This window comes from Aeromonas sp. R2-1 (genome assembly GCF_040908425.1).
Classification (GTDB): Bacteria; Pseudomonadota; Gammaproteobacteria; order Enterobacterales; family Aeromonadaceae; genus Aeromonas; species Aeromonas caviae.
Window position 1 is genome coordinate 55861 of sequence record NZ_JBFODR010000018.1, and the last position, 57671, is coordinate 113531.

Genomic DNA, 57671 nt, shown 5'->3' on the forward strand with positions numbered 1-57671 from the left:
GCCGGGGCGTCGTTGGCGCCGTCCCCGCACATGGCGACCAGCCGGCCGTCGGCCTGCTCCTGACGGATGTAGGCCAGCTTCTTCTCCGGCGTCGCCTCGGCGATGAAGTCATCTACCCCGGCTTCGGCGGCGATGGCGGCGGCGGTCAGCGGATTGTCACCGGTGATCATCACGGTGCGGATCCCCATGTGGCGCAGGGTCTGGAAGCGTGCCTTGATGCCCGGCTTGATGATGTCCTTGAGGAACACTACCCCCAGCAGCTTCTCGTGGGTGCAGACCAGCAGCGGGGTACCGCCCTGGCGGGCAATGTTGTCCACCGATTTGAGGATGAGCTCCGGCACCGCCTTGCGATCGAGGGAGAGGTAGCGCAGCACAGCGTCCACCGCCCCCTTGCGATAGTGATGGCCGTTGCGATCCAGCCCGCTCAGCCGGGTCTCGGCGCTGAAGGGGATGAGGATGTCGCTCTCCAGCTGGCTCGGTCTGGTGTGGCTCTTGCCCGCCAGGGTCAGGATGGATTTGCCCTCCGGCGTGTTGTCACCGAGCGAGGCCAGCATGGCGGCCTGGGCCAGCAGGGAGGGGTCCACGCCGGGGGCCGGGATCAGCTCGTCCGCCATCCGGTTGCCGAAGGTGATGGTGCCGGTCTTGTCCAGCAGCAGGGTGCGCACGTCGCCGGCGGCTTCCACCGCCCGGCCCGACTTGGCGATCACGTTGAGCTTCACCAGCCGGTCCATGCCGGCGATGCCGATGGCGGAGAGCAGGCCGCCGATGGTGGTCGGGATCAGGGTGATGAACAGCGCCAGCAGATAGAGCCGGGGCACCTGGGTGCCGTTGTAGTCGAGGAACCAGGGCAGGGTGGCCACCACCAGCAGGAAGATCAGGGTCAGCCCCACCAGCAGGGCGTCCAGCGCCATCTCGTTGGGGGTCTTCTGCCGCTTGGCCCCTTCCACCAGGGCAATCATGCGATCCAGCGTACTTTCGCCCGGGTTGTTGCTGATGTGCACCCAGATCTGGTCGGAAACGACGGTGGTGTTGCCGGTCACGCCGCTGCGATCGGTGCCCGACTCGCGGATGACGGGGGCGGATTCGCCGGTGATGGCCGCCTCGTTGACCGAGGCGATGCCGGCGACCACTTCGCCGTCGGCCGGGATCATCTCGCCGCTGCGCACCAGCACCAGATCGCCCTTGAGCAGGCTGGTGGCCGGTACCCACTCGCCCTTGTCATCCTGCGGGCTGGTGACTCGACGTGCCTTGAGCTGGCTCATGCCGGCCTTCAGGCTGTCGGCCCGCGCCTTGCCGCGCCCCTCGGCCAGGGTTTCGGCGAAGTTGGCAAACCAGAGGGTGAGCCAGAGCCAGGCGGTCAGCTGCCAGGCCAGCGAAGGGGCGACGCCGGAGAGCGGTTGCCCCAGCAGCGACTCCAGGGTCGCCATCACGGCCGCCAGCCAGAGGGTGAACAGGATGGGGCTGCCAAACAGCGCCCTCGGGTTGAAGCGATAGAGGGCTTCCACCATGGCCTGCAGGATCTGTGATTTCTGTTTCTTGCCCTTCACCTTAATGGTGTCGGTGCTCATTGAAGCGGACTTGCTCATTGGAAAGCTCCCTGCATCGAATAGTTGGTCACGCAGATCAATCGGGTGTGCAGCATCAGAAAGCACCTCCCAGCAGGCTCAGGTGTTCCGCCACCGGGCCCAACGCCAGCACCGGCAGGAAGGAGAGACCCCCCATCAGCAGCACGGTGACGATCAGCAGGGTGATGAAGAGCGGGCCGCTGACGGGGAAGTCCCCCTCGCTTCGCTCCTGACGCGGGGCGCGGGCCAGCTGGCCGGCGATGGCCAGCACGGGGATGATGTAGCCGAAGCGGCCGAGCAGCATGGCCAGCCCGATGGCGATGCACTGCCAGCTGTCGGCGGCGGCAAAGCCGGCGAAGGCGGAGCCGTTGTTGCCGGCGGCCGAGGCGTAGGCATAGATGAGGCGTGACAGGCCGTGGGGGCCATCGTGACCGATGACGGTGGCGGAGTTCGGCATCAGCAGGGTAATGCCGCCGATCACCAATACCCCGACCGGCATCACCAGCATGCTGGCGACCACCCACTTCATCTCGGTGATGCCGAGCCGTTTGCCCAGATAGGTGGGGGTGCGCCCCACCATCAGGCCGCACAGGAACACGGTCAGCAGCACGAACAGCATCATGCCGTAGATGCCGGCACCGACGCCGCCGAACACCACTTCACCCAGCAGCATGTTGATCATGCCGACCATGCCGGCGAGGGGGGTGAAGCTGTCGTGCATGGCGTTGACCGAGCCGTTGGAGGCGGCGGTGGTGGCCACTTCCCAGATGCTGGACAGTACGGGGCCGAAGCGACTCTCCTTGCCTTCCCAGTTGCCGGCTTCGCTGGTGAGGTGGGCGAGGGCGGGATCCGGTTTCAGCTCCTGGCCGATGGCGAGGCAGAGCCCCAGCACCAGCATGATGGTCATGGCGATGAGGATGGCGCGGCTGTGGGCCAGATCCTTCACGTAACGGCCCAGGGTGCAGACCATGGCGGCGGCCAGGGTCAGCAGGGCGACCATTTCCAGCCAGTTGGAGAGGGCGGTCGGGTTCTCGAACGGATGGGCCGAGTTGATGCCGAAGAAGCCGCCGCCGTTGGAGCCGAGCTGCTTGATGGCGATCTGGGAGGCGGCCGGGCCGAGCGGCAGCAGCTGCTCCTGACCTTCCAGGGCGTGGAACGGCAGGTAGGCCGACAGGCTCTGGGGCACCCCCTGCCATACCAGCAGCAGCGCCAGGATCAGCGCCATCGGCAGCAGCACGTAGAGGCAGAAGCGCACCAGATCCTGCCAGAAGTTGCCAAGGTGGGTGGTCTGCTGGCGGGCGATGCCGCGAAACAGGGCGATGGCGACGGCGGCGCCGGTGGCGGCGGAGACGAAGTTCTGGGTGGTGAGCCCCACCATCTGGCTGAAGTAGGAGAGGCTGGCTTCGCCGGAGTAGGCCTGCCAGTTGGTGTTGGTCATGAAGCTGACCGCGGTGTTGAAGGCGAGTTGCCAGTTCAGCCCTGGCAGCTGCTGCGGGTTGAGGGGCAGCAGACCCTGCGCCAGCAGGATCAGGAACAGCAGGCCGAAGCCGGCGCCGTTGAAGGCCAGCAGGCTGAGGGCGTAGGACTTCCAGTCCTGCTCGCGCCCGTCCGTGCCGCAGCAGGCCAGGGTGGCGCGCTCAAGCGGGGCCAGCCAGCGACTCTTGCCTTCAAACACCCGATACAGGTAGTTGCCAAGCAGAGGCGCCGGCAGCAGCACCAGCAGCACGAACGCGACGGGATAGATGATCTCTTGCCACATATCCGGTTCCTCACTCATGAGTGCGCGCGAGGGCGCGCAGCAGATAGCCCGCGAGGGCGAGGACCAGCAGCAGATATAGCCAATTCATAACGACTCCGTTGAGGTAATTAGCGTCAGGGATCGATGTATATCCGTGTCGATCCCATAGGTCTCATTGACGCTGAAAGGGTATGTAGAACGGGCGTAAAGGCGCCATAAAGCCCGATTTGGCTGGCGTAAAATCGGCGTAAAGAAGGCAGGTTTTGTTGGCTGGTGGACGGGCAAGGCACAAAAAACCCGGCCTGGGCCGGGTTTGGTAGCAAGTGGTGGAAGCTGACCCGATGGTGATGAGGTCAGCTTCAACCCCGCTTATCGCATGGTCACAAACTCTTCCGCGCTGGTCGGATGGTGAGTGGAAACACAGTTGTAGAAGCTGGTCTGATAATGACAGGCCAGCTTCAACCCCGCTTATCGCATGGTCACAAACTCTTCCGCACTGGTTGGATGAATGGCAACGCAGTTGTCGAAGTCCGCCTTGGTGGCACCCATCTTCATGGCGACGCCGAAGCCTTGCAGGATCTCGTCCATGGCGAAGCCGATGCCGTGCAGGCCGACCACCTTCTCTTGCGGCCCGACGCAGACCAGTTTCATCCGGGTAGGCTGGCGATGCTGGGTCAGCGCTGAGTACATGGCGGTGAACTGGCTGCGGTAGACCTTGACCTGATCTTCACCGTATTCGGCAACGGCTTCCGGCTCGGTCAGTCCTATGGTGCCGATGGGCGGGTGGCTGAACACCACGGTCGGCACCAGATCGTAATTGAGGTGCTCGTTCGGCTTGTTGTTGAACAGCCGCTCGGAGAGGCGGCGGCCCGCCGCGACGGCCACCGGGGTGAGCTGGATGCGGCCGGTGTTGTCACCGACGGCATAGACGTTGGCGACGGCGGTGTTCTGGAACTTGTCGGTCGGGATAAAGCCCTGCTCGTCCAACTCGATGCCGGCGGCAGCCAGATTGAGGTTGTCGGTGGCCGGGACGCGGCCGATGGCCCAGATCAGGCAGTCGACGGTGAGGTGGCGGCCATCTTCCAGCTGCAGGGTCAGGCTCTCATCGGCGTTCTTGACCACCGCTTTCGGAATGGCGTGGGTGTGCAGCTTGGGCCCTTCCTGCGCCATGATCTCCACCAGGGTCTCGTGGATCATGGGGTCGAAGTTGCGCAGCGGCGCATGCTTGCGCACCACCAAGTGGGTCTCGGAGCCAAGTGCCTGCATCACGCCAGCGATCTCCACGGCGATATAGCCGGCACCCACCACGGCAACCCGCTTGGGCTGGCTCTGCAGGTCGAAGAAACCGTCGGAGTCGATACCCAGTTCGGCGCCCGGAATGGTCGGGACCTCGGGGCGGCCGCCGGTGGCAATCAGGATGTGATCGGCGCTGTAGTGCTCGCCGTTCACCTCGACGGTATGGCTGTCGACGAAGCGGGCGAAGCCCTTGATGACGGTGATCTGGTTCTTGCCCAGCACGTTCTGGTAGGACTGGTGAATACGCCCGATATAGGCCTGACGGGATTCGACCAGCTTGGCCCAGCTGAAGTGGTTGAGCGTGGTGTCGAAGCCGTAGTCGGCGCCATATTTCAGGGCATCGGCGATCTGGCCTGCATACCACATGGCCTTCTTCGGTACGCAGCCGACGTTGACGCAGGTGCCACCCAGCTCTTTGGCTTCGATCAGGGCGACTTTCTTGCCGTACATGGCTGCCCGGTTGGCCGAGGCGATGCCGCCGCTGCCGCCACCGATGGCGATGTAGTCAAAATGCTGTGCCATTGCGAGGTTCTCCGCTCGTTAAGAATGCAGTCACAGCATGATGGGGACAAAGCGGCCGGCCCACAAGAGCCGGTGCTCAGTTCTGCTGGATGGGCAGGCGAATGTGGAACTGGGCGCCCTGGCCCGGTTCGCTGGCGCAGTGGATGCGGCCGCGCAGCAGCTGGACCACCAGGTTGTAGATGATGTGAGTGCCGAGCCCGCTGCCACCCTGGCCCCGCTTGGAGGTGACGAAGGGATCGAAGATGCGCGGCAATATCTCCGGGGGGATGCCGCGACCGTTGTCACTGTAGTCGATGACCAGCTCGTCTCCCTGCTGCGCCACCTGAATGGTGATCTTTCTGGGCCTGTCCCAGCCATCGAAACCGTGATGGATGGAGTTGAGGATCAGGTTGGAATAGATCTGGGTGAAGCTGCCCGGGAAGGAGTAGATGCTCAGCTTGGGATCGCACTGGATGTCCACCTCGCACTGGGCCTTCTTGAGCTTGTAGCCGAGGGAGACCACCACCTGATGCAGGTTGTCGGCGAGGCTGAAGTTGTAGCGGGCCTCGGAGGACTGATCGACCGCTACCTGCTTGAAGCTGGCGATGAGTTCGGAGGCGCGTCTCAGGTTACCTTGCAGCAGTTGCATCGACTCGTCGAGATTCTGGGTGAATTCGTTGAGGTAGGTGCGGGAGAGCTGCTTGGCCTCGATATGCTGCTTGAAGTCGGCCACCCGCTCCTGCAGGTAGGAGGAGGCGGTGACGCTGATGCCGATGGGGGTGTTGATCTCGTGGGCCACGCCGGCAACAAGGGAACCGAGGGAGGCCATTTTCTCCGACTCCACCAGGGTCTGCTGGGCCTGCTTGAGATCGTCATAGGCCTTGCCCAGCTGGTCGTTGGCATCGCTCAGGCTGCGGGTGCGTTCCGCCACCTTGCCTTCCAGCTGCTCGTTGAACAGGGTGATCTCCCGCTCGACCTTTTTGAGGGGGGTGATGTCATAGCCAAAGCCGATCAGGTACTTGAGGTTGGGCCCCTCGTAGAAGGGAGCGAAGGTCCACTGCAGTACCAGCTCGTTGCCCTGCTGGTCGTGCATGGTGATCTCCCTGTCCTCCAGAGCGCCCTGATCGGCCAGGGTGGCGGCCAGCTCGTCACGCTGCTCCTTGCTGACGAAGAGATCCAGCCAGTTGTGCTGCAACAGCTCCTGGTGGTGATAGCCGGTGAGCAGGATGGCCGCCGGGTTGATGCTGGCGATGTTGAGATCCGGCTCCATGCAGCAGATGACCATGTTGGCGGAGTTGATCAGGGTGGCGGAGAAGTCCCGCTCCTGCTGGAGCTGATCGGCGGCCTGATGGCGGGCCGTGAACTCGTCGTTCAGCCGGGTGCGCATCTGGTTGAGGGTGGCGGCCAGGGTATCGAATTCGTCAGGGGACTTGCGGGGCAGGGGCCGACCTTCCAGGGTCAGCTCCACCGCGAGGCGATCCAGGCTCAGTTTCTGGGCATAGCTGACGATGCGGTTGATGTGACGGATCACCAGATAGTAAATGATGACCAGGATGCAGAACGAGACGACCAGGGTCTTGATGGTCTGGCTGACCAGGATCAGCACGGATTTCTCGATGAGGCGCTGGTAGACCTGCTCCAGGGAGGCGGCGACGAAAAGCTTGCCGACCACTTCCCCCTGATAGCTCAGGGTGAACTCGCGGGAGATGTCGTATTGGGGCTGCTCCACCCCCTGGGTGAGCAGGGGCACTTCCGAATTGCCCAGCATCTCCTTGACCATGACGAACTGCATGTTGGGCAGGTTCATGATGCCCTCGATCTGCACCTTCACCTGCTCTTCATCCAGATTCCAGAGACTGGCCGAGATGGGTTGCAGGAAGGAGGCCTCGATCTGGCCGATGCTGGCCTCGATGACGGTCACATCCTTGTTGTAGTCCCAGGCGAGCTGAAGCACGGTGATGAGCAGTGCCAGCACCGTACTGCAGATCAGAATGTAGGAAAGCAGACGATAAGAGAGTCCGTTAAGGCCGACGGCCTTGGAGAAGATTCCTGACATGGCGTCCTTGCGGTCTGGATTGAGTGCGGTTTAGTTTAACTGCTTCATGGACTTATGTCGTGTGTCATCCAATGGATAAAAATAAGGCCCCTTTCGGGGCCTTTTTTGTGTGGGCTGGGATCAGTGACCGCCCTTGGCTTTTGCCGGGATGGATTCGTCGAATTCCGGCAGTGGCTTGTGTTCGGATGCCAGGAAGGTGTAGATGACTGGCAGCACGAACAGGGTGAACAGGGTGCCGATGGCCAGACCCGCCACGATGACGATGCCGATGCTGAAGCGCTGTGCCGCCCCCGCACCCGAGGCATAGAGCAGCGGGATAAGGCCTGCGATCATCGCCGCGGTGGTCATCAGGATGGGGCGCAGACGGACCTTGGCAGCCTGCATCACGGCTTGCATCCGGTTCAGACCATGGAGCAGCTGCTCCTCCTTCGCCACCTCGCAGATCAGAATACCGTGCTTGGTAATCAGACCGACGAGGGTGATGAGACCGACCTGGGAGTAGATGTTCATGGTGGCCATGCCCCACGCCAGGGCGATCAGCGCGCCACTGATGGCCAGCGGCACCGACACCATGATGACCAGCGGGTCACGCACGGATTCGAACTGGATCGCCAGCACCAGGAAGATGATGGCCAGGGCCAGGGCGAAGGTGGCGTAGAGCGCATTCCCTTCGGTCACGAACTGGCGGGCTTCACCCATGAAGTCGTAACGATAGCCTTGGGGCAGCTTCTCTTCCGCGGTCGCCTTGAACCAGTTGATCGCATCCCCCATGGCCACGCCCGGTGCCGGTACGGCGCCGATGGTGGCGGAGTTCAGCTGGTTGAAGTGGGGCAGGGCACGGGGCTCTCCCTTCACTTCAATCTTGATCAGGCTGCCCAGCGGGATCGACTTGCCGTCGGCGGCACGCACGTAGTAGCCCTTGATGGACTCGGGGTTGAGACGGAACTTGCGCTCCACCTGCGGGATCACCTCGTAGGAGCGGCCATCCAGGTCGATACGGTTGACGTAACCGTCCGCCATCATGGTGCCCATGGTGATGCCGATGTCCTGCATGGTGATGCCGTAGGCACCCGCCTTGTCCTTGTCGATGCTGATCTTCATGGTGGCCGAGTCGTAGTTCAGATCGAGATCCGAATAGACGAACTGGCCGTTGGCCTGGGTTGCCGCCAGCATCTCACCCGCGATCAGGAACAGGCTCTCGAAGCTGTTCGGGGTGGTGATGACGAACTGGATGGGCAGACCGCTCGACGCCCCCGGCAGTTCCGGGAACTGGAAGGTGGTGATGGCCATCCCGGGGATGTCCTTCACCAGACCGGCAACCCGATCCAGCACCTCTTTCTGGCTCGCTTCACGCTGGCTCCATGGCACCATGGAGGCGATACCGAACGCCTGATTGGAGTTGAACACCCCTGAGAAGACCTGGGAGTAAGCGATCTCCGGCTGGTCGTCCAGGACTTTGTTCACGTCCGCCATGGTGTTTTCGATGTAGTCCAGGTTGGCGTTGGAAGGTGCCGTCCCCAGCACCGCCATGACGCCTTTGTCCTCGGACGGGGCCAGCTCGCTCGGAATGAACTTGAACAGCAGCGGCAGGCTGGCGAACACGATGACGGCAAACAGGATGACCACGATGCGCTTTTGCATCACGGCATGGAGCATGGCGTCGTAGCGGGCCGTCATCCGGTCCAGCAGATCGTGCACGGTACGCTCGAACTTGCCGGGCTCCTCGTTGGCCCTGAGCATCTTGGCGCACATCATGGGCGACAGGGTCAGGGCGATGATGCCCGAGACGAACACGGCGCCCGCCAGGGTCAGCGCGAACTCCTTGAACAGGGAGCCGGTGATGCCCCCCATCAGGGCGATGGGCGCATACACCGCCGCCAGGGTGACCGTCATGGCGATGACGGGCACGGCGATCTCCCGGGTACCTATGATGGCGGCCCGGAACGGCTCTTCCCCTTCCTTGATGTGACGATCGACGTTCTCCAGCACCACGATGGCGTCATCCACCACCAGACCGATGGCCAGCACCATCGCCAGCAGGGTCATGAGGTTTATGGAGAAGCCGAACATGTCCATCATCATCACCACGCCGATGAGGCTCAGGGGAATGGTGATGATGGGGATGATGACCGCCCGGAACGAACCGAGGAACAGGGTGATCACCACCAGTACGATGGCGGCCGCCTCCAGTATGGTCTTGATGACCTCGTGGATGGATTCGTTGATGGCGATGGTGGAGTCATACAGGACGTTCACCTGCATGGTGCTCGGCATGTTGCGCTTCAGGCTCGGCAGCAGCTCCAGCACATCGTGGGCGATGTTGATGGGGTTGGCTGTCGGGGCTGCGTTGATGGCCAGAACCACGGCCTCGCGGCCGTTGGCGCTGGCGCGATAGATGTCGTGGCTCTTCTCCAGGGAGACCTTGGCGATGTCGGAGAGACGGATCACCTTGCTGTCGCGGGTGGCGACCACCAGACGCTTGAGCTCTTCGATGTTGCCGACCTGGGTCTCGGCGTTGCCGTTGAACAGGGTGAAATAGCCGGTGGCCTGGCCGGTCGCGGACTGATAGTTGTTGCTGTTGAGCACCGTCATCACGTCGCTTGAGGTCAGGTCAAAGGCGGCCATCTTGGCCGGATCCAGCCACACCCGCAGGGCGAATTCGACCCCGCCATACAGATCCACCTTGGAGACCCCGCCCACGGTAAACAGCTGGGGCTTGATGACCCGCTCCAGGTAGTCGGTGATCTGGCTGGAATTGAGCTCCGGGCTGGTGAAGCCCATGTAGAGCACCGCCGTGGTGGAGCCGGTGGAGGAGGTGACCGAAGGGTCTTCCGCCTCTTTGGGCAACTGGGAACGCACCGAGTTGACCTTGGCCAGGATGTCGGACAGTGCGGCGTTCGGATCGGTGTTGAGCTTCATGTACGCCGTCACCGTGGAACTGCCCAGCTGGCTCGAGGAGGTCATGAAGTCGATGTTGTCGGCCTGGGCGACCGCCTGCTCCAGGGGCTGGGTGATGAAACCCTGGATCAGATCCGCACTGGCGCCATAGTAGCTGGTGTTGACCGTGATGACGGTATTGATCACCTCGGGGTATTCACGCACCTGCATCTTGAAGATGGCCTGGAAGCCCAGCAGGGCTATCAGGAAGCTGAGCGAGATCGCCAGCACAGGCCGTTTTATGAATATGTCAGTAAATCGCATCGCAGCTCTCCGCGCTTACAGCATCGGGGTTTGTGCCGGAACGGCAAGGGCATCGTTCTCGACCACGTGCACCTTGGTATCGTTGCTCAGGCGAACCTGACCCGACAGCACGATTTGATCGCCAGCCTTGATGCCGGACAGCACATGGACATCGTTGCCGCGACGCTCACCTGCCTTGACCACCACCTGCTTGGCGCGTTTCACGCCGTCAGCCTCGTGAATGACGTAGACGTTCTCGCCATAGAGGGTGAAGGAGATGGCGGACTGCGGGATCACGATCTGGTCTTTCACCGTGGGCAGTATGATGCTGGCGCGGGCGAACATGCCGGAACGGAGCTGGCCGTCGTTGTTCGGAATGTCTGCCTGCACCTGGATCAGGCCGCTCTGATAGTTGACCGCGGGCTCGATGGCTGTGATCTGGCCGTCAAACTGGGTCTGGGGATAGGCATCCACGTTGATCTTGATGGTCTGTCCCAGGGTGATTTTGGAGATGTCGGTCTGGGGCACGGTGAAGCGCAGGCGCATCACGCTGGTGTCTTCGAGGCGCACAATCTGGGTACCCGGTTCCAGATACTGGCCGAGGAAGACGTTGCGCAGGCCCACGGCGCCGCTGAAGGGGGCTCGCACCTCACGACGGGCGATGGTGGCCTTCAGACTGTCGATGTCCGCCTCCAGGGAGCGGTAGCTTGCCTCGGCATCATCCAGCTGATCCCGGGAGATGGAGTTCTTCTGATAGAGGTTCTTGTAGCGCTCGAACTTGGCCCTGGCTGCCGGCAGCCTGGCCTGGGAAGAATTCAGATTGGCTTTTTCCACACTGGAGTCCAGGCTCAGCAGCAGTTGATCCGCTTTGACATGTGCCCCCGATTCGAACCGGATGCTGTCGATGGTGCCTGATAGCTCGCTGGAGAGGGTGACCCCCTGGTTCGGCTCGATGAAGCCGATGGCTTCAATGGTGGGGACCCAGTCCTGCGCCTTGGTGACCATGGCGGTGACCGGGAACTCGGGCTCGGGCCGATTGGCCATGAACTCTGCAATCTTCTTCTGCTTGAACATATTGAAGCCGATGACACTGCCAAACAGGGCGAGTGCTATCAGCAACATGATGGCCATCCACTTTTTCATGAACAGGCTCCTGTGATGGAAACATTAGGGTTTAAAATGGCATTCCAGCTGGCCCGGATGACCGTCTCCAGCTGTTCCTGCGTCAATTCGAAATCGTGAACCCGGCGCTGCTGTGCCAGGTTGGCCACGCAATCCAGACTCAATGCTTGCAACACCAGAATGGGGAGATCGATGAAGAGTCCCTGTTGGCGTCCTTGCTCAAAGAAGCGCTCAAGTGGCGCCCACGTCGCCATTATGACCGGATCCCGCTCCAATTCAGCCCCCAATGGAGAACTTTCGTACTGCAATTTGCACTTGAGTGCATTGGGGTAGCTGGTGAAGATGGCATCGATGTTGAGCCAGAGGCGTCGATACTGCTCATAGGACACCTCTTCTATCTGCACACCTTCCATGACCAGGGGATGAAACTTGAGGATAGTGTGCTGATAGAGCTGGCGGATCAGGTCATCCTTGTCGCTGAAATAGCGATAGATGGTACCTGCCGCCACCTTGGCTTTCTTGGCGACCACGGCAATGGAAAGGCCGTAGAAGCCCTGCTCGCCGAGGATCTCGTGAGCTGCTTCGAAAATGCGTTCTTTCTTATCCATGGTTATCAGAGGTCAACGACTGAATGAACGTTCATTCATTCTAGGTGGGCGCAAAGGCAAGTCAAGCATTGCCCATCATCTTTGACCCTATGGGGTGAGGGATTCAAAAAGTAGTGGGGAATTGCTGGATCCAGCCTGAACAAAACAAAAATAGTTGAAAAGGGTCGGAAGTGATTGAAAAACAGGCACTTGATTCTTTGTGTCAAAAAAAGAGTAGACAAGGTCGGCATCATCATCAATAATGCGCCCCGTTCGACAGCGTAGCGCCCGTAGCTCAGCTGGATAGAGCGCTGCCCTCCGGAGGCAGAGGTCACAGGTTCGAATCCTGTCGGGCGCACCATCAAAAGTGCGCCGGTTAAACGGGCGTGTTGAAGAACGAAAACAGCTGTGGTGGCTGTAGCTCAGTTGGTAGAGTCCCGGATTGTGATTCCGGTTGTCGTGGGTTCGAGCCCCATCAGCCACCCCATTTTACAGCTTGTCAGGTACGCGAAGGTGGCGGAATTGGTAGACGCGCTAGCTTCAGGTGTTAGTGCCCCCCGGGTGTGAGGGTTCGAGTCCCTCTCTTCGCACCATACTTGCTGTATGACGAGGATGACCAGATGGTCATCTTTGTGTTTTTGAAATACCCCCTCGGTGATTAGCGCAGCCCGGTAGCGCATCTGGTTTGGGACCAGAGGGTCAAAGGTTCGAATCCTTTATCACCGACCACATTTGAAAACCCCGCTCAGGCGGGGTTTTTGCTTTTTGGCATTTCTCTTCCGCTTTTTCCTGTCACGTCTTTTTACACTTCTTCAGGCGCCTGTTCGCCACGAGTTCGGTATGCTGGGCCCGGAGCCGCGAGACAGGGGACGCTCGGGCACGGACCAGATACAAGGCCTATGCATCACCATATCACTTCTCTTCAACTCTCCGTGCTGGCCATGGCCGCACTGCTGCTGGGTGGCTGCGCCCTGCAGCCAAAACCGGAAGATCTTCTGATGGGCGCCGCCCCCAAGCCAAAGGCCGAACTCGAGGCCACCTTGGTGACCAGTGGTGGCTTCTGCGTGACCCTGAGCGAGCAGGGCCGTCTGCTGACTCAGCCCTGCGATCAGCAATCGAACCAGTCATTCAGCTGGGATGTCGGTGCCCTGCAACTGGCCGGGGATTGCCTGGTCGCCAAAGGGGAGGATGGTCTGGGGATGGAGGCGTGCCGGGAGGAGAGCCATCAATGGCTGTGGCAGGGGGATCGTCTGTTCAATCGGCAGGTGTCACTGTGCCTGGATGTGGCGGGTCGCCGTCACAAGCCGGCCGTCCCCCTGCGCCTCGCCGAATGCTATGGCGGCGCCAACCAGAGCTTTGAGTAGACGCCATCCGGCACGCTGTTGAACCGTCTGGTGCGCCCAGCTCTGGCGTGGTGACAAGAGAGCGAGAAACAAAAAGGGTGGCCACATGGGCCACCCTTTTTCGATCCGCGATGGGGATGCCTTATCTGCGGGTCTGGGGGGCGAACAGTTTCTCCAGATAGACAGCAACGCCATCTTCATCGGAAGTGAGGGTCTGTTCGTGCTCTGGCAGGGCCTGTTTGAGGCGATCGTGGGCGTTGCCCATGACCACGCCACGGCCCACCATGCTCAGCATCTCGAAGTCGTTCATGCCATCGCCAAAGGCCACGGCCTGGGACATCTCCAGCCCGTGCTGCTCCAGCACGGCGCGCACGGCATTGCCCTTGTGCACGCCGGCGTGCATCACCTCGAGGCAGTCAGGCAGGGAGAAGGTGACGTTGATCCGATCACCATATTTCTGGTTGAGGTGCGCCTCTATCTTCAGCAGCTTGTCGTGGTCGCCGATGTAGAACACTTTGTTGACCCTGTCCTTCGGGTGGTTGGCCAGATCCGCCAGGCGGTAGCTGAAGCCGGAGTCGTGATGGAACTGCAGCAACCAGGGCAGCTCTTCTTCCACCAGCCACTCGTCGCCGTAGTAGACGTTGATGTGGATGGACGGGTCGCGTTCCATGGCGATCAGCTCGGCCGCCACCGTGCTCGGCAGCGCCTGGTTGTAGACCAGCTGATCCTGCTTGTCGTGTACCACGGCGCCGTTGGAGGTAATGAGGTAGATATCCAGCCCCAGTGCATCGCGGATGCTGCGCACATCCACATGGTGACGGCCGGTGGCGACCACGAATTTGACGCCCTGATCGACCAGACGGTGCAGGGTATCCCGGGTGCGGGAGGAGATCTGGTGCTGCCCGTTGAGCAGGGTACCATCGAGATCGGACACAACTACCTTGAACATCATTACCTCGACTTCAATTGAACGCCGGGGGAGTGTACCCCAGCGTCTGCCGTCACCCCATTTATTTAGGGATCCAAAAAATAACCAGCCCCTTCTGGTCGCGTCAGTAGCGCGCAAAGAAGGCCAGGGTTGCATTGAGCGCGACCTGACGCTGGGGATCCGCCTCGATGAAGAGCTCGTGCCAGGCCCCGTCGATGCGCAGCGGCTTGCCCCCTTCACATTGGGCCTTGGCGCAGAAGGCCTCCTGGGCGGCGTTGTCCACCACGCTGTCCTCGCCGGCCTGCAGCAGCAGCAGCGGCGTCTTGATGGCGCCGGCGTCGGCTACGGCCGCGTCCGATCCTGTGATGGCCTGATGGATCCAGTGGGCGGTGGCGCCCCCCAGCCTGACCTGGGGATGCTGCTCGTAGATCTGGCGGAAGGCCTGATAACGCGCCGTGCTGTGGGTCAGCTCGTTGTCGGCAAAGCCGTGATCCTCATAGGGTCCCTGACCCGGGCCGTAGGGGGGCTCGCCCACCCAGCCACCGACCGTGCCGATGGTGGCCGCCAACCCCTTGGCCAGCCACTTGGGCAGGCCGCCGAGGTTGATGCCCATCATGGGGGAGGAGAGCACCGCCGCCTGGATGTCGTTCGGCCAGCGTTCCAGATAGCGGGCCGAGATGGCCCCCCCCATGGAGTGGGCCAGCAGGAACAGCTTGGCGGGTTGGTCCTGGGCGATCACTTCGTCATGAAACTGTTTGAGATCGGCGACATAGTCGTCGAACTGGTCGACATACCCCTTCTCTTTGTCGGCCAGCATGCGGTCTGACATTCCCTGGCCGCGATGATCGATGAGGTAGAGGCTGTAACCCTGGCGCCAGAGATCCCAGGCCAGCTCCTGATACTTGAGGTAGCTCTCGACCCGGCCGTTGACGATGAGGATGGCGCGATCGATCTTGGGCTGGCGCAGGGCGGCATAGCGGAGGGTGACCCCGTCCTTGCCCTTGAACTCCCCCTCGACGGCATGCTGGCGCCAGAAGTCGGGCAGGGCCTGCTGATAGAGGGCGGGGACGTCGGCTTCAGTGGTCAGCTGGTAAGGATTGCTCACGGCAAGGGCTCCGGCAGAAAACAGGGTCAGGGCCAGCAGGGAAAGGGAGGCAGGTTTCATCGGGCAAGCTCCTCGCGCCAGTGGTGGTAGAGCGCAGTGATATCGTTCGAGCAGAGCAGGGGCATGGCGGCTTGCAGGCGGGGCAGCGGCCAGTCCCACCACTGCATGGCTTGCAGCATGGCGACCTGCTCCTCGTCAAAGCGGGGGCGGATCGGCCTGACCGGGTTGCCGCCCACTATGGTGTAGGGGGCCACATCCCGGGTGACCACGGCCCGGGTGGCAATGACGGCGCCATCGCCGATGGTGATGCCGGGCATGATCATGGCTTCCGAGCCGATCCAGACATCGTTGCCGATCCGGGTGTCTCCCTTGCGCAGAAAACCGTCCTGCACGCCGTCACCGAAGCGGGCAGCATCGAAGGGGAATGTGGAAACCCAGTCCATCCGGTGACCCTGGTTGCCCGCCAGCATGAAGGTGGCGCCGGAGGCGATGGAGCAGAACTTGCCGATGATCAGACGGTCAACTTCCTTACCCCACTGGCCACTGTCCCAGGACTCCCGCGTCGAGCCATCGCCGAGCAGGTAGCGCACGCAATGATCCTCGAACGGCTTACCGTGGTAGTAACCGGAGTAATAGCTGTACTCCCCGGCCTCGATATTGGGGTTGGTCAGATGATCCCGTATGACCTGGGATTCCAGCCAGCTGCCGAACGGATTTTCCATCACTGATCCTGCCATTCATCTTCTTCCTGTTGTGCGGCCCATCCTTTGCGCGTCAGCTGCATCTGCTGCCACCAGCGTTCGTCCGCCATGATCTCGCCGGCCGGACCGAGCTGGGGGTAGGGCATCTCTTTCTCCTTGCAGAGCTGGGCATAGACGGGATAGCCCCCCTCGAACAAGATGGTGTTCTGTTCTTCGGGTGTGAGTGGGCAGCCGCGCTGATAACAGCCGGCCAGTTCGCGCTGGCGCTGGGCCTCGTAGAGGATGGCGGCGGCGGCCACCGAGACGTTGAGGGACTGCACCATGCCCACCATGGGGATGACGATATGGTGATCGGCCAGGGCCAGCGCCTCTTCGCCGATGCCGTGCTTCTCCTGGCCCACCAGGATGGCGGTGGGTCTGGTGTAGTCGATGGCGCGAAAGTCCACGGAGCTGTCGGAGAGGTGGGTCGCCAGGATCTGCATGCCGGAAGCCTTGAGTTCGGTCACGGCACTGCCGATGTCCGGGTGCAGCTTCACGTCCACCCAGTTCTGGCTGCCGCGGGCGGTGCCCTTGCGCTTGTGGATCCAGCTCTTGGGCCAGACCGCGTGCACCCGGTGGATGCCGATGGCATCGGCGGTGCGCACGATGGCGGCCAGGTTGTGAGGTTTATGAACCTCTTCCATGCAGACGGTCAGGTCGAGCTGGCGCTGGGCCAGCATGTCGGAAATGCGTTTGAAGCGTTCAGGAGTCATGTCGGTTTCTATGTCGTGAGGCCGGTGTATGCAACAAGGCTGGTGGCCTGCGGCATGGGGCCCTGGGTATCTCTTGAAAAGCAGCAGGCGGCTTGCGCCGCCTGTGTTCAGTTTTTCTGTCGGCTCACCCTGAGCACGTTGGGCATGACCCGGATCTTGCGCATGATGTTGGCGAGGTGGATCCGGCTCTTGGTGGTGATGAGCAGGGTGACCACATAGACCCGGCCATCCTTCTCCTCGGTGCTGATGGCGTGGATGTTGGCGCCGGTGGCGGCAATCACGTTGGCCAGCTCCGCCAGGGCGCCCTGGTGGTTGACGATCTCGATGCTGATGCCGGTGCGGAATTCCTGCTCCTGCTCCTTGTCCACCTCCCACTGCACCGGCAGGTATTTGTCCGGTTCGCGGCTGTAGCCCTTGATGTTGCGGCAGGACTCTTGGTGGATCACCAGTCCTTTGCCCGGGCTGATGTGGGCGATGATGGCGTCCCCCGGGATGGGGCGGCAGCAGTTGGCGAAGGTGACCAGCATGCCGTCGGCGCCCTTGATCGGCATCTTTTTGCTGGTGGATTTGGGTTGCTCTTCCGGCGGCAGCTCATCCCCGAGCATGCGGCGGGCCACCATGACGCTCATGGCGTTGCCAAGGCCCACGTCGGCCAGCAGCCCCTGCAGGTTCTCGTGTTTGGTATCGGCCAGCACCTGCTTGACGCGGGCTTCCGGGATGTCTTCGATGTTCTTGGCGCCGAGGGCATGGTTGAGCAGGCGGCGGCCCAGCACCACGGACTCTTCGGTGCGCAGGTTCTTGAGGAACTGACGTATCTTGGAGCGTGCCTTGGTGGTCACCACGAAGTTGAGCCAGGCCGCGTTCGGGCGGGCGCCGGGGGCCGTGATGATCTCCACCGTCTGACCGGAGTGCAGCGGGCTGCTCAGCGGATAGGGGTGGCGGTCGACCCGGGAACCGACGCAGGCGTGACCGATGTCGGTGTGCACCGTGTAGGCGAAGTCCACCGGGGTGGCGCCGGCGGGCAGCTCCATGATGCGGCCCTCCGGTGTGAAGACGTAGATCTCGTCGGGGAAGAGGTCGGTCTTGACCCCCTCGATGAACTCGAAGGAGCTGCCGGCGCTCTGTTGCAGCTCCAGCAGGCTCTGCATCCAGCGCTGGGCGCGGATCTGGGCCGTGGTGCCCGAGCTGTCCCCATCCTGCTTGTAGGCCCAGTGGGCGGCGACGCCCTTGTCGGCCATCTGGTCCATGAACTCGGTGCGGATCTGCACCTCCACCGGTACCCCGTGGGGCCCCACCAGGGAGGTGTGCAGGGACTGGTAGCCGTTGGTCTTGGGGATGGCGATGTAATCCTTGAAGCGACCGGGGCGCGGCTTGTAGAGGCTGTGCATCTGCCCAAGCACCCGGTAGCAGGTGTCTATGTCTTTCACTCTCACTCTGAAAGCATAGATATCCATCACTTCGTGGAATTGCAGTTCTTTCTTCTCCATCTTGTTGTAGATGGAGAACAGGTTCTTCTCGCGTCCGCTCACCTGGGCATCGATGCCGGCTTCCCGCAGACGCCCCTCAATCTCGCTCTGGATGGAGTCGATGATCTCACGCCGGTTGCCACGGGCGCGGCGTACCGATTCCCGCAGTACCCGGGAGCGCATGGGGTAGAGCGCCTCGAAGCCGAGCTCTTCCAGCTCGTTCTTCATGGTGTGAATACCGAGGCGGTTGGCGATGGGGGCGAAAATCTCGAGGGTTTCCCGTGCGATGCGGCGGCGCTTGTCCGGCCGCAAAGATCCCAAGGTGCGCATGTTGTGGGTGCGGTCGGCCAGCTTGATCAGGATGACCCGGATGTCCTGGGTCATGGCCATCATCATCTTGCGGAAGTTCTCGACCTGGGCTTCCTTGCGATCGCGGAACTTCAGCTTGTCGAGCTTGGAGACACCGGAGACCAGCTCGGCGACGGCGTTGCCAAACTGCTCGGCAAGATCGTCCTTGGTGACAGGGGTATCTTCGATGACGTCGTGCAGCACGGCAGCCATCAGGGTCTCATGATCGAGGCGCATGTCGCCCAGGATGCGGGCCACGGCAACGGGATGAGTGATGTAGGGTTCACCACTGGAACGCATCTGTCCCTGGTGAGCATCACGGGCTACCACATAGGCTTGCCTGAGCTTCTCAACCTGCTCGGGTGGCAGGTAGGAACTGGCTATTTCTTTAAGATTTTCAAATAAATACAAGACAGTCCCCGCAGCGGTTAAACGGCAATCCGTGAAATTGAGGGTATGCCCTCGAGTTTGCGAGGTTTTCGAGCGGTTGTAAATGGGGAGAACAGCCGGCACCCGGGCGGGCGCCGACTATGGGAGGCGACTGACTTAGCCGCGACCTTCTGCGATGGCAGCAACGGCAGCCAGCTCGGCGGCTTCCTGCTCTTGCTGCTCGTAGCGGTCCTGAGTATCCATCACCTGGTTGTTGACCAGACCCAGTTCGATCTCGCGCAGGGCGATCACGGTCGGCTTGTCGTTCTCTTCGTCGACCAGGGGATCCTTGCCTTGTACCGCGATTTGACGAGCGCGGCGCGCGGCGACCAGCACCAGGTCAAAACGGTTACCTACCTGTTTTACAGCATCTTCTACAGTAACGCGGGCCATGCGGGACTCCAGTGTTTGGGCTTTCTGTGATTGAAAAAGCGGTGTTTAAAAATGACGCAAAAGTTTACTTGTTTTTGGCTTACTCTGCCAGTAGCTGTTTCAGCAAGTTTTGCTGGGCCTGCTGTTGCTGACGCATTTCCAGGCGCTGGCACTCGATGACGGCCCTGAGCTGGAACAGTGCCAGCTCAAAGTCTTCATTGATGATGACATAGTCATACTCGTCATAGTGCACCATTTCGGCAATGGCTTTCTCCATCCGGCCCTTGATCACCTCGGCGCTGTCCTGGCCGCGGCCGATCAGGCGGCGCTCCAGCTCCTCGCGGCTGGGAGGCAGGATGAAGATGGACTTGGTCGGCATCTGTTCGCGGATCTGGCGGGCGCCCTGCCAGTCGATGTCGAGGAAGACGTCGATGCCCTGCGCCAGGCAGGCCTCGATGGCGGCGCGGGAAGTGCCGTAGTAGTTGCCGAAGACTTCTGCCCACTCGAGAAAGTCACCGCGCTCGATCAGCGCCTTGAACTCTTCCACCTTGACGAAGTGGTAGTGCACCCCGTGCTCTTCACCGGGACGGGTGGCGCGGGTGGTATGGGAGACCGACAGCTGCATCTTGCCGGCGGCGTTGTGCTGGGTCAGCAAGGCATTGAGCAGACTGGACTTACCGGCCCCGCTCGGGGAAGAGATGATGTAGAGAGTGCCTTGTTGCGCCATGTCTGTACCTTTAAGCGATGATCCGCGCTTTGGTTGTAGCAGAGGCCGCCGTCTTGTGCCCGATAAGGGAGACGGTTGCTCGCAATGCGCGGAGGAATCAGAGTCAGGAGGATGTAAAGGCGGCGAATGTTAGCAGATGGGGGCGGATAAAAAAACGGCCGGAATCATATTCCAGCCGATCAAAATATCCGTAGCTTGCTGTGCGGGCGTTACCCGCATAGAGGGCCATTCTGCCCACGGAGCCGGGGCCGGGCCATCAGATTATCCCTGCGCCAGGGCTCGGAATTTCCGAGTTGCCCTGGGTCGGTAGAAGATGCTTGTCGGTACAGAGGCGGTCGAAGGCGGCGATGACCCGCTCGCGGCTTATCTTGGCCATGGCGTCCGGATCCTTGAGGCGGGTGCGCCAGCCGAGCTCGGCCAGCGGCTTGCCGGTCTCCTGCTCAATCAGTTCCTGATAGACGCTGACCAGATAATCCCGGCACAGATAGGGGCCGGTACGCTCCGGGTTGTGGTGGGCGTAGAGGCCGATCACGGGTGTTCCCACCAGGGTGGCCATGTGGGCAGGGCCGGTATCCGGGGCCAGCACCAGGCTCGCCTCGCCAATCAGCGCCAGCAATTGCTTGAGGCTGGTCTGCCCCACCAAATCTGCCGGCTTGCTCTGGCTGAGGCGCTGGATCTCGGCGGCGAGATCCCGCTCCAGCCTGGCCGGTCCGCCGCACAGATAGACCTGAAAGCCCTTGTCTACGGCGTGATCCGCCAGCGCGGCGTAGCCGGCGGCAGTCCAATTCTTGAATGCCTTGCTGGCAGCGGCGCAGATGAGCAGGGTCGGCTTGCCGCCAATTATCTCCTTCGCCCAGGCCTGGTGCTCGGCGCTGATGGGCAGTTGCCAGTCCGGGGTCAGATCCTTTATCCCGAGCTCTTTGGCGAAGGCGAGAAAGCCGTCCAGCACGTGGGGGGAGGTGGGTGAGGGGACCCGATGGTTGGTGAACAGCCACTGACCGTCGCTGGCGCGCTCCCGATCAAACCCGAGTTTGACCTTGGCCTTGATGCCGAGGGTGGCGATGCTGGCGCGCATGGCGGCCTGCAGGTGGAGCAGGGCATCGAACCTGCGCCCCTTGAGGGTCTGCCAGAGATCGCGATAGCCGCGCCACCCCTTGCTCTTGTCGAAGGGAATGACCTCGACCCCCGGCAGATCGGCGAACAGGGTCGCCTCAATCTTGCCGGTGATCCAGGTGATGTGGGTCTGGGGCCACTCCCGCTGGATGACGCGTACCAGCGCCAGCGCGTGGCAGCAATCTCCGATGGCGGAGAGCCGCAGGATGCAGATGGAGGAGGGCGGCGTTTGGAACAGCGGCATGATGTGGCGCAACGATGGCAAAATGGATGGATGGCATTATGCAAACTCCCCTGTGGATTGTAAAATTGCGCCGGTTGCCCGACCGGCACGGCTTTCTGAATGGATGCCCTGCACCCACTATCGACCGGAATTCTCATCATGCTGACACACACCACCCACAACCAGGTCTGCTGGTATGCCGACGGAGTCTTCCGCGATCCTTCCCCTGCCTTGTTCGATCCTGTCTGGTGGCAGACCCATCGCCAGGTGGTGGGTTCTTCCATCGGCCGCGGGGTGACCTGGTTCGTGAAGGATGAATCCCGCCACTTGGTGCTGCGTCACTACTACCGTGGCGGCATGGTGGGCAAGCTGGTGCGTGACCGGTTCTGGTTTGAAGGGGTGGAGAGCAGCCGGGCCATGGCTGAATATCGTCTGCTGGCGACCCTGAGTGAACAGGGGCTGCCGGTGCCGCGCCCCTTTGCGGCCCGCATGGTCAAGCAGGGGCCCTTCTATCGGGCCGACATCCTGATCGAACGCATTCGCGGCGCCAAGGATCTGGTGGCCCTGCTCAAGCAGGGGCCGATCGCCGGTGAGGTGTGGCACAAGATAGGCAAAACGGTGCGCCAGTTGCACGATGCAGGGGTCTATCATGCGGATCTCAACAGCCACAACCTGCTGCTCGACAAGGAGGGCAAGGTGTGGGTGATCGACTTCGACAAAGGAGCCATCCGCTCCCCCGGCAACTGGCAGCAGGCCAACCTGGAGCGGTTGCTGCGCTCCTTCAACAAGGAGTCGCAATTGCACACCAGCTTCCACTTCGTGCCGGAGAACTGGCAGGCGCTGATGGCAGGCTATCAGGGCAAGGTGGCGTGACGTCGAGCTTCACTTCGTATCTGGAGGCTGGCAAGCCCTGATGGCGGACCACCAGAGGCGAGAGGTGCGAGGCCAGCGATGCTGGCGCGGTTGCTCGGCGCCAGCACCAATGTTACTTATTGAGTGTGATTGCTTGGACAGATATTCAGATCCGGTTTCGAGGCGCGTGATGGAAAGGTATGAGACTCCCGGGGTTGAGGTCACCACTCCCCTTGAGGTGACGCTGATGGCACAGGCCATGGCGATGTTGGAGGCCGGGATCTGGACCTGGTCGGCCGGGCTGGGTCTGAGGCGGGACCCTTCCTGTCTGCAACTGCTGGGTCTGGAGGGGGGCGAGCTGGGGGATCTCGGCTGGCTGGATCGGGTACATCCGGATGATGCTCCCCGTCTGGCAGAGGCCCTGGAGGCCTGTCAGCAAGGGCGCAGCAACGGGCTTCGACTCGAGTACCGCATCCTGCACCATCAGGGCCATTACATCCGGCTGGAGGAGCGGGTCCGTCGCGACGAAGGGGGTCAACTGCTGGGGGTGGTTCGCCATCTGGATGCCGCCATGGCGCCCCTGGAGGATCGCCACGACACGGATCCCCTCACCGGCCTCGAGAGCCGCAGCCACTTCGAGCTGTTGCTGGATGAACGGCTGGCCAGCGAGAGCGGCAGTTTCTGTCTGCTGCAGTTCAGCGTGGATCACCGCAGCAAGATCCTGCAGTTGTTCGGGGAGGCGGCCTGCGACGCCATGCTGGCCAAGCTGGCCCGCATCGTGCGCCGCGAGCTGCGTCGGGAAGATCCCTTCGCCCGTTGGGACGAAGACGGCTTCATTCTGATGCTCTCCCAGACCGATCGGTTGAGCGGCCTGGAGATTGCCGAGCGGCTGCGGCTCGAGATCGCCGACGCCAGCCTGCTGCCCCAGCGTCCGGTGACCGTGAGCATCGGCCTGGTGCAGAGCCAGAGTGCCGAGCAGCTCGATCACCTGCTGGCCCGGTTGGCCTCCTGCCACGGTCAGGCGAAGCGGGAACACAACGCCGTGGTCGGCTGACGGCCAGTCACTGTCCGCGAACCCATTGACGCCGATGGACCCATCAGCGTCAATGGTTTTCAGTCAGCGCTCACTGACCTGCTGACGCTGGCAGACCCAGAGAGAAGCCAGCATCAGCAGGGCGCCCAGACCGAGCCTGAGCAGGTCGGTATCCTTTCCCCAGAGCACCAGATTGACCAGCAGACCCGCGGGGATCAAGGCGTTGTTCATGATGGCCAGCACGCCGCTGCTGACCAGGGTCGCCCCCTTGTTCCACAGGAAGTAGCCGAGCCCGGATGCCCCGACCCCCAGCCAGAAGAGGATGCCCCATTGCAGGGGGCTGGTGGGATATTGAGGTTTGCCCAGCAGCCACCAGGCGGGCAGGGCGATCACCAGGGCGCCCAGATAGAAGCAGCCGAACACCGCCAGCTGGGGCGGCTGCTCAGCCTCCCGGGCCAGCAGCACCTTGTAGCCTACCTGGCCCAGGGCGAAGCAGACGTTGGCGCCCTGCACCACCAGGAATCCCAGTACATAGCTTTCGGTCAGGCCGTCGAAACGGATGACGGCCGCCCCCAGCACCGCCAGCAGGGCCCCCCACAGATAGACAGGCTTGAAGCGCCCTTCCAGCAGGTCGTGGATCAGGGTGACATAGATGGGGGTGAAGATGGTGAATACCAGCACTTCCGGTACCGTCAAGAGCAGGAAGGAGTGGTAGTAGAAGAGATACATGATGCCGAGCTGGATGGCACCGAGGGCCATCAGCTTGGCCACCAGGTCGGGCCGCAGCCAGCGGCGGCGCAGGAAGGGCAGGAACACCAGGCTGGCGAGCACGATGCGGGTCAGTACCGAGAAGTAGGCATCCACCTGACCGGCAAGGTAGACCCCGATCAGGCTGAAGGAGAAGGACCAGAGCAGGGTAACCCCTATCAAGTAGTTCATGTGATTGAATTGTCGTCAGTTGTCAATTTGGAGGGCGCTATGATGGCCGAGTTGGAAGGCGCGATCCAGCGTTTATGGGAAGGGTTGTCACAGATCGGAGCATTTGCCTTCGAGGCGAGCAACGGGGTCGGATCCGCCACCGACTGGTGCGGTCGCGGGGAGGGTGCCGTGGTGGTGACCGATCACCATGGGGGGTGGCTGTATGCCGAGACGGGTCGCTACATCACGCCCCATGGCCGGGAGCTGACCATGCACAACCGCTTCTGGTGGCAGCGCACCGCACGGGGGATCATGCTCTCCCACCTGCGCTACGAGCAGCCGGTGATGCTGTTCGAGCTGTTGCCCAGGGGGGACGGGCACTGGGTCACGGCCGAGCCTCACCTGTGCGGGCAGGATCACTACAGCGCCGAGCTGACCGAAACCGGCGGGGGCTTCCTGCTCGCCTGGCAGATAACGGGGCCGCGCAAGAACGAGCGATTGAGTTATCGCTACGGACCAGAGGCGCAGAGATAAAAAAACCGGCGCAGGGCGCCGGTAGAGGGGACAAATCGGAGGTTTTGTTAAAACGGTCCCAAAAACAGGAGAGATACACTCTCGTCACACACGCAGAGAGGGTCTTCAGGCATTCAGTGCATAGTTCAGCATGGCTTGCAGCTTGCTGTCGAAGAACCAGGGCAGCAGCACCATCAGCAGACCCAGCACCCCGGCCAACCGGTGGCGATACTGCCAGCCGGCTATCAGTACCAGACCGCCGCAGAGGGTGGTCAGGATGCCTGACATAGGGCAGCCTCCCGCTGTTGGCGGCGCTGCTGTGCCCACTGGTTGAGGGCGACCGAACCCAGGATCAGGGCCAGCGCCACGCCCGTGGTGGACTGGATCTGCTCGCCGAGGAACAGGGCTCCCAGCATGACGCCGAACAGCGGCACCAGGTAGTTGCTGAAGGAGGCGAAGGTCGGGCCCGCCTTCTGGATCAGCGCCATGTAGAGGAAGTAGACCAGGCCGGTACAGAAGATCCCCAGCATGGCGACGGCGCCCATGGCCTGCTGGCTCGGCAGGGTGAGGGTGCTCAGGTCGGCCACGAAGGGCGCGGCCAGCAGCAGCTGGATGGCCGAGGAGATCAGGATGTTGCGGGCCACGACCACAGGATGGTCCTTGGCGAAGCGCTTGATCATCAGCAGGCCGATGGCGAAGCAGCTGGCACCGAACAGGATGGCCATGGCACCGAGCAGGCCGGCATTCATGCCGCTGGTCAGCTTGGGCCAGAACAGTACCAGCACGCCGATGAAGCCGATGATCACGGAGACGAGGCCGCCCTTGGTGATTCTTTCACCAGAAATAAACAAGGGAGCCGCCAGAATGGTCACAAAGGGGATACAACCCATGACCACGGCCGCGATGGCGCTGTCCACATACTGTTGTCCCCAGGCCACCATGATGAAGGGGATGGTGGCGTCGAGCAGGGCGATCAGCATATAGGTTCGCCAGGGCGTGTGTTCACTCTTGAGGCGCATGAACAGGCAGAGCAGACCCAGGGTCAGGCTGCCGCACAGGGCGCGTCCGGCGGCCACCATGATGGGGGGCAGTTCAGCCACGGCCTGGTGCATGAAAATGAACTGGGAGCCCCACAACAGGCCGATCGCCAGCAACAACAGATAGCTACGCATTTGAATCTCCGATGTAATTCGCCTGCGCATTCTATGCAATCTGCTACTATGCCAAAAATGAATTGTCGTCATTCAACTATGGCCAATATCGATGGAACTGCCCCTCTCCCGCCTCGACCTCAACCTGCTCACCGTGTTCGACATGCTGATGCAGGAGCGCAACGTCACCCGTGCCGCCGAACGGCTGCACCTCTCCCAGTCCACCGTCAGCCATGCGCTGGGGCGCTTGCGCCAGGCGCTGGATGACCCGCTGTTCGTGATGAGTCGGCGCGAGATGATGCCGACCGAACGGGCCAAGGCGTTGGCGAGCCCGGTGCGCCAGGCGCTGGCCATGTTGGAGCAGGGGCTGCGTCAGGCCAAGGGATTCGACCCGGCAAGTGCCCGGCGGATCTTTCGCATCGCCACCCCGGGCTCGGTGGAGCACGGCCTGGTGCCGGTGCTGGTGGAGTGGATGGTGCAGCAGGCTCCCCACTGCCGACTGGAAGTGTGCGAGCTGGCGGACAGCGACTACGAGCGGGAGCTGGAGAAGGGGGAACTGGATCTGGTGATCGGGTTTGCCGGTGCCAACCACCTCTCGCCCCGGTTGTGGCGCGAGGAGTGGTTCAGCAATCCGCTGGTCTGTTTGTCGCCCCTCGGCAGCGCTCTGCCCGACATGCTGGGGCCGGGAGAACTGGTCAGCCGCCCCCATATCCACACCTCCAGCTGGGGCCACAGCCAGGCCATGGTGGATCTCTGGCTGGCCCGTTTCGGGGTGGAGCGGGAGCTGGGGGTCAGGCTGCCGAGCTTTATGGCGGTACCGCCGCTGATGGCGACCGGCCGCTACCTGGTGGTGGTGCCCGAGATGATCGGGCGCCACTTCTGTCGCCACTATCCGTTGCGCCTGCACCAGCTGGAACCCGCCATCCCCATCGTCTACCTGATGGCGGGCCACCCGCTCAGTGCCCATGACGAGGCGATCGGCTGGTTCAAGGGGTTGTTGCACCGGCTGGCGAGGGAGCGCTACGGCGCGGATGCGCTCGGCCATCCCGCGCCGCAGGGGGCAGATCACGCCAATCCGGAGAAGTAGTCCAGCCCCATCGCCCCCTTCACCTCGGCCAGCACCTCGTCGGTGAGGGCCCGGGCCTGCTCGGTACCCTGCTGCAACAGGCGCAGCAGCTGGCGCTTGTCGGCGATGGCTGCCTCGCGCCGCTCCCGCATCGGGGCAAGCAGGGTCTGCAGGCAGTCGTTCAGTACCTGCTTGCAGCGCATGTCCCCCAGTCCGCCGCGCTGGTAGTGGGCCTTCATCTCGGCCACCAGGGCCTTGTCGGGGTGGAAGGCATCCAGATAGGCGAACACCGTATTGCCCTCCACCTGACCCGGATCGCTCACCTTGAGGTGATTGGGGTCGGTATACATGGCGAACACCGCCTGCTTGATCTCGCCGCTCGACATGCCGAGTTCGATGGTGTTGCCAAGGGACTTTGACATCTTGGCCTTGCCGTCGATGCCGGGCAGGCGGCCGGTGTCGCTCAGGATGGGCTGGCACTCGGTCAGCACCTCTTTGCCCACCAGGGTGTTGAAGCGGCGCACTATCTCGTTGGTCTGCTCCAGCATGGGCAGCTGATCCTCGCCCACCGGCACGTGAGTGGCACGAAAGGCGGTGATGTCGGCGGCCTGGCTGACCGGATAGACGAGGAAGCCGGCGGGCAGGCTGCGCTCGAACCCTTTCTGCTGGATTTCGGCCTTGACGGTGGGGTTGCGCTCCAGCCGGGCGACGCTGACCAGGTTGAGGTAGTAGGTCGTGAGTTCGGCGAGGGCGGGCAGGGCGCTCTGGAGACAGAAGGTGGTCTTGGCCGGGTCGAGGCCGGCGGCCAGGTAGTCGGCCATCACCTCCAGCACGTGGTCGGTCACCTTGGCCGGGTTGTGGCCGTTGTCGGTCAGCGCCTGCAGATCGGCGATCATGACGAACTGGCGGTAATGGTGCTGGGCGGCCACGCGCTGGCGCAGGGAGCCGACGTAGTGGCCGATGTGCAGTTTGCCGGTAGGGCGGTCGCCGGTCAGGATCACGGGGTTGTGCATGTCACTCTCTCCAGTTGGGTGAGCCGGGAGGCGACAAAGGGATGAAAACAATGACCGCCTCTCGGCGGTCACGGTGTTTTCTTTGGGAAATTTTACATAGAAAAGCAGTGCCGCCTGTTTAGAAGCGGCACCACCAGTAGTTGTGATTGAATGAGGTCATATTCATGGCAAATCACACTACGCCTGTTCGATCACTTCTGCAAGGGCACGACCAGCATGTCGCAGGGCACGGTATTCATCAGCTGGCGTGCGCTCGAGGTGAGCAGGCTCCAGAAGCTCTGGCGATGGCCGCACACCAGCAGGTCGATCTGGTAGTCCTTGACCGCCTGGTTGACCCGCTCGCTCAGATCGCCGCAGATCACCAATTTCTTCTCGATGGGGTAGTCCACCAAGGCGAGGAAGGCTTCCAGCTTCTCCTTCGCTTCGGCGATCACCTGGTCCTGCACGTTGTCGATGTCGATGTCGATCATCTCGGTGTAGAGATCCTTGAGGTCCACATCCACATGGATCACCGACAGCTTGGCGCCGTTGGAGCGGGCCCGGTCGACCGCCTTCTCGATCACCTTGCGGTTGTCTTCCGACAGGTCGATCGCGGCCAGTACGTGTTTGTAATAGGTTCCATTCATGGGAGTTCTCCTCACTGATCCTGGGTCCACTATACCAATGTCTGCTGAAACTAAAACGGCATCGTCGCCACAGTTTCAGGATTTGCCTGACCTCGAACCGGAAGGCGTAGAGGTGCAGGTGGCCGGGGAGTGCATATTTTGAACAGGAGTTTGACGCCGGTCACAGGCGTGCTATTGCCCTCGGGAAGGTGGGGGAATAGGATATGCCCGTGCTTCGCAATGAACACAAAACAACAAAAAGCATCTGAATACCGCTTTGGGGAGCCTCGCGCTCCCTTTTGTTTTTCTGCCCTCTTCCAGTCCATATCCCGTCCGACATCAAGGTAATCCCGCCCCCCTTGGTTATGCTGTAGCCAGTTCCCTTGGCAAAACGGCCAGGGCTCCTCACCTGCAACCGGGTGACGCTGTCATGGCCGTTTCTCATGTCCCACCGATGCACCGGAGAGTCCTTCATGATCATTCATCCCCAGATCCAGGGTTGTGTTGCCCGCAATTGCCACCCCATGGGTTGTCGCGCCGCCGTGCTGCAACAGATCGAACAGGTGCGGGCGGCGGGGCCGTTCAACGGGCCGAAACGGGTGCTGGTGCTGGGGGCATCGTCCGGTTTCGGGCTGGCGTCCCGGATCGCGCTCACCTTCGGCGCCGGGGCCGATACCCTGGGCGTCTCGTTCGAGCGGGGTCCCTCCGACAAGGGGCTCGGCAGTGCTGGCTGGTACAACAACATCTGGTTTCGTCAGGCGGCGGAGCAAGCCGGTCGCATCGCCGTCAACCTGATCGGGGATGCCTTCTCCGACACCATGCGCCAGCAGGCCATCGACGTCATCCGCCAGCGACTCGGGCAGGTGGATCTGGTGGTCTATTCGCTGGCGAGCGGAGTCAGGGTGATGCCGGATGGCACACAGGTACGCTCGGTGCTCAAGACCACAGGCCAGCCGCTGCAAGGCTGGGGGCTGGATCTGGAGCACGATGCGCTGGTGCAGCAGTCGCTGGTGCCAGCCACCCCGGAGGAGATCCGCGACACCGTCACCGTGATGGGGGGCGAGGACTGGCAGCGCTGGATGCAGGCATTGCAGCAGGCGGATTGCCTGGCCCCCGGCGCCCGGACCGTTGCCTACTCCTATATCGGCCCCGAGTCCACCTACCCCCTCTATAGAGACGGCACCATCGGCTATGCCAAGGAGCACCTGCACGCCACCGCCGAGACCATCAACCTGCAACTTGCCGGGATTGGCGGTCATGCCTGGGTGTCGGTTTGCAAGGCGCTGGTGACCAAGGCGAGCGTGTTTATTCCGGTGCTGCCTGTCTATCTGGGCCTGTTGATGGGGGTGATGAAGGAGCGTGGTGTCCACGAGGGCAGCATCGAGCAGATGCAGCGGCTGTTTGCCGACAAGATGTACGGGCCCAGAGGGGTCGTCGCCGATGGCAACCGGCTGATCCGGATGGATGACCACGAGCTTGAGCCAGCGGTGCAGGCCGCCGTCTCGGCACTCTGGCCCAAGGTGACGCCGGAGAACTTCCGCACCCTGGGGGATTTTGCCGGGTTGCGCCAGGAGTTCATGCAGCTCAACGGCTTCGAGCTGCCGGGGGTGGATTACGGTGCGCCGGTGAACGTGGCGTCACTCACTGAGCTGACGCCCTGACACCCGCACGAGGGGGCATCAGGCGACGTTGCAGGCCAGTTCAGGGGAAAGGTGGGGAGACTGGGCCAGCACGGTCTGGTTGCGCCCCTGGCGCTTGGCCTGATACATGGCCATGTCGGCCCGATGGATGAGCTGGCTCAGGCTGTCATCCTGCGTCGAGCGTTCCGCCACCCCGATGCTGATGGTCATGTGGGGGGCGGCCAGGTAGGCGATCCGGCTTCTCAGCTGCTCCGCCAGCCGCCAGCAGGTGGCCCCGTCCTGGGTCATGGCCACCAGAAATTCTTCCCCGCCCCAGCGCCCGATCAACTGCTGGTCCGGCGCCCAGCTCTTGAGCTCCCTGGCCAACTGCCGGATAGCCTGATCCCCCGCCTGGTGACCATGCTTGTCGTTGATCTGCTTGAAGTGATCGATGTCGATGATGAGCAGGGTCAGGGGCGTTTCGTGCAGCCACTGTTGACCCAGTCTCTCCAGCAGGGCGCGACGGTTGGGCAGCCCGGTCAGCTGATCGAAGGTGGCGAGCTTGTAGAGGTGGCGAGAGCTGCGGTGGAGCCTGCGGGTGGTGAGCCCGAGCAGGATCAGAGCGACGGCCAGCAGCACCAGCAGCAGCAATTGGTAGTAGCGGGCATTCTGCTGGTAGAGCAGTTGCTGGCGCTTGCTCTCGTTTTCCTGCTGCAGCGCGCGATTGCTGGCCTCGCTGCGAGCCAGATCCATCTCGACCTGGAAGGCGGCCGCGTGCTGGCTCAGGGTCTGGTTGAAGTGCTGCTTGTAGTACTGCATGTAGCGGGTCATGGCCCCGTAGGCCTCGGGGTAGCGGCCCAGATCGGCCAGTAACCTGGCCTGCATCGCCCGACCATCCATGGAGAGAGGGGCGGTGTGCTCCATCAGCAGTTGCAGGGCCAGCTGCTTCTCGCCACGACCCAGCAGGGTTCTTGCCCTGATCTCGGTCAGACGGGAGGCCGCCTGCGGGCTATCCAGCCTGTCATAGATGGCTTGTGCCTCCTCCAGGCTGCGCCAGGCGGCGTGCCAGTCCGCCCGTGCGTTGAACACCATGGCCTGGTAGCCGAGGACGATGGCGCGATAGTGGGGTGACAGGCTCGGCGTGGCCAGCAGGGTATCGAGCAACTGGCTGGCTCTGGCAGGCTGGCCCATGTCGATGTAGAGCCTGGCCATGTTGGCCCGGATGATGGCCTGGCTGTTGGGTTCGTTGAGCTGCACCATCTGGCCGAGGGCATCCTGATAATAGGTCTCGGCCTCACGGTAGAGATTGAGGTCCGCATAGAGGTTGCCGAGGGTCATCAGCAGACGGCCGCACTGCAAGGTGGAGAGGATGGAACCCGGCTCTTTCTGCTTGAGGTGATAGGCGGTCTTGAGCTCGAGGATCGCCTCTTTCATCTGCTGGGTACGGTAGAGGGCGAGCCCGTTGAGGGCATGCCACTCCGAGACCTGCCTGGGGTGATGCCGGACCACTGGCCAGAGCTGGGTGAGCAGCTCGAGCGCCTGATCCGGCGTATCGGCATCCAGGGTCAGGGCAATCTGCTGCAACCGGAAGTCGAGCAGGCGCAGGGTCTCCTGCTGGGCATTGGCCAGACCCCGGGCGCGGGCATTGTCGCGCTGTGCCTGGGGATAGCGGCCTAGGGCTGCCTGGGCCAGGGACCTGGCGTAGAACAGTTCCATATCCTGCTGGGGACTGGCGTCGAGGCGCTGCAGATAGCCGACGGGATCGCGCGCCGCCTGCAATTCAGCCTCTTTCAGCAAGGAGGGAGCTGCCTGCAACTGGGTCATCCAGAGCAGCGCCAGTGCCATTATGAATCTCATTGAATCCTTTCCCCGACCAATGGCGCCATCATAATGGCTGATGTCACCTACACCATGTTTCTTTGCTTCTCTATAACCGTATGGGGGAGAGGATGAGGTGAAAAGTCGTCGCAACTGCGGGGTGCGTCGGTTGTCTCTGGTTGCGTCAGGATGCAACAGTGGCGACAATCGTGGGCAAATCACAGTGGAGAATCATCATGTTGGCCAAAGCCATGATCGAGAAGTTGAACGAGCAGATTAATCTTGAATTCTATTCCTCCAACCTCTACCTGCAGATGAGCGCCTGGTGCGAGGACAAGGGGTTCGAGGGGGCCGCCACCTTCCTGCGTCAGCATGCGGTCGAGGAGCGCCAGCACATGGAGCGCCTGTTCACCTACGTGAGCGAGACCGGCGCCATGCCGGTGCTGGGGGCCATCGAAGCGCCTCCCCACGAATTCAAGTCCCTGGGTGACATCTTCCGCACCACCCTGGAGCACGAGTATCACATCACCAAGTGCATCAACGGTCTGGCCCATGTCGCCTTCACCACCCAGGATTACTCCACCTTCAACTTCCTGCAGTGGTACGTGGCCGAGCAGCACGAAGAGGAGAAGCTGTTCAAGAGCATCGTCGACCGTCTGAGCCTGGTGGGCGAGGATGGCAAGGGCCTCTATTTCATCGACAAGGAGTTGGCCGAGCTGGCCAAGGGCGCCCCGGCCAGCATCATGGACGGCAACGCCTGATAGTCGTGGACACTTAGTGTTCAGTCAGTACAATGACGGCCCCTTGTAAAGGGGCCGTTTTCTATTTGCAGGTGTCCTTGTACCGCTGTGCTGGTGTCTGCCGGGTACAATGACGGTCCTTTAAGGTAAAGGGGCCGTTTTTCTTTTGATGGGTGAGTGACGATGAAACAGGTGGATGTGGTGGTGATCGGTGCCGGGGCGGCCGGATTGATGTGTGCGGCCCAGGCTGGCTACCGGGGTCGCTCCGTGCTGGTGCTCGACAACGCCAAGAAGCCGGGCCGCAAGATCCTCATCAGCGGCGGCGGTCGCTGCAACTTCACCAATCATCAGGCGGGTCCCCATGCCTTCCTTTCGGCCAACCCCCACTTCTGCAAATCGGCGCTGGCGCGCTATACCCAGCAGGATTTCATCGATCTGGTGGACAGGCATGGCCTGAACTACCACGAGAAGACCCTGGGCCAGCTCTTCTGCGACGACAGCGCCAAGGATATCGTCGACATCCTGCTGACCGAGTGCGACTGGGCTGGCGTGACCCTGCAGTTCCAGACCGAGATCCTCACCGTCAGCAAGACAGATGAAGGCTTCGTGCTCGACACCAGCAAGGGGGAGATCGCCTGCTCGTCGCTGGTGGTCGCCACCGGCGGCCTCTCCATGCCGAAACTCGGTGCTACCCCTTACGGCTTCAAGCTGGCGGAGCAGTTCGGCCTCACCGTGCTGCCGACTCGCGCCGGGCTGGTGCCCTTTACCCTGCATCAGGCCGACAAGGAGGCCTTCGCCGATCTGGCGGGGGTCAGCCTGCCGGTGGCGGTGACCGCCGAGGATGGCACCCGCTTCAAGGAGGCCATGCTGTTCACCCATCGCGGCCTCTCCGGCCCCGCCATCCTGCAGATCTCCTCTTTTTGGCTGGCGGGGGAGAAGATCCACATCAACCTGCTGCCGGATCTCGACATTCCAGAGACCCTCAAGACCTGGGCCCAGGCCCATCCTGCCCAGGAGCTGAAAACCGTGCTGGGGCGCGAGCTGCCCAAGCGCTTCGTCGACAAGCTGGTGGAGCTGGGATGGCTGGTGAGCAAGCCGATGCGCCAGTACAACGAACGGGAGCTGGAGGCGGTGGCTACCCTGCTGGGGGATTGGCAGATCCTGCCCAACGGCACCGAAGGGTATCGCACCGCTGAAGTGACCCTGGGGGGGGTGGATACCAACGCGCTCTCCTCCAAGACCATGGAGGCGCGCACCGTGCCCGGCCTCTACTTCATCGGCGAAGTGGTGGACGTGACCGGCTGGCTCGGTGGTTACAACTTCCAGTGGGCCTGGTCGTCGGGCTGGGTGGCAGGCCAGTACTGCTGAGGGATGCTGCATCCTTGCTGTGAATGGCCCCATCAGCGGCCTCTCGGGTGACAACTTCCAGTGGGCCCGGTCGTCGGGCTGGGGTGCTGACAAAGAGGCTCGGCGGATGAGTCCGAGCGGATCGGGCCGTGTCAGGCGGCCCGAGTGATGGAACCAGACGCGGCCTGCTCAGGCCGCGTTTTTTATGGTCGGTCGCTGGCTGCCGGTTGGCCTCTAGCCTCTCCTGATATTGGGCAGGAAGGCGGTCAGCAGGCCAATAAGGGGCAGATAGGCGCAGACCTGATAGACGGTTTCGATGCTGGTGGCATCGGCCAATCTGCCCAGCAGGGCGGCCCCTATCCCTCCCATGCCGAAGGCGAAGCCGAAGAAGAGGCCGGAAATGGTGCCGACCTTGCCGGGTACCAGATCCTGGGCGTAGACCAGGATGGCGGAGAAGGCCGACGCCAGGATGAGGCCGATGACGATCGACAGCACCGAGGTCCAGAACAGGTCGACGTGGGGCAGCAGCAGGGTGAAGGGAGCGACGCCGAGGATGGAGATCCAGATCACCCGCTTGCGACCGATGCGATCGCCGAGTGGCCCGCCGAGCACGGTCCCCGCCGCGACGGCAAACAGGAAGGCGAACAGATAGAGCTGGGCGCTCTCCAGCGACAGGTGGAACTTGTCCATCAGGTAGAAGGTGTAATAGCTGCTCAGGCTGGCCATGTAGAAGAACTTGGAGAACATCAGCAGACCGAGGATGGCCAGTGACCAGCCAATCTGGCGGCGGCTCAGGCCGGTGCCAGCATGGGCCCTCATCCGCCGATGGAAGCTGGCGGCATGGTGGCTGGACCAGCGGCCGACGAAGCTGAGCACGATGACCCCGATGAGTGCGAACAACGAGAACCAGGCGGCACTGCCCTGTCCCTTCGGCACTATGATGAGCGCCGCGAGCAGGGGGCCGATGGCCGATCCCAGATTGCCGCCGATCTGGAACAGAGACTGGGCCAGACCGGGCTGGTTGCCGGCCGCCATGCGGGCGACCCGGGAGGATTCCGGGTGGAAGACGGAGGAGCCCATGCCGATCAGCATGGCCGACAACAGCACGGCGCCAAAGCTGCCTGCCTGCGACAGGTAGAGCAGCCCCACCAGCGTGAAGCCCATGCCCAGAGGCAGGGAGTAGGGCATGGGTCTGCGGTCGGTATAGAGGCCGATCAGGGGTTGCAGCAGCGAGGCCGTGAACTGGTAGGTGAGGGTGATGAGACCTATCTGGGTGAACGACAGATCGAGCCCCAGCTTCAGGAGGGGATAGATGGCCAGCAGTACCGACTGCATCATGTCGTTCAACAGGTGCGAGAAGCTGATGGCGGCGATCACCGGATAAGCGGTGGTAGTCGGGTTGTCCACCGCGGGCGGGGCGGTGATCGGGGTGTCGGTACTCAAGGTCTTGTCCATGGCTGGGGTATCACTCCCTCTACCATGCCCTATCCCGGCGCATCTGGACATAACCAAAGTGGGCGAACGCCCGGATTGCGTTCGCGTGGCGCGCAGGCCGTTCATGCTGACGGCGTGTGGATGGCAGGTCAGATCTTGTGCTTGGCGCGGGGCGGATTAGTATAGAAGGCCTGCCGCCGTTATCCGGCCCATCACCCGCCATGGAGGGAACATGTTCGAAAGCCTGGGTGTCATCAACGTCTGGACCTATCTGGTCGGTCTCTTCTTCATCATCATTGCCCCGGGCCCGAACTCCCTCTACGTGCTGCGAACCGGTGCCGTGCGCGGCATAGGCCCGGGTTATCGCGCCGCCCTCGGCGTCTTCGTCGGCGATGCCATCCTCATTTTCTGCGCCTATCTGGGGATCGCGTCCCTCATTCGCACTACCCCCTTGCTGTTTACTCTGGTGCGCTATCTGGGCGCCATCTACCTGCTTTATCTGGGGGTGAAGATCCTGCACGCGAACTTCATCGCCAAAAAGGCGGGACCGGCGTCCGAGACGGATCCCGGTGAGCGCTATTTTACCAAGGCCCTCACCCTGAGCCTCACCAATCCCAAGGCGATCCTGTTCTACGTCTCTTTCTTCGTGCAGTTCATCGACTTCAGCTATGCCCACACCTGGATCTCCTACCTGGTGCTGGCTGGCATGCTGGAAGCGATGAGCTTCGTCTACCTGACCCTGCTGATCTTCGGCGGTACCCTGATGGCCCGCTTTTTCCGTCAGCGCCAGACGGCGGCCCGTCTCGGCAACGGCCTTATCGGCCTCTTTTTCATGGGGTTTGCGGCCAGGCTGGCGACGCTCTCCTCCTGACCCTGGGGATTGCTGACCGTCCGGTGTCGGGCACCTAGTCTGGCCAGCAACCCTTGCCCACCGGGATGAAGCGGGACTGGTAGACGATGAGCTTCTGGTTGCCCGGCTGATTGATTCCGGGATTGTGGTAGGTCTCCCCGGGCAGCAGGTACTTGCTGTCCGCCTCGCTGTCCGCCTGCTGGCAGCCCCGTTTCACCATGAACTCGAAATAGGTGTTGCCGGTATTGGTGATGGCGCTCTGTACCGGGTCCAGCTGGTATGCAAAACGTGACTGACGCGGGCGCACCACCAGGATGGACTGCAGGGCCAGCTTCACCTCGACGGTTCCCCGGTGCTGCGTCTGGCTGCCTTCATCCACCTGGGCTGCTGGTGACTCGGTGAAGGTGATGCGGTAGTAACGCTCATGGTCATCGGCGGGCCCCTTGTAGTAGAACTTGACGTTCTGGGCATGTCTGGCGTGCAGGGTGAAGCGCCTGGGGGCAAACAGCAGCTCACCGGGGACGGTGGGCAGTGTCCTGCCTCTGGCCGTGGGGTCGCTGATTTTTTCCATTTGTATGTCGTACAGCTTGGGTGAAGCACTGTTGTTGGTCAGGGTTCTGGTAATGAACTCCTGCTCTGGCGCCATGGCAAGAGTCATGGCGCCGATGTCGAGGGCGGCGGCCTGTGAGGCCAGCAAGCCGCCCAGCAAGGGCCAAAGTAGACGATGCATGTTGTACTCCATGGTCAGCGCCAGGTCCCCTTGATGGTGATGGTGCCGCTTTGTTCCACCTCGCCTTCCCACATCTCGTCGCCCATGGTGCGCTGCACCATGGGATCGGTCAGGTCGAATTCCAGCGCCAGTTTGTAAAACCGGGTGATGCCCTGGCCGTTGACGGGATCATTCCACTCCTGCGGTGGTTGATTGTCCTGTATTCCGAGGGTGCGAATATCCACCGGTGTGCGATCGCAGCGAATGGCGTGCCGTGAACCCGCGCCATGAGCCACCGAATCGAATACCAGCCTGGTAGGGATGGGGACGGCCTGTTCAGGAGCTGAGGAGCCTGCCGGATAGAAAGTGCAATATCCCTGATAAGGCGACCCCCTGTCCTGTGAAATAGAAATTTCCAGCATATCGGCACTGATGGGGCCGCTATCAGAGATATTGTATGAGAAGCTCAGAATATCTTTCCCGACCTGCCCCTCCCTGTAAGGATTGCTGACGCCCTCCGAAGACAAGATGGATACGCTGAAGTCCCGTGGTTTTATATGAATTTCGGTTGTGCCGCTGAATTCATAGTATCCACTCTCGGGAGCATATCCATTCTTCATATTGAAGTTGATCAGACTGCGAGTCAGTTGATCTTGCAGTCCCAGCCTTACAACTTGTTTGAAGAAATTGCTGGACAAGAAAAGATAAACAGATGGCTGTCCTCTTAAATAGCTGATGTTGTAGCGAGAGCCTTTGCTTGCCCAATTTTTCAAATCTGCGCTCATTTGCAGATCCGCAGAACCAATGGCGCTATTCAGCGAGCTGTTTTTGACATTGGTATACATGTAGGGCTCGGTGTAGTTCTGACTGCCATCTTCATTGAAGTTGTAATCAAGAAAACGACACAAAATCCCATCTCGGGTGCCCAGCCTGTAATTCTCACAACCTTGTGAACCGGGCAAGACATAAGGAACACCATTGCTGTCCACAATGACTTCACTTATTGCATTGGTTTGTACGAAGCGAAGATGGCCGGCCTTCTTGTGCTGCATGTTTCTGACATACCAGTTTCCGCTGTTCTGATTGATGCAGCGTTCACCGGCTGCCGCGTCATATTTGAGCGTGGTCCTGCACAGGTTCATCTCCCTGTTCAAAACAGCTCCGACAGGCATGGTTCGAAGATAATCAAAGAAACTTGCACTCAATTTGCCATGACCCCACCCGGCAGATGCCCCGATGAGACCGAAAAAGCCCAAGTCATCAACGACGGCCGGCTTGTTGACCGCCTCAGCGGTGTCGGGGTCACAACGGGTATAAGACATGATGCAGCGTTGGTTGACATAAGGACGGCGGATGGGGCCGTTTTCCCACATATCGACGTTCCAGTTGTTGATATCGGTGTTGTATCCATTATCAACGTACGCCAGGCTCACCTGACCATTTCCTTTGAGCGAGGTCCAGGCATTTGCGCCGGTCAGACGCGGATCCAGACCATCTGTTGGTGCGACAAACAGGTTGTTGTCTTCCTGATTTTCAATAAACAGGAAATGGCGCAGCGCGGCATTCGGCCAGACGGTTTTGGATACGGCCGCACTGCCTTGCTGTGCCCAGCCGGCGCCAAGTGCAATGACCAGCAGCAATCTGTGTGTGATGTTCATGTTCAATACTCTCTCACCATGGCGTAGGTGGGCAGTCCCTGGCAGGTCACGATGCCGACCCAGGCCGCGCCCGTGTGTTGTGCAAGATCCAGGTCGGCTTCACAGAAGTCGCTTCCCCGGCGGAAAGTCAGCATGGGGTTGGCCTTGTCCACGTCCAGGGTGAACTCGCCGACCTCGTTGGTCACCGTGGTGCCGATGTGGTTGTCAATGCGGGCGTTAGCAAGCAGCGAGCCATCTTCTGCCCTGAGTACGCCAAACACGGTGACCATCTCCTTGATGCTGCTGCCGGCATCCAGAGTGGCGACGTTGCCGGGGAACAGGGTGTAGCGCTGCTTGCCGGTGTTGATGTCATAGCTGTCCTTGCCTGTCTTGCTGTTGAGCAGTTCCACCTCGTATTCCTGATAAGGCGGGAGCGCCAGGAAGGTCTGTTCCCCTTGCAGGGGGTAGTCCTGTCCATTCACCTTGGCGAGCATCTGTCCTTCCCGGTGGATGCCGGTATTGATGATGAGGCCTGAACCAGAGGTGCTCCGGCTGGATGCGATCACGTCGTTTTCCGTGGTGATCAGGGCACCCCGTGCAATCAGGTTGCCATTCACGTCGCCGCCATGACCACGACCCAGCGTCATGGTGCCGCCGATGACCCTGTTCTCGAATCCCAGGGTGCCGGAAAGCGCCATATTGTGTGTGTCGCTGCCGTGCATCATGCGGGAGGCATTCAGCGCGGCCAGATTGATGGCTCCCTCCATGCGCTTCTGATAGTTGAGGTTGGCCGTGGTCTGGCCCTGCTCGTTGCTGCTCATGCCGAAGCTGAACAGATTGTCGAACGGGATGGAGTAGTCCAGGGTGATGCTCTTGTTGCTGAATCCATTGAGTGTGCCACTGTCGCTCTGCAGGCTGGCGCGCATGGAGAGGTTGCCGTATCGGCCCGCATAGAGGTGCTGGTAGTAATCCGCATAACTGCGATCGCTGTTCATCTGACGGTCGTGCGTGGTGTTGAAGGTCAGCTGGCCCATGCCGCTGACCCAGCCACCCAGATTGATCGTGATGCCGGCAGAGTAGAGCTCGGTTGCACTCACTCCCAGGGCATCGCCTGCATACAGTTTTTCCTGGCTGACCCACAGGGAGGCATTGTCATGGGCTTGCCAGGAAAGACTGGACGCCAGCCGCCAGGAGTGATCGGTGGACAGCATGCTTTGCAACTGGGTGCCGAGGCGATCCGTGACCTGCCAGCTTGCGCGTGCCTCGCCGACGGCCGCATCCCTGAACGCATAGGTGGTCGTCGCCAGATCAAGGGCATCCAGCGAGCGTGCCAGCGACAGACCGAGCAGGGGGGAATCGCCGCTGTGCTGGCTGTTCTCCATCATGCCTCCCCACCATTGCCATCCCCACTCCCGGGTAAAGCTCTGATTGCCGCCCAGCTTGGTGACTCGCTGGGTGGTCGTGCTGGTCAGGCGGCCGTCGACATAGACTTCGACCGTGACGTTGTAGACCCCGTTGGGGAACGCGGAGGTGTCGATGTGCTGGTTGCCGATCGCCAGGTTTTGCAGGCCTATCAGGCGCTCATCCCGATAGACCCTGACCTCGCCGTTGGCGGGCATGAAGACTTGCACCGGAGTGGTCGATTCGTTGGTGGTCTGTTTTCGAGATTGCGCCTGGTTGCCATAGGATGCGCCGTAGAGGCGACCCGTGGTCAGGCCCGTCACCACCCCCAGGGTCTGCAGGTCCCATGTCGAGACCATGCCTGCTGCGATGCGGCGATCATCGAGATCCCGTTCGTACATGGCGCGGTAGATATCGCCGCTCTGCTCCGGCTCACCCAGGTTGTAAAGGGAGGCATCCACGGCGACATGGTGCGCGCCCAGCCCGACGGTACTCTCCAGCTGCAGGAAATTGGAGTCCTGGTGCCCGCTCTGGGGGGTATTGATGAAGGAGTAACCCAGGTTGTAGCGCTGTACGCCCGTCAGGGTGTCCACCGTCGGGGTCAGTGCGACACGGTTGTCAGATTGCCTCGCCTGGCCAAAGGCATCCCGTGACACCCGGATGGTGAGCAGCATGGCGACGAGGTCCAGCTGCATGCTGGCATCGGCATCGATCTGCAAGTCGCCATCGGCAGAAAAAGTGCGTCTTTGCTTGCTGGAGAGCAGAGTGGTAAGGGCATCGTTCAGTACGCCTTGCTGCTGGCCGGCACTGAAATCAAGGTGCAACAAGTGCAGCTTGCCGTCTTGCAGCAGCAGGGTGGCATTGCCGATGGTGTCGTCGGTCAGGGTGTCGATCCTGTTGTCCTCATCCGTGTATCGCAGGCGTACCGGTACCGCCAGCCCCTCTTCCAGCGCCTTGGCAAAACTGGCAGGAATGATGACGTTGGCAATTTTGAGAGGGGCAGCAGTGCTGGCCGAGGCTGACATCGCAATCAGCCAGGAGAGCGGCAACAGCCAGGCTTTTTTCAACATATCGAGCACCATGGTTCCGGGTGTGGAGAACGAGAGCCGTCACCCTGCAAGAGGGTGGGGCGGTACCGTGATTGGGGATTACTTGATGACGACGAATTCCTGACCCAGCCAGAGTCCCAGGTGGCTCTTTGGATCACGCATATTGACCTGCTTGAACCGGCGTTGCTTGCCCGGCAGGTCGTAGTAGGTTTCCTTGCACAGCTCCTCGCCTTTCAGGCAGGGGCCATACGCTACCGTGCGATAGGAGGCATTGCCCTGGTTGGTGAGTGTGTCGTCCTTCAGGTCATAGGCGAACCGGTGCTGGCGTGGTGTTACCACCAGAATGGTGCCTATCTGTGCTGACGTGGTGGCAACAGCCTGACGGCGTTCGTTGCGCTGATCGTCGACGGAGAGCGCCGTGTCCAGCCAGCGGATGCGGTAGTAACGCTCCTTGTCATCCTGCGGGCCCTTGTAAAAGAACCTGACGTTGTTTCTGGCATTGGCGGGCAGCATCAGCCGACTGGGTGACAACATCAGCTCGCCGCTGACTTCCATGGGGATCTCCTGCCCTCCCTCTTCCGGTGAGGTGATGCGTGTCACGCTGATCGTGACCAATCTGGCCTGGTCGCTGCCATTTTCAATCTGTTTGGCGACCTCCTGGCTGCCTGCATCGATGAAGGTGGTGACGGCGCCGACATTGATCGCCTGGCTGATACCGGGAATGAGCAGCAGCCAGATCGCTGCAATTTTCAGGTTCATGATGTGCCCCTAAGAGAACAAAGGGCCCCGCAGGGCCCTCAATGGTATGCGGTGGATGAGTTAGCTCCAGTTCGCTACGAACTCGACGTTGACTTCACCGCTCCACAGGCCGTCCGGCAGGGCGTCAAAGGTGGTGGGGGTGCCGCTGGCAGTGGCACTTTCAATGTTGAAAGTGAAGGAACCCTGCGCCGTGACGCGTTCGGCATCGTTCTTGAAGCCGTTGGCAAGAGGAGACAGATTCCCCCCCGTGATGCCGGCAGCGGTGTCGATCAGGGTGGTGTAGGCGGTTGTGCTGACCGGTGCGCCGCCCCACAGCACGCCCACATCGACGGTGGAGTCGCCACCCAGGTGATTCAGGGTGCCGTTCAGCTTCTTCGCCTTCAGGGTGAAGTCGGTCGCGCTGGCATCACCCTTGATGGCGACATCGAACAGGCCGTTGACGGTGTTGAACCCCTTGATCCCTTCGGCATATTGGAAGGAGAGGCTGGAGAGCGGGGTGACCACCAGCTCGGAAGTGGTGTCTTTCTTGGCAGTGGCCTGCCAGGTCGCGACGGCAGACGCTTCTACGGCGGCTTGAGCGGTGGCGGCAAAGCCCAGGGTAGCCACGGACAGAGCAATCAGAGTCTTCTTCATTACGATATTTCCTACATATCTTCTGGATGGTTGTGACCACCCGGTTGGTTCATTGCCCGTCAGGGGCATGCCTTGCCACGTTGGCGACGATTCGACCAGTCGTGGCAGCCGGACCTGGAATAGGTTTCTCCTCGGACCAGCTTGTTTTTTCGTCGACCAAGATAGCGATCGGATCTGCTTTGATCGACCGAATGGTGTGTAGGAAAAATCCCAAAGGGGAATGGGGGAAACCCCTTGTAAAATAAATTTTTTTCTTTTTCTTTCAGTGGCTTGTAGCTTCCCATGTATTTGATTTATATGTTTTTTCGGTCTTTTTCTCGTGGGTGGATGCCGGCTGGAAAAGCCGGGAAGGAGGGGAATTCAACGAGGGAGGGGACCCGGCAATCAGCAAGCTCCATACGAATCAAATAAAATGCAATATATTGATAAATATATAAAAAATAAATGAAGCTATAATGATGATTAACTTGAAAATGCCATTTTTATATTTATTTAACATCTTGAAAACAAGGTCAGGCTGTATGGTGTCGTTGCTTGATTTGTAGTTAATATGCTCGTCGGACAGGGCTGAATAACGGATCTATATATGGCGAAGGTATTGATAGTAGATGATCATCCAGCAATAAGAATGGCCGTGAACATGTTGTTGAAGCAGGATGAACATCATGTTTTAGGCGAAGTGGATAATGGTGTCGATGCTATCGCCATGGCCAGGAACACTCATCCAGATATTGTTATCCTTGATATTGGAATACCTCAGCTTGATGGCATCGAAGTGATAAAAAGAATCAAGATGCTGGATATTGGCGCCAAGATTCTGGTGCTGTCTGCACAGTCCACCCACCATATTATGGTGCGGTGCCTGCAAGCCGGTGCCGAGGGGTTCTTGTCCAAGCTGGATGATTTGTATTTGCTGAAGGATGCGATCGCAAAAATAGAGAAGCGGCAACTCTATTACCCCCGTGACGTCATCGCCGGCGCCAGGCATGCCCATACGGTCGATCGGGAAGATCTGCTGTCGACCCTCTCTTCCCGCGAGATGAGCGTGCTGCTGCAGATTTGTCAGGGCCATGCCAACAAGCAGATTGCCCAAAGCATGCTGCTGAGCGAGAAAACCGTCAGTACCTACAAGACCCGGTTGATGAAGAAACTCAACATCACCAACATCGTTGATCTGATCAGTCTGGCCAGACGGCAGAAACTGCTGTGAACAGGGCGAAATTGCTGTTGCTTCTGCTGGCGCTGGTCTGGGTGTGGCCGCTGGCGGCCCGGGAACCGGAAGAGCCCCTGCTGCAAGTCTATTCGCGGGATGGCGGGGAATACCTCGATGCCAGCCCCTTGCCGCTGCATGGGGAGGAGTGGCGCTGGTTGCAGGAGCGCGAGCGGCTGATCCTGGGGGTGCCCAGACCCGACAACCCCCCCATGGACATCACCCTGAGGGCGAATGCTTATGAAGGGGTGACGGCCGACATCGTCGGCATGTTGACCCATCTGCTGCACATCGAGATCCTGGTGAAGGGATATCCCTCCAGGGCGGCTGCCATTGAAGCGCTCCAGCGGGGGGAGATCGATCTGCTGAGTACCTCCAACTCCTATGAGCGGGAACAGCATCTTCTGCTGACTGACAAATATATTGCTGACGACCCAGCCATCTATAAAAACATTCAGGTCAAAGAGCGGGAAATAAGAACAATAGCCGTGCCGGAGTATTATTTGCCGTTCATGGACATCATGCGCTACCTGTCGGACTACAAAATTAAAATATACCCGTCCCGCTATAGTGCATTGTCCGCGGTGGCATATGGTCAGGTTGATGCCGTCATGGTGGACATGATCTCCGGCAATTTCATCGTCAACAAGTTCTATCAGAACAGCATTCAATTATTGAAGCCGCTCTATATCGATACCGCCGGTTTTGCCTTTGCCCTCAACCCCAAGGAGCGGCGACTCAAGAGGATCATGGATATCGCGCTGGGGGAGATCCTTGATGGCAAGCGAGCGGAAGTGGCCAAACGCTGGAATGGGGGCGGTCTCTCCATCGGTGCCAGCAGGATCGACCTGAGCCGCGAGCAATGGAAATGGCTGGGCAAGCGGGAGAAAATCCGGATTGCGGTGAACAGCGGCATCCCGCCCCTCAGTTTCTATGACGTCACCGGTACCATGCACGGCGTGGTCGCCGATCTGCTGCAGGTCATGCGGGCCAAGCTGGGAGTGGAGCTCGAGGTGGTGCCTGCCAAGACACCGGAGCAGATGACTCAGTTGCTGGATAGCGGCCAGGTGGATGCGGGAGTGTTGAGCCCCTCTGCCGAGCGCAGGAACCGCTATCTGTTCAGCCGGGCCTTTGTCCTCGATCCCCTCTCCTATGTGGTGGGGCTGCGCCACAGGGAGGTCCCCCCTGCATCGCTGCTCAAGACCGGCACCGTGGCCATGGTCAGGGGCTTTATCTCGACCCAGGCCATCGAGGCGGAATACGGCAAGCTGACGTCGCGGCAGTTCGATACGATTGAAGACGCCATGCGTTGTGTGGCGATGGAAGTGTGCGATGTGACCATACTGCCGCTGCGGGTGGCCAAGTACTACGTCAACAGCAAATTCCCCGACAGCCTGCTCATCACGGGAGAGCTGTTCGATTCCATCCCCATCGGTGCCGCGTTTGCGGTCACCCCCGCGCATCCCGTACTACGGGACATTCTGGACAAGGTGATTGCCATCATTCCGCCGGATGAGCTGGAAGGACTCTCCAACCGCTGGCGGGTCAATGTCAAACAGGAGAGTGTCTCCTGGCAGGAGTTGATTCAGGAGTTCGGGGTCTTTATCGCGTTGATCCTGCTGTTGACCCTCTGGGTTGGCCTGTGGGGGCTGTCCCTGCGCAAGCAGATCCGCGAGCGGCGGCTGGTGGAGGGGGCGCTGAGCACCCAGCTCAAGTTCATCGCCGATCTGGTGGACGGGACACCCCACCCCATCTATGCGCGGGATCTGAACGGGATCCTGGTGCTGTGCAACAGCAGCTATGCCAGCTTCCTTGGCGAACCCAAGGTCGGTCTGCTCGGCACGGGCCTGGACGATGCGCGCACGCGCTGGCCTTTTCTCGCTCCCCTGCACGGGGATCTGGTGCTTTCCTGTGACAGCCGCCGCGCCCAGGAGGGGGATCACCGTCTGGGCCTGCCGACGGGCGGGGTCGACGTCTATCACTGGGTTCAGCCTTACTACGATCTGGACGGCAATGTGCAGGGTGGCGTGGGAGGCTGGATCGACGTCAGCGAACGGGTACGCCTGCTCGATGAGCTGGCGGTGGCCAGCCAGGAGGCCCAGGAGGCTAACCGTGCCAAGAGCACCTTCCTCGCGACCATGAGCCACGAGATCCGCACCCCCATGAATGCCATCATCGGCTTGCTGGAACTGGCGCTCAAGCGGGGTCGGCTGCACGAGGAGGATCAGGCCTCCCTCGCCATTGCCCATGGCTCGGCCAGCGATCTGCTGAGCCTCATCGGCGACATCCTGGATATTTCCAAGATCGAGTCTGGCCGGTTCGAACTGGCCCCCGAACCCCATGACATCGTGACCCTGACAGCGTCGGTCGTCACCGTATTCACTGCGCTGGCGAGGCAGAAAAACCTGCGGCTGGAGCTCGTCACGGGCGATCCGTCCTGGGTGCAGATCGATGGCCTCTGTTACAAGCAGGTCGTCTCCAACCTGATCAGCAACGCCATCAAGTACACCGATCGCGGGTCGGTCACGGTGACGCTGGCCTCCCGGGTCAGCGATGGCTGGTGTACCGTGCAGCTAACCATCCTGGATACCGGCATCGGCATCGATCAGGCCGAGCAGGCCAGGCTGTTCGAGCCCTTCAGCCAGGCCAGCCAACCCGAGAAAATCCAGCAGTCGGGTACAGGCCTGGGTCTGATGATCTCCCGCTCCCTGTGCGAGACGATGGGCGGCTCCTTGAAACTGGAGAGTACGCCCGGGCAGGGGACCCGGGTCAGTGTCGAGATGAAGCTGCCGGTGGCCGATGCCGTGGCGATGCCCGCTGCGCTTGAACAGGATCCGGTGGTGGAGCCGGGGCGGCGACTGAAGATCATGGTCGTGGACGATCATCCAGCCAACCGGTTGCTGGTCAGCCAGCAGCTGGCCTATCTGGGTCATGACGCCACGGCCGTCGAGTCGGGAGAAGAGGCGCTGCGGCGGCTGGTCGAAGCCAGGGTGGATGTCGTCATGACCGACTTCAACATGCCCGGCATGAACGGATTCGAGCTGGCTCGTCAGTGCCGTGAGCTGGAGCGGCTGCACGGCTGGCGACGCACCGTGATCCTCGGGCTGACGGCCGATGCGCGGCAGGAGCAGATCAATGAAGGGCAGGCGGCAGGGATGGATGACTGTCTCTTCAAGCCCGTCGGACTGGAGGCGCTCGATCATTGTCTGCGTCGGCACATGCAGCGAGAAGAGCAGAGTGACATGGCCGCCTGCATGGAGGAGATCCGGCGGTATCTGGGGCCGCTGACTGCACACCAGTCGACCCTGATGGTGCCTCTGCTGGCCGAGTTCGTGCGGGCCAGTGACGACGATATCGCGGGATTGCAACGGGCTGCGGAGGAGGGGCATGTTGGCCAGTTCATCGACCGCATACATCGCCTGAAAGGGGGCGCCAGAATAATGGGCACTCTGAAACTGGTGGCGACCTGCAGCGAAATAGAATCCTGGGAACTCGATCAGGCCAGGCTGCCCGAGGCGCTGGCCCGTTTGCAGCAAGAGTACGAGGTTGTTCGGCTGGCGGCGACCCAACTTCAGGTGATGGAAGGGGAGGAATGAAGGCATGGGGACATGCCTTCGGCTCCTGTGGTCAGCCCAGCCAGTACACCATCAACTCATAGGCGGCGTCGCCCACCTGGTCCGGTCTGGCTGACGGGGCCTGATAGCTGAGGTAATAGCGGGTCGCCTGCGCCAGGGGGAGGGCGCGGCTTGCTTCGAGGGGTTGTCCGTTGAGCGCCAGCGTGATCCGGAGATCATCCTGCTGTGGCAGGGAGCCGTAGAGTGCGCGGGCTTGCAAACGATAGGTGGTGTTGAAATCCGGGTGGCCCAGGTCAGCTGCGAGGATCTGGACGGGAGCCTGTGCCGGATCCGAATTGATGGCCTGGAGGCCTGGGTGGGTAAGCGCCACTTCCATGTTGGTCTCTTTGCTGGCGGTGGCCTGCCAGTTCAGCTGGCTCACCTGCGTATTGGCGTGAACGGCGGCACTGCTGCAACCGATCATCACTGCCAGCACCATGCTTTTTTGAAACATAGTTATCTCCTTTGTCGGACTGGGCCCTCCTTGGCGAGGGCCTCCTCTTATCGGCGCTTTCCCCGAAAGCTGAACCGCTCTCCCCGGATTCGCCCATGAGTCGGCGGCAGATAAGGGGTATGATCCGCCCCTGGCGCCATGCCATTGACGGAGGAGAGCCATGCTCGAAAATCAGATGATGTTGTTGGCAGTGTTTGAGCGGGCGGCGCTGATGCTGATGACGCTCTTTCTTCTCACCCGCACCCGGCCGTTTCAGCGATTGTTCCAGAAGCGTGACCACACCCCGGCCGAGCTGGTGCTGGTGGCGGCCATCTTCTGTCTGTTCGCGGTGTTCAGCACCTACACCGGCATTCCGGTGGAGGGGGCCCTCATCAACGTGCGGATCATCGCCATCATCTCGGGCGGCATCCTGTTCGGCCCCTGGGTCGGCATTCCGGCCGGGGTCATCTCGGGGCTGCATCGCTATCTCATCGACATGGATGGCCACACCTCGATCCCGTGCCTCATCGCCAGCATCATCGCCGGCCTGCTCGCCACCTGGCTGCACCTGCGCTGTCGCAAGTCGCGGCTCTGGCTCTATGGCATCCTGGCGGGCATGGCCTGCGAGGGGCTGACCATGCTGCTTATCTGGCAACTGACCGAGCCCCATGCGGTAGGTGTGGAGATTGTCAGCCACATTGCCTACCCGATGATCGCCGGGGCGCTCTGTATCGGGCTCATCATCAAGCTGGTGCAGGACCTGGACGACGAGAAGGAGCTGATTGCCGCCAAGCAGGCCAAGCTGGCGCTCGACATCGCCAACAAGACGTTGCCGTTTTTCCAGAACATCGATCGCCACTCCCTTAGCCAGGTGTGCGGCATCATTCGCAGCGAGATCAGCGCCGATGCGGTGGCCATCACCGATACCCGCGACGTGCTGGCCTATGTGGGGGTGGGCAAGGATTACTACGAGCTGGACGAGCACCACGCCATCAGCGACATGACCCACAAAGCGGTGCTGCTCGACCAGATCATCATCAACAACGATCTGCGCCAGTACCATCTGGCCGACTTTCACTCGGTCATCATTATTCCGCTGAGAGAGAACGGCGCCGTCAGCGGCACCCTCAAGATCTACTACCGCCGCACCCACAGCATCACCAGTTCGCTGCGGGAGATGGCGGTCGGCCTCTCCCAGCTCATCTCCACCCAGATGGAGGTGTCGCGCATCGAGCAGCTCAAGGAGATGACCCGCAAGGCGGAGTTCACCGCGCTGCAGAGCAAGATCAACCCCCACTTCCTGTTCAACGCCCTCAATGCCATCTCGTCGCTGATCCGCATCCGTCCACAGCAGGCACGCCAGCTGATCGCGAATCTCGCGGATTACCTGCGCTACAACCTCAACAAGGGGGACACCCTCATCGACATCCAGGAGGAGCTGCAGCAGGTGCGCGACTACGTGGCCATCGAGCAGGCCCGCTTCGGCGACAAGCTGGAGGTGGTGTTCGAGGTGGACGACGTGCATATCCAGGTGCCGAGCCTGCTGTTGCAGCCGTTGGTGGAAAACGCCATCCTGCACGGCATCCAGCCCCGCAGTGCGCCGGGTCGGGTCACCATCGAGGTGAAGCAGCTGGCGGGCGGCATCCGGGTCGCGGTGCGCGACACCGGCTACGGCATCAGCCAGGCGGTGATCGACGGGGTCGCCGCCGGTCGGGTGGAGAGCCGCAGCATCGGTCTGATGAACGTGCATCAGCGGGTCAAGCTGCTCTATGGCGACGGCCTGCACCTCAAGCGGCTGGAGCCGGGGACCGAAGTCTGTTTCTATCTGCCTGATCAGGAGGCAATGCCATGCTGAAAGCGATCATTGTGGAAGATGAGTATCTGGCCCGCGAGGAGCTGGCCTTTCTGGTGGGGCAGCACAGCAACATCGAGATAGTGGCGAGCTTCGAAGACGGGCTGGAGGCGTTCAAGTATCTGCAGGATCACGAGGTAGACGTGGTGTTTCTGGATATCCAGATCCCCGCCATCGACGGCCTGCTGCTGGCCAAGAACCTGCACAAGTCCAGCCATCCGCCCCACATCGTCTTCGTCACCGCCTACAAGGAGTTTGCGGTGGAGGCGTTCGAGCTGGAGGCATTCGACTACATCCTCAAGCCCTACAACGAGCCGCGTCTCATCAATCTGCTGCAAAAGCTCGAACTGGCGGGCAAGTCCCAGCCCCAGGGTGCGGAGTCCGGGACACCACAGAACCGCACCGTCAATCTGGTGAAGGGGGAGCGCATCATCGTCACCCCCTGCGAGCAGATCTACTACGCGGAAGCCGACGAGAAGCTGACCCATGTCTACACCCGTACCGATCGCTACGTGATGACCATGACCCTCAGCGAGTTCGTCAGTCGGTTGCCTGCCGAGGGGTTCTTTCGTTGCCACCGCTCCTACTGCGTCAACATCAACAAGATCCGCGAGATAGTGCCCTGGTTCAACAGCACCTATCTCATCCGGCTCCATGACCTGCCGTTCGAGGTGCCGGTCAGTCGCAGCAACATCAAGGCATTCCGTCAGCTGATGCGGCTCTGATTGTCATTCATTCCCGCCGATCTGCATTTCATGCCGTAATCGGTCGGCGGGAGCGGCGTCTTGCCTATAGTGGCCCCAGTTTCCTTAAGGCCATTCCTCGAGACGCATCATGACCAGAGAGCTGAATCGCACCCGCTACCTCACCCTGTTGGGGACCATCATCACCCAGTTCGCACTGGGATCCGTTTACACCTGGAGCCTGTTCAACGCCCAGCTTTCCGACAAACTGGACGAGCCGGTCAGCCAGGTCGCCTTCGCCTTCGGGCTGCTCAGCCTCTCCCTGGCGGTGGCCTCCTCCCTGGCGGGCAAGCTGCAGGAGCGCTTCGGGGTGCGCAACGTCACCCTGGGCGCCGGCGTGCTGCTCGGCATCGGCTTCTTCCTCACCGCTCATGCCAGCAACCTGGCGATGCTCTACCTCTGCGCCGGCATCCTGGTCGGTTTTGCCGACGGTACCGGCTACCTGATGACCCTCTCCAACTGCGTGAAGTGGTTCCCGGAGCGCAAGGGGTTCATCTCCGCCTGCTCCATCGGTGCTTATGGCCTCGGCAGCCTGGGCTTCAAGTACATCAACCTGCTGCTGCTTTCGAGCAACGGCCTTGAGACCACCTTCCAGCTGTGGGGGCTGATCGCCATGTCCATGGTGCTGGTGGGTGGCATGCTGATGAAGGATGCCCCCAAGCAGGCCGCCGCCGTGCAGCAGAGCGAGAGCCGCGATTTCACCCTGGCCGAGGCGATGCGCAAGCCCCAATACTGGATGCTGGCGCTGATGTTCCTCACCGCCTGCATGAGCGGTCTCTACGTCATCGGCGTGGCCAAGGACATCGGCGAGAAGATGGTGGGCCTGCCGGCCGTGGTCGCCGCCAACGCCGTCGCCATCATCGCCATGGCCAACCTGGGTGGCCGGCTGGTGCTGGGCATCCTCTCCGACAAGATGTCCCGTATCCGGGTCATCACCATCGCCCAGTTGATTACCCTGGCGGGCATGGCGCTGCTGCTGTTCGTGCCGCTCAATGCCAACCTCTTCTTCGTGGCGGTGGCCTGTGTGGCGTTCAGCTTCGGCGGCACCATCACCGTCTACCCCTCGCTGGTGAGCGACTTCTTCGGCCTCAACAACCTGACCAAGAACTACGGCGTCATCTACCTGGGCTTTGGTCTGGGCAGCATCATCGGCTCCATCGTGGCCTCCCTGTTCGGCGGCTTCATGGCGACCTTCAACCTGATCCTGGTGTTGCTGGTGGTGGCCCTGGTGCTCTCCCTCACCATCCGCCTGCCGGCTCCCGTTGCGGCTGTCGACAGGGCCTGACCCCTCTCGCTTCTCAAATCATAAAAAAAGACCCGGGCCTTGGCCCGGGTCTTTGCATGTCAAGGGGTGGACTCAGCGCGGGGCAGACCCAGCAGGGCGCGCAGCTGGTGCGCGGTGGCCTCGACCGCCGGCCAGTCGCGGCCAGTGACGGTGACGTGGCCCATCTTGCGGCCAGGGCGGGCCTCGCCCTTGCCATAGAGGTGAAGGTGCACCCCGGGCAGGGCCAGGGCGCCGGCCCAGTCCGGCGTGCCGTCTTGCCACAGATCCCCGAGCAGGTTGAGCAGGATGGCGGGCTGAACCTCAGCCTGTGCCGGCAGCGGCAGATCGCACAGGGCGCGCACCTGCAACTCGAACTGGCTGCAACCGGCGTTGTCGATGCTGGGATGACCCGAATTGTGGGGCCGGGGGGCCATCTCGTTGACCAGCAGTTCACCGCCGACCAGGAAGAACTCCACCGTCAGCACACCCACATAGTCGAGGGCGGCGATGATGTGCTCGGCGATGCGCTGGGCTTCGCGCTCCAGGGCCGGCACATTGGCCGGGGAGCGGGTCTGATCCAGGATGCCGCCGCTGTGCCAGTTCTGCACCAGGGGCAGGGCACTGATGGCACCGCTCGGACTGCGGGCCAGGGTGAGGGCAAACTCCCCCTCCAGCGGCAGGCGTTTTTCCAGCACGCAAGGGACACCGCTGGCGGCCAGGGCCGCTGGCAATTCGCCCGCATTGTGGATAGTCCACTGCCCCTTGCCATCGTAGCCCTCGCGGGCGGTCTTGAGGATGGCGGGGAAGAGGTCGCCGGGCAGGGCGGGCAGCGGCTCGCCGGGTAGCAGGGTCAGGTTCGGGGCAACCGGTACACCGGCGCGGGTCAGGAAGGCTTTCTCTTCCCGGCGATCCTGACAGACACGTACTGCGCTCGCGGCCGGGCGCACCGGCTTGTACTGCTCCAGCAGGGCCAGGGAGGCGGCGGGCACGTTTTCGAACTCGCAGGTGATGGCGTCGCAGCGGCTGGCCAGATCGCGCAGGGCATCGGCATCGTCATAGGCGGCAACGATCTGCTCGTCGGCGGCTGCACCGGCGATGCTGATGGGGTCCGGGTCCAGCACGATCACCTTGTAGCCGAGACGGTGGGCAGACATCACGAAGTAGCGGCCGAGCTGGCCGCCACCGAGCATACCCAAAGTGGCGGGGGGCAGTATCATGCCGGCTCCTCCAGGGTGAGCGCCAGCACCCGGTCGCGCTCCTTGGCGCGGAAGCCGTCGAGCTGCTGGTGATAACGGGGAGCGTCGCCATCCTGGGCGACAGAGAGCAGGGACACGGCGAACAGACCGGCATTGGCGGCACCCGCCTCGCCGATGGCGAAGGTGGCGACCGGCACGCCCTTGGGCATCTGCACGATGGAGAGCAGGGAATCCATCCCCTTGAGCTGGCGGGTGGGGATGGGCACGCCCAGCACCGGGATCGTGGTCTTGGCGGCCAGCATGCCCGGCAGGTGGGCTGCGCCGCCGGCGCCGGCGATGATGGCGCGCAGACCGCGATCGCGCGCACTGGCGGCATATTCAAACAGGAGATCCGGGGTGCGATGGGCGGATACGACGCGCGCTTCATAGGGCACGCCGTGCTCCTTGAGGATGCGGGCGGCGGCCTGCATCACGGGCCAGTCAGAGTCGGAGCCCATTACCAGGCCGATCATAGGGGGGGTCGTCATTACGGCTTCCTCGGATGTCAAACGTTTGCCGCATGTTACCAAAAAGCCGTGGGATCTGGCTCAACATTTCTTGTTTTTGACCCTCTCGAATGACGGTCAACGAGCCTCAAGGTATGAGAGGGGGCGAGGATCTGCGCCACTTGGCACCGGCTTTGGATAAAAACGACATTAGAAATCCAGATGGCTATACATCCAAGGCGGCTCTGCCTATAATCCCCCCGCTTTGGCGCATCATGCTTAAAAGGGAATCCGGTGAGAATCCGGAGCTGGCGCGCAGCGGTAAGGGGGAACGAAGCGACATCAGGGCACTGCCGTCAGGTGGGAAGCCGTCGCCGTAGGCCATCAGCCCCCAAGCCCGAAGACCTGCCAAAGTTCGTATTTCGGGCCGAGAGAAACCGGCCACGAAGTAGATGCTTACGCGAACTTAAGGATCTCTCATGTCCAAGACATTATTGGCGGCTGCCCTGTTGCCAACGGCGGCCTTTGCCCAACAACTGACCATCCCTGTCAATCCCACCATGGTGGTGACCGCTACCCGTGTCGCCCAGCCTGCCTCCAGTGTGCTGGCTCCCGTCAACGTCGTGACCCGTGACGAGATCGATCGCCTGCAAGCCCAGACCGTGACCGACGTGGTCAAGACCCTGCCCGGCGTGGAAGTGGTCAGCAACGGCGGCCGCGGCCAGCTCAGCTCGCTTCGGGTACGTGGTGGCACCTCTTCCCAGACCCTGGTGCTGGTGGACGGGGTGCGCAGCGCCTCTCTGACCGCCGGGATGACCGAGCTCAACAACCTGCCCCTCAACCAGGTGGAGCGGATCGAATATATCCGCGGTGCACGCGCCACTATTTATGGGTCCGATGCCATCGGTGGGGTCATCAACATCATCACTCGCCCGGACCAGGGGACCAATCAGCACAAGTTCAACCTGGGCGCGGGCTCCCACAAGCAGCGTCAGGCTGCCTTCAGCAGCGCCAGCCAGGTGGGTGATGCGGGTCAGATCAAGGTCGCTGGTGGTTTCGATGACGAGACCGGCTACAACGTGCATCCCATCGTCGGGGTGAACGATGGCGACAAGCATGGCCACCGGGGCTATAACGCCATGGTGGATTATCAGCAGGCGCTGGCCAGCAACTGGGATCTGTTCGGTACGACCCGCTGGTTCCGCAATATTGCCCAGTACGACAGATCCTCTGCCGCTTCCGCCTGGGGCCCGGCGTTTCATCAACGCAACGAGACCTGGACCGAGAACCAGAGCTACCAGCTCGGCTCCCGCTATCATGACGAGCGCTACCTGAGCGAGCTGCGCGGCGCCTTCTCCAAACAGGATGCCTACGACTACCCGGATACCAGCGGCCGCGATCAGTCCGCTGATCGACTCTATACCCGTCAATACACCCTGAACTGGGTCAACAGCGTCAAGTTGGACGAGAGCTGGACCCTGGGGGGCGGCGCCGACTGGCAGCGCGACATGCTGGACGATAGTTCCCGCTCCTCTGGCGTCGCCTTCCCGAGTGAGGCCGATGAGCGTGACAACACCGGGCTCTATGCCCTGGCCCAGTTTGACAACCAGGTCTGGCAGGCCGAGCTGAGCGGTCGCAGCGATGACAACGAGCAGTTCGGACGTCACAACACCTGGCAAACCGGCGCTGGCTGGCGCTTCGTTGAGGATTATCGCCTCAGTGCCCGTTACGGCACCGGTTTCCGTGCCCCCTCCTTCAACGATCTCTACTACCCGGGGTCCGGCAATCCTGACCTGAAGCCGGAAGAGTCGAAAAGCCACGAGTTGATGTTGGACGGACAGACCGCTGGTGTGGAGTGGCGCTTGACCGGTTATCGCAACGACTTCGAGCAGATGATCCAGTGGGCACCGGACAGCCAGGGAATGTGGACGCCGCAAAACGTCGGCAAGGCGCGGATTGAAGGGGTTGAGCTGGAAGGGGAGTTCGAGACCGGCTGGCTGAGCCATCGCGTTTCCGCCGAATACAAGGATCCCAAGGACAAGGTCACCGACAAGCAGTTGCAGTTGATCTCCCGCAAGGGGGCCAAGTGGGTGAGCCAGGCGCAGTGGCAGCAGTTCGATGGCTCCCTGAGCTGGATCTACCAGGGTGAGCGTTATGGTGACGCGGCCAATACCACCCAGCTGGGCGGCTACAGCGTGTGGAACCTGGCGGTGGGCTACCAGGTTGCACCGTCCTGGAAGGTCTCCGGCAAGATCAGCAACCTGCTGGACAAGGAATACCAGACCTCGGTGGGTTACCCGGCTGACGAGCGTGCCTACTATGTGACGGTGGACTACGCACTCTGATCCCCTTGTCTGGATCTGAAAAATCAGGGGCCCTGCCATTGGCAGGGCCTTTTCTATTGGCGCCGGGCGGGAGTATGATCGCGGCCTCGCATTCAAGGGGGAGCTCAGGTGGCCAATATTCTCGTGTTCGACTCCGGTATGGGCGGTCTGACTGTCTATGGGGAGATCCGTCGCGCTCTGCCGGAGCACAACTATTTCTACAGTTTCGACAATGCCCACTTTCCCTATGGCGAGCTGAGTGAGGTGGCCCTCATCGAGGCTTGTACCGGACTGGTCAGCCACATGGTGGCCGAGCACGCCATCGATCTGGTGGTGATCGCCTGCAATACCGCCAGCACCATTGCCCTGCCATCCCTGCGTACCGCACTCAGCATTCCCGTGGTCGGCGTGGTCCCCGCGATCAAGCCTGCTGCCGCCCTGACCCGTAACGGCTACATCGGTCTGCTGGCAACGCCCGGCACCGTCAGCCGTGACTATACCCATGAACTCATCGCCCAGTTCGCCCCGGGCAAGCATGTGCTGCTGAAGGGGGCCACCGAACTGGTTATCGAAGCCGAGCGCAAGCTGGCGGGGTTGCCGGTCAATATGGCCCTGCTCAGAGAGATGCTCGCAGACTGGATGGAAGGGGAGGAGAGGCCGGATACCCTGGTACTGGGATGTACCCACTTCCCCTTGCTCAACGAAGAGATCAAACAGCTGATGCCGGAATGTCAACTGGTCGATTCGGGTCTTGCCGTGGCAAGGCGGGTGGCGCATCTGCTGGCGACACTGCCGGTCCAGGCACCTGGCGAGGGGACGGGACGTGCCTACTGCACGCGACTGGATGCTGGGGCCCAGAAACTGACAGCCCCCTTGCAAGCTTGGGGGCTGTCGTCACTCGAAGAAGTGGTGTACTGAATATCAGGCGTCGACGTCGTTGACGTCCTTCTCATCCCGGTCCCGCTTGTCATTTGCTTCACGCACTTTCAGGGTGCGCTGCTGATACTCCTTGTCATTGAGCGCGGCGATGGCCTTGGCCGCATCGGCGACAGGCATCTCCACAAACCCGAAGCCCCTGCGTTTGCCGGTGGCCTTGTCCTTCATCAGACGAACTGACAGTACCTGACCTTGCTCGGCAAAGAGTTCGCGCACCGCAATCTCGTTGGCGCGATAGGGCAGGTTGCCTACATATAAGGTGCAAGTCTCCTGATTGGCGATCGCTTCAGCTGCATTAGCCGGGGTTCTTTTCAGGAGCAGCGGTACCACGAAACCGCCAATGGCCAGACCGGCGGCAAAAATGACTTCGACTTTCAGAGAGAACTGCAGGGCCTGGGCAACCAGATAGCCGAGCAGCGCCAATACCAGAGCAAGAACTGCTGCCTGCACATAAACGGGAAACTTGGATAAATTCATCTTTAAAGACCTTTTGTAAATGAAAGCAAAAAAGGTGCAACACTCTATTCACCTTCATGGTAACCAGCTTTACGACCAGACGCTACCATGGACCACTTGAGGCAAATTATCCGCTTCAGTATGGCATTCCTTCAGCCAGGAAGATCCTGATAAATGCCAATAAAAGAGGGCTGAAATCATCAGCTTGTGGATAACATTGTATATATACACTGGGTAAGTTGTTTCTAACTGGATAATTTGAAGTTTCCGTGACTTTCTTCAAAAAATCCCTTGTCATCGTAACCGGCCTCCCTATAATGCGCCCCTACCAGCACGGCGGACCACGCCAACCTGATGAGCCAGCTTCCTAGCGAAGTGGGCGCCGAAAGAAAAGCGAAAACAACCGCTTGACTTTCGAAGTGAGGAGCGTAAGATGCGCCTCCTCAACGCGATAAGCGT

General features: G+C 61.3%; 47 protein-coding genes, 4 tRNA genes and 1 riboswitch (1 of these 52 running past the window's edge). Of the genes, 20 read left to right on the plus strand and 31 right to left on the minus strand.

Annotated features, from left to right (window positions below; all coding sequences use genetic code 11):
* The 7 genes from kdpB to AB5Y80_RS04730 form a co-directional block, all read right to left on the minus strand.
* On the minus strand, positions 1–1586 hold the 5' portion of the coding sequence (gene kdpB / locus AB5Y80_RS04700) for a potassium-transporting ATPase subunit KdpB (RefSeq protein WP_368172569.1). The gene continues 472 nt to the left of window position 1, outside the view; only the first 1586 of its 2058 coding nucleotides appear in the window; it begins with the start codon at positions 1584–1586; the stop codon falls past the left edge of the window.
* A gap of 55 nt (positions 1587–1641) precedes the next feature.
* Entirely contained in the window at positions 1642–3324 is a 1683-nt protein-coding gene (kdpA, locus tag AB5Y80_RS04705; RefSeq protein ID WP_368172570.1) for a potassium-transporting ATPase subunit KdpA, read from the minus strand.
* Between the two features lie 447 nt (positions 3325–3771).
* Complete coding sequence (gene gorA, locus AB5Y80_RS04710) at positions 3772–5121, minus strand: glutathione-disulfide reductase (RefSeq protein WP_368172571.1); 1350 nt, start codon at positions 5119–5121, stop codon at positions 3772–3774.
* 76 nt (positions 5122–5197) lie between these two features.
* The gene (locus tag AB5Y80_RS04715; RefSeq protein WP_010672308.1) at positions 5198–7156 is read right to left on the minus strand and encodes an ATP-binding protein; all 1959 of its coding nucleotides are present in this window, start codon (positions 7154–7156) and stop codon (positions 5198–5200) included.
* 120 nt (positions 7157–7276) lie between these two features.
* Positions 7277–10357, minus strand: coding sequence for a multidrug efflux RND transporter permease subunit (locus tag AB5Y80_RS04720; protein WP_039040660.1), 3081 nt, complete (start codon positions 10355–10357; stop codon positions 7277–7279).
* 15 nt (positions 10358–10372) lie between these two features.
* Entirely contained in the window at positions 10373–11479 is a 1107-nt protein-coding gene (locus tag AB5Y80_RS04725) for an efflux RND transporter periplasmic adaptor subunit (RefSeq protein ID WP_039040661.1), read from the minus strand.
* Positions 11476–12066: a TetR/AcrR family transcriptional regulator gene (locus tag AB5Y80_RS04730; RefSeq protein WP_042016162.1), complete on the minus strand. Its 591-nt coding sequence runs from the start codon at positions 12064–12066 to the stop codon at positions 11476–11478. Before AB5Y80_RS04730 ends, AB5Y80_RS04725 begins: the two co-directional genes overlap by 4 nt.
* A 263-nt stretch (positions 12067–12329) precedes the next feature.
* Here AB5Y80_RS04730 and AB5Y80_RS04735 point away from each other — a divergent pair.
* The 5 genes from AB5Y80_RS04735 (at position 12330) to AB5Y80_RS04755 (ending at position 13409) form a co-directional block, all read left to right on the plus strand.
* Positions 12330–12406 (plus strand) — tRNA-Arg (locus AB5Y80_RS04735).
* 50 nt (positions 12407–12456) lie between these two features.
* A tRNA-His gene (locus AB5Y80_RS04740) sits at positions 12457–12532 on the plus strand.
* A 20-nt stretch (positions 12533–12552) separates the two neighbouring features.
* A tRNA-Leu gene (locus AB5Y80_RS04745) sits at positions 12553–12638 on the plus strand.
* 59 nt (positions 12639–12697) lie between these two features.
* Positions 12698–12774: transfer RNA gene (locus tag AB5Y80_RS04750), tRNA-Pro, on the plus strand.
* A gap of 170 nt (positions 12775–12944) precedes the next feature.
* On the plus strand, positions 12945–13409 hold the full coding sequence (locus AB5Y80_RS04755) for a ricin-type beta-trefoil lectin domain protein (protein WP_368172572.1): 465 nt from the start codon (positions 12945–12947) through the stop codon (positions 13407–13409).
* A 121-nt stretch (positions 13410–13530) separates the two neighbouring features.
* Here AB5Y80_RS04755 and AB5Y80_RS04760 read toward each other — a convergent pair whose 3' ends face one another.
* From AB5Y80_RS04760 to AB5Y80_RS04795, 8 genes are all read right to left on the minus strand, one after another.
* Entirely contained in the window at positions 13531–14337 is an 807-nt protein-coding gene (locus AB5Y80_RS04760; protein WP_368172573.1) for a Cof-type HAD-IIB family hydrolase, read from the minus strand.
* Positions 14338–14440: 103 nt separating this feature from the next.
* Positions 14441–15481, minus strand: coding sequence for an alpha/beta fold hydrolase (locus tag AB5Y80_RS04765; RefSeq protein WP_323942214.1), 1041 nt, complete (start codon positions 15479–15481; stop codon positions 14441–14443).
* A complete protein-coding gene (locus tag AB5Y80_RS04770) occupies positions 15478–16143 on the minus strand; it encodes a CatB-related O-acetyltransferase (RefSeq protein WP_010672316.1) in 666 nt (221 codons plus the stop codon). The genes AB5Y80_RS04765 and AB5Y80_RS04770 overlap by 4 nt, the downstream gene beginning before the upstream one ends.
* The gene (gene trmH, locus AB5Y80_RS04775; RefSeq protein WP_010672317.1) at positions 16143–16874 is read right to left on the minus strand and encodes a tRNA (guanosine(18)-2'-O)-methyltransferase TrmH; all 732 of its coding nucleotides are present in this window, start codon (positions 16872–16874) and stop codon (positions 16143–16145) included. Before trmH ends, AB5Y80_RS04770 begins: the two co-directional genes overlap by 1 nt.
* A gap of 107 nt (positions 16875–16981) precedes the next feature.
* Positions 16982–19099 (minus strand): bifunctional GTP diphosphokinase/guanosine-3',5'-bis pyrophosphate 3'-pyrophosphohydrolase, encoded by a 2118-nt coding sequence (gene spoT, locus AB5Y80_RS04780; RefSeq protein WP_039040667.1) that lies wholly within the window; start codon positions 19097–19099, stop codon positions 16982–16984.
* A 135-nt stretch (positions 19100–19234) separates the two neighbouring features.
* On the minus strand, positions 19235–19510 hold the full coding sequence (rpoZ, locus tag AB5Y80_RS04785; RefSeq protein ID WP_005307060.1) for a DNA-directed RNA polymerase subunit omega: 276 nt from the start codon (positions 19508–19510) through the stop codon (positions 19235–19237).
* 79 nt (positions 19511–19589) lie between these two features.
* Complete coding sequence (gene gmk / locus AB5Y80_RS04790) at positions 19590–20216, minus strand: guanylate kinase (RefSeq protein WP_039040668.1); 627 nt, start codon at positions 20214–20216, stop codon at positions 19590–19592.
* Between the two features lie 256 nt (positions 20217–20472).
* Positions 20473–21573, minus strand: coding sequence for a glycosyltransferase family 9 protein (locus AB5Y80_RS04795; protein WP_368172574.1), 1101 nt, complete (start codon positions 21571–21573; stop codon positions 20473–20475).
* 138 nt (positions 21574–21711) lie between these two features.
* Between AB5Y80_RS04795 and AB5Y80_RS04800 the strand changes: the two genes are divergently transcribed.
* Both AB5Y80_RS04800 and AB5Y80_RS04805 read left to right on the plus strand, forming a co-directional pair.
* Entirely contained in the window at positions 21712–22425 is a 714-nt protein-coding gene (locus AB5Y80_RS04800; RefSeq protein ID WP_010672321.1) for a 3-deoxy-D-manno-octulosonic acid kinase, read from the plus strand.
* Positions 22426–22594: 169 nt separating this feature from the next.
* Positions 22595–23458, plus strand: coding sequence for a sensor domain-containing diguanylate cyclase (locus AB5Y80_RS04805; RefSeq protein ID WP_164884638.1), 864 nt, complete (start codon positions 22595–22597; stop codon positions 23456–23458).
* A gap of 63 nt (positions 23459–23521) precedes the next feature.
* Here the strand turns inward: AB5Y80_RS04805 and AB5Y80_RS04810 are convergent, their stop codons facing one another.
* Entirely contained in the window at positions 23522–24376 is an 855-nt protein-coding gene (locus AB5Y80_RS04810) for a DMT family transporter (RefSeq protein ID WP_042016171.1), read from the minus strand.
* A 42-nt stretch (positions 24377–24418) separates the two neighbouring features.
* On the opposite strand from AB5Y80_RS04810, the gene AB5Y80_RS04815 reads away from it, so the two are divergent.
* Positions 24419–24889, plus strand: a complete 471-nt coding sequence (locus AB5Y80_RS04815; RefSeq protein ID WP_368172584.1) for a DUF6314 family protein — start codon at positions 24419–24421, stop codon at positions 24887–24889.
* Positions 24890–24994: 105 nt separating this feature from the next.
* Here AB5Y80_RS04815 and AB5Y80_RS04820 read toward each other — a convergent pair whose 3' ends face one another.
* Complete coding sequence (locus AB5Y80_RS04820) at positions 24995–25156, minus strand: hypothetical protein (RefSeq protein WP_010672325.1); 162 nt, start codon at positions 25154–25156, stop codon at positions 24995–24997.
* Positions 25141–26040, minus strand: coding sequence for a DMT family transporter (locus AB5Y80_RS04825; protein WP_045522666.1), 900 nt, complete (start codon positions 26038–26040; stop codon positions 25141–25143). Before AB5Y80_RS04825 ends, AB5Y80_RS04820 begins: the two co-directional genes overlap by 16 nt.
* 91 nt (positions 26041–26131) lie before the next feature.
* Here AB5Y80_RS04825 and AB5Y80_RS04830 point away from each other — a divergent pair, with 91 nt between their 5' ends.
* On the plus strand, positions 26132–27106 hold the full coding sequence (locus AB5Y80_RS04830; RefSeq protein ID WP_041212089.1) for a LysR family transcriptional regulator: 975 nt from the start codon (positions 26132–26134) through the stop codon (positions 27104–27106).
* Here AB5Y80_RS04830 and trpS read toward each other — a convergent pair.
* Both trpS and AB5Y80_RS04840 read right to left on the minus strand, forming a co-directional pair.
* On the minus strand, positions 27085–28098 hold the full coding sequence (gene trpS, locus AB5Y80_RS04835) for a tryptophan--tRNA ligase (protein WP_039040673.1): 1014 nt from the start codon (positions 28096–28098) through the stop codon (positions 27085–27087). The two genes, AB5Y80_RS04830 and trpS, sit on opposite strands and share 22 nt — an antisense overlap.
* A 191-nt stretch (positions 28099–28289) precedes the next feature.
* Positions 28290–28724 (minus strand): universal stress protein, encoded by a 435-nt coding sequence (locus AB5Y80_RS04840; protein ID WP_368172575.1) that lies wholly within the window; start codon positions 28722–28724, stop codon positions 28290–28292.
* A 452-nt stretch (positions 28725–29176) separates the two neighbouring features.
* Here AB5Y80_RS04840 and fabV point away from each other — a divergent pair, with 452 nt between their 5' ends.
* Positions 29177–30364, plus strand: a complete 1188-nt coding sequence (fabV, locus tag AB5Y80_RS04845) for an enoyl-ACP reductase FabV (RefSeq protein ID WP_368172576.1) — start codon at positions 29177–29179, stop codon at positions 30362–30364.
* An 18-nt stretch (positions 30365–30382) separates the two neighbouring features.
* On the opposite strand, the gene AB5Y80_RS04850 is transcribed toward fabV, so the two are convergent.
* Positions 30383–32167, minus strand: coding sequence for a diguanylate cyclase (locus tag AB5Y80_RS04850; protein ID WP_368172585.1), 1785 nt, complete (start codon positions 32165–32167; stop codon positions 30383–30385).
* Positions 32168–32376: 209 nt separating this feature from the next.
* On the opposite strand from AB5Y80_RS04850, the gene ftnA reads away from it, so the two are divergent.
* Both ftnA and AB5Y80_RS04860 read left to right on the plus strand, forming a co-directional pair.
* On the plus strand, positions 32377–32901 hold the full coding sequence (ftnA, locus tag AB5Y80_RS04855) for a non-heme ferritin (protein WP_010672333.1): 525 nt from the start codon (positions 32377–32379) through the stop codon (positions 32899–32901).
* A 162-nt stretch (positions 32902–33063) separates the two neighbouring features.
* A complete protein-coding gene (locus tag AB5Y80_RS04860) occupies positions 33064–34248 on the plus strand; it encodes an NAD(P)/FAD-dependent oxidoreductase (RefSeq protein WP_045522679.1) in 1185 nt (394 codons plus the stop codon).
* Positions 34249–34461: 213 nt separating this feature from the next.
* Here the strand turns inward: AB5Y80_RS04860 and AB5Y80_RS04865 are convergent, their stop codons facing one another.
* On the minus strand, positions 34462–35682 hold the full coding sequence (locus AB5Y80_RS04865) for an MFS transporter (protein WP_041214206.1): 1221 nt from the start codon (positions 35680–35682) through the stop codon (positions 34462–34464).
* 211 nt (positions 35683–35893) lie between these two features.
* Here AB5Y80_RS04865 and leuE point away from each other — a divergent pair, with 211 nt between their 5' ends.
* Positions 35894–36532, plus strand: coding sequence for a leucine efflux protein LeuE (gene leuE, locus AB5Y80_RS04870; protein WP_368172577.1), 639 nt, complete (start codon positions 35894–35896; stop codon positions 36530–36532).
* A 34-nt stretch (positions 36533–36566) separates the two neighbouring features.
* Here the strand turns inward: leuE and AB5Y80_RS04875 are convergent, their stop codons facing one another.
* The 5 genes from AB5Y80_RS04875 to AB5Y80_RS04895 all read right to left on the minus strand — a co-directional run bounded on the left by AB5Y80_RS04875 (position 36567) and on the right by AB5Y80_RS04895 (position 42699).
* Positions 36567–37241, minus strand: coding sequence for a fimbria/pilus periplasmic chaperone (locus tag AB5Y80_RS04875; RefSeq protein ID WP_368172578.1), 675 nt, complete (start codon positions 37239–37241; stop codon positions 36567–36569).
* A gap of 14 nt (positions 37242–37255) precedes the next feature.
* On the minus strand, positions 37256–38878 hold the full coding sequence (locus AB5Y80_RS04880; protein ID WP_368172579.1) for a hypothetical protein: 1623 nt from the start codon (positions 38876–38878) through the stop codon (positions 37256–37258).
* A gap of 2 nt (positions 38879–38880) precedes the next feature.
* Positions 38881–41328, minus strand: a complete 2448-nt coding sequence (locus AB5Y80_RS04885; RefSeq protein WP_368172580.1) for a TcfC E-set like domain-containing protein — start codon at positions 41326–41328, stop codon at positions 38881–38883.
* Positions 41329–41406: 78 nt separating this feature from the next.
* A complete protein-coding gene (locus tag AB5Y80_RS04890; protein ID WP_010672340.1) occupies positions 41407–42066 on the minus strand; it encodes a fimbria/pilus periplasmic chaperone in 660 nt (219 codons plus the stop codon).
* A 60-nt stretch (positions 42067–42126) separates the two neighbouring features.
* Entirely contained in the window at positions 42127–42699 is a 573-nt protein-coding gene (locus AB5Y80_RS04895; RefSeq protein WP_010672341.1) for a common pilus major fimbrillin subunit EcpA, read from the minus strand.
* Positions 42700–43285: 586 nt separating this feature from the next.
* Here AB5Y80_RS04895 and AB5Y80_RS04900 point away from each other — a divergent pair.
* Together AB5Y80_RS04900 and AB5Y80_RS04905 are read left to right on the plus strand one after the other, a co-directional pair.
* Positions 43286–43909 (plus strand): response regulator transcription factor, encoded by a 624-nt coding sequence (locus AB5Y80_RS04900; protein WP_029313398.1) that lies wholly within the window; start codon positions 43286–43288, stop codon positions 43907–43909.
* Complete coding sequence (locus AB5Y80_RS04905; RefSeq protein WP_368172581.1) at positions 43906–47505, plus strand: transporter substrate-binding domain-containing protein; 3600 nt, start codon at positions 43906–43908, stop codon at positions 47503–47505. The genes AB5Y80_RS04900 and AB5Y80_RS04905 overlap by 4 nt, the downstream gene beginning before the upstream one ends.
* A gap of 31 nt (positions 47506–47536) precedes the next feature.
* Here AB5Y80_RS04905 and AB5Y80_RS04910 read toward each other — a convergent pair whose 3' ends face one another.
* Entirely contained in the window at positions 47537–47977 is a 441-nt protein-coding gene (locus AB5Y80_RS04910) for a hypothetical protein (protein WP_134997914.1), read from the minus strand.
* Positions 47978–48137: 160 nt separating this feature from the next.
* Between AB5Y80_RS04910 and AB5Y80_RS04915 the strand changes: the two genes are divergently transcribed.
* From AB5Y80_RS04915 to AB5Y80_RS04925, 3 genes are all read left to right on the plus strand, one after another.
* The gene (locus AB5Y80_RS04915) at positions 48138–49811 is read left to right on the plus strand and encodes a sensor histidine kinase (protein ID WP_048209419.1); all 1674 of its coding nucleotides are present in this window, start codon (positions 48138–48140) and stop codon (positions 49809–49811) included.
* A complete protein-coding gene (locus AB5Y80_RS04920; RefSeq protein ID WP_039040685.1) occupies positions 49805–50533 on the plus strand; it encodes a LytTR family DNA-binding domain-containing protein in 729 nt (242 codons plus the stop codon). Before AB5Y80_RS04915 ends, AB5Y80_RS04920 begins: the two co-directional genes overlap by 7 nt.
* Before the next feature lie 109 nt (positions 50534–50642).
* A complete protein-coding gene (locus tag AB5Y80_RS04925; RefSeq protein ID WP_323920923.1) occupies positions 50643–51836 on the plus strand; it encodes an MFS transporter in 1194 nt (397 codons plus the stop codon).
* Positions 51837–51895: 59 nt separating this feature from the next.
* On the opposite strand, the gene AB5Y80_RS04930 is transcribed toward AB5Y80_RS04925, so the two are convergent.
* Entirely contained in the window at positions 51896–53032 is a 1137-nt protein-coding gene (locus AB5Y80_RS04930) for a 5-(carboxyamino)imidazole ribonucleotide synthase (protein ID WP_368172582.1), read from the minus strand.
* Positions 53029–53538, minus strand: a complete 510-nt coding sequence (gene purE / locus AB5Y80_RS04935; RefSeq protein ID WP_029313402.1) for a 5-(carboxyamino)imidazole ribonucleotide mutase — start codon at positions 53536–53538, stop codon at positions 53029–53031. Before purE ends, AB5Y80_RS04930 begins: the two co-directional genes overlap by 4 nt.
* A gap of 207 nt (positions 53539–53745) precedes the next feature.
* Positions 53746–53924, plus strand: a riboswitch (cobalamin riboswitch).
* A gap of 51 nt (positions 53925–53975) precedes the next feature.
* Between purE and AB5Y80_RS04940 the strand changes: the two genes are divergently transcribed.
* A complete protein-coding gene (locus AB5Y80_RS04940; RefSeq protein ID WP_041212100.1) occupies positions 53976–55841 on the plus strand; it encodes a TonB-dependent receptor in 1866 nt (621 codons plus the stop codon).
* Between the two features lie 108 nt (positions 55842–55949).
* On the plus strand, positions 55950–56738 hold the full coding sequence (gene murI / locus AB5Y80_RS04945; RefSeq protein WP_368172583.1) for a glutamate racemase: 789 nt from the start codon (positions 55950–55952) through the stop codon (positions 56736–56738).
* Positions 56739–56741: 3 nt separating this feature from the next.
* Here murI and AB5Y80_RS04950 read toward each other — a convergent pair whose 3' ends face one another.
* Complete coding sequence (locus AB5Y80_RS04950; protein ID WP_039040689.1) at positions 56742–57233, minus strand: RNA-binding protein; 492 nt, start codon at positions 57231–57233, stop codon at positions 56742–56744.
* Positions 57234–57671: the final 438 nt, after the last annotated feature.

Excerpts from the sequence above, each read along its gene's own strand:
- AB5Y80_RS04925 (WP_323920923.1), top strand. The coding sequence starts at position 50,643 with ATGACCAGAGAGCTGAATCGCACCCGCTACCTCACCCTGTTGGGGACC.
- AB5Y80_RS04875 (WP_368172578.1), bottom strand. The coding sequence starts at position 37,241 with ATGCATCGTCTACTTTGGCCCTTGCTGGGCGGCTTGCTGGCCTCACAG.
- AB5Y80_RS04900 (WP_029313398.1), top strand. The coding sequence starts at position 43,286 with ATGGCGAAGGTATTGATAGTAGATGATCATCCAGCAATAAGAATGGCC.
- AB5Y80_RS04860 (WP_045522679.1), top strand. The coding sequence starts at position 33,064 with ATGAAACAGGTGGATGTGGTGGTGATCGGTGCCGGGGCGGCCGGATTG.
- AB5Y80_RS04805 (WP_164884638.1), top strand. The coding sequence starts at position 22,595 with ATGGAAAGGTATGAGACTCCCGGGGTTGAGGTCACCACTCCCCTTGAG.
- AB5Y80_RS04770 (WP_010672316.1), bottom strand. The coding sequence starts at position 16,143 with ATGGAAAATCCGTTCGGCAGCTGGCTGGAATCCCAGGTCATACGGGAT.
- AB5Y80_RS04930 (WP_368172582.1), bottom strand. The coding sequence starts at position 53,032 with ATGATACTGCCCCCCGCCACTTTGGGTATGCTCGGTGGCGGCCAGCTC.
- kdpA (WP_368172570.1), bottom strand. The coding sequence starts at position 3,324 with ATGTGGCAAGAGATCATCTATCCCGTCGCGTTCGTGCTGCTGGTGCTG.
- AB5Y80_RS04810 (WP_042016171.1), bottom strand. The coding sequence starts at position 24,376 with ATGAACTACTTGATAGGGGTTACCCTGCTCTGGTCCTTCTCCTTCAGC.
- AB5Y80_RS04820 (WP_010672325.1), bottom strand. The coding sequence starts at position 25,156 with ATGTCAGGCATCCTGACCACCCTCTGCGGCGGTCTGGTACTGATAGCC.
- ftnA (WP_010672333.1), top strand. The coding sequence starts at position 32,377 with ATGTTGGCCAAAGCCATGATCGAGAAGTTGAACGAGCAGATTAATCTT.
- AB5Y80_RS04725 (WP_039040661.1), bottom strand. The coding sequence starts at position 11,479 with ATGAAAAAGTGGATGGCCATCATGTTGCTGATAGCACTCGCCCTGTTT.
- purE (WP_029313402.1), bottom strand. The coding sequence starts at position 53,538 with ATGACGACCCCCCCTATGATCGGCCTGGTAATGGGCTCCGACTCTGAC.
- AB5Y80_RS04940 (WP_041212100.1), top strand. The coding sequence starts at position 53,976 with ATGTCCAAGACATTATTGGCGGCTGCCCTGTTGCCAACGGCGGCCTTT.
- AB5Y80_RS04815 (WP_368172584.1), top strand. The coding sequence starts at position 24,419 with ATGGCCGAGTTGGAAGGCGCGATCCAGCGTTTATGGGAAGGGTTGTCA.
- AB5Y80_RS04920 (WP_039040685.1), top strand. The coding sequence starts at position 49,805 with ATGCTGAAAGCGATCATTGTGGAAGATGAGTATCTGGCCCGCGAGGAG.
- AB5Y80_RS04910 (WP_134997914.1), bottom strand. The coding sequence starts at position 47,977 with ATGTTTCAAAAAAGCATGGTGCTGGCAGTGATGATCGGTTGCAGCAGT.
- AB5Y80_RS04800 (WP_010672321.1), top strand. The coding sequence starts at position 21,712 with ATGCTGACACACACCACCCACAACCAGGTCTGCTGGTATGCCGACGGA.
- AB5Y80_RS04720 (WP_039040660.1), bottom strand. The coding sequence starts at position 10,357 with ATGCGATTTACTGACATATTCATAAAACGGCCTGTGCTGGCGATCTCG.
- AB5Y80_RS04865 (WP_041214206.1), bottom strand. The coding sequence starts at position 35,682 with ATGGACAAGACCTTGAGTACCGACACCCCGATCACCGCCCCGCCCGCG.
- trmH (WP_010672317.1), bottom strand. The coding sequence starts at position 16,874 with ATGACTCCTGAACGCTTCAAACGCATTTCCGACATGCTGGCCCAGCGC.
- AB5Y80_RS04915 (WP_048209419.1), top strand. The coding sequence starts at position 48,138 with ATGCTCGAAAATCAGATGATGTTGTTGGCAGTGTTTGAGCGGGCGGCG.
- AB5Y80_RS04765 (WP_323942214.1), bottom strand. The coding sequence starts at position 15,481 with ATGAAACCTGCCTCCCTTTCCCTGCTGGCCCTGACCCTGTTTTCTGCC.
- AB5Y80_RS04890 (WP_010672340.1), bottom strand. The coding sequence starts at position 42,066 with ATGAACCTGAAAATTGCAGCGATCTGGCTGCTGCTCATTCCCGGTATC.
- AB5Y80_RS04755 (WP_368172572.1), top strand. The coding sequence starts at position 12,945 with ATGCATCACCATATCACTTCTCTTCAACTCTCCGTGCTGGCCATGGCC.
- gorA (WP_368172571.1), bottom strand. The coding sequence starts at position 5,121 with ATGGCACAGCATTTTGACTACATCGCCATCGGTGGCGGCAGCGGCGGC.
- gmk (WP_039040668.1), bottom strand. The coding sequence starts at position 20,216 with ATGGCGCAACAAGGCACTCTCTACATCATCTCTTCCCCGAGCGGGGCC.
- AB5Y80_RS04830 (WP_041212089.1), top strand. The coding sequence starts at position 26,132 with ATGGAACTGCCCCTCTCCCGCCTCGACCTCAACCTGCTCACCGTGTTC.
- AB5Y80_RS04880 (WP_368172579.1), bottom strand. The coding sequence starts at position 38,878 with ATGAACATCACACACAGATTGCTGCTGGTCATTGCACTTGGCGCCGGC.
- AB5Y80_RS04825 (WP_045522666.1), bottom strand. The coding sequence starts at position 26,040 with ATGCGTAGCTATCTGTTGTTGCTGGCGATCGGCCTGTTGTGGGGCTCC.
- AB5Y80_RS04840 (WP_368172575.1), bottom strand. The coding sequence starts at position 28,724 with ATGAATGGAACCTATTACAAACACGTACTGGCCGCGATCGACCTGTCG.
- AB5Y80_RS04950 (WP_039040689.1), bottom strand. The coding sequence starts at position 57,233 with ATGAATTTATCCAAGTTTCCCGTTTATGTGCAGGCAGCAGTTCTTGCT.
- AB5Y80_RS04760 (WP_368172573.1), bottom strand. The coding sequence starts at position 14,337 with ATGTTCAAGGTAGTTGTGTCCGATCTCGATGGTACCCTGCTCAACGGG.
- AB5Y80_RS04885 (WP_368172580.1), bottom strand. The coding sequence starts at position 41,328 with ATGTTGAAAAAAGCCTGGCTGTTGCCGCTCTCCTGGCTGATTGCGATG.
- AB5Y80_RS04850 (WP_368172585.1), bottom strand. The coding sequence starts at position 32,167 with ATGGCACTGGCGCTGCTCTGGATGACCCAGTTGCAGGCAGCTCCCTCC.
- AB5Y80_RS04715 (WP_010672308.1), bottom strand. The coding sequence starts at position 7,156 with ATGTCAGGAATCTTCTCCAAGGCCGTCGGCCTTAACGGACTCTCTTAT.
- AB5Y80_RS04895 (WP_010672341.1), bottom strand. The coding sequence starts at position 42,699 with ATGAAGAAGACTCTGATTGCTCTGTCCGTGGCTACCCTGGGCTTTGCC.
- rpoZ (WP_005307060.1), bottom strand. The coding sequence starts at position 19,510 with ATGGCCCGCGTTACTGTAGAAGATGCTGTAAAACAGGTAGGTAACCGT.
- fabV (WP_368172576.1), top strand. The coding sequence starts at position 29,177 with ATGATCATTCATCCCCAGATCCAGGGTTGTGTTGCCCGCAATTGCCAC.
- leuE (WP_368172577.1), top strand. The coding sequence starts at position 35,894 with ATGTTCGAAAGCCTGGGTGTCATCAACGTCTGGACCTATCTGGTCGGT.
- AB5Y80_RS04730 (WP_042016162.1), bottom strand. The coding sequence starts at position 12,066 with ATGGATAAGAAAGAACGCATTTTCGAAGCAGCTCACGAGATCCTCGGC.
- AB5Y80_RS04795 (WP_368172574.1), bottom strand. The coding sequence starts at position 21,573 with ATGCCGCTGTTCCAAACGCCGCCCTCCTCCATCTGCATCCTGCGGCTC.
- trpS (WP_039040673.1), bottom strand. The coding sequence starts at position 28,098 with ATGCACAACCCCGTGATCCTGACCGGCGACCGCCCTACCGGCAAACTG.